This window comes from Streptomyces rimosus subsp. rimosus, from assembly GCF_000720725.1.
In the GTDB taxonomy this organism is placed as follows: domain Bacteria; phylum Actinomycetota; class Actinomycetes; order Streptomycetales; family Streptomycetaceae; genus Streptomyces; species Streptomyces rimosus_A.
This window is the reverse complement of record NZ_JOCQ01000013.1, coordinates 57,053-113,598: the sequence shown is the minus strand read 5'-3', so window position 1 is coordinate 113,598 and position 56,546 is coordinate 57,053. Positions and strand designations below refer to the sequence as shown.

Genomic DNA, 56,546 nt, shown 5'->3' with positions numbered 1-56,546 from the left:
CGCCAGCCGCCCTTGATCGCGAAGCCGAGCACCGCGCCCGCCGTCCAGATGGAGGGCAGGGTCGCCGCGCCGTCCATGATCCGCTCATGGCTGTCCGCCACGAGGGTGAGCAGGATGCCGCCCAGCGCGAACGACAGATCGCCGATGAGGAAGGCGCGGGTGCAGCGCTCCGCCGAGGTCGTACGGCGCCAGGTGAAGGCCATCCACACGGTCAGCGCCGTCATGTAGGCGGCGGCGACGGGCGGGTGCGCGTACTTGTTGTACGAGAACGCGAACAGGACCAGGACGTAGACCAGGGTCATGACCCGGTAACCGGTCAGCGCCCGCCACAGCGGAAGCTCCACGGACATCCGGACCGGCCGCCGCGGCCGCCCGGCGCCCCGGTCCGCCGCCTCCACGGCCGCGGACCGTATCTCTGCCTCTGCCATCTCGCCCCCACCCCTGTGCCGGGGCGCGACTACGCCCCGGATCCGGTCCGGCCCTGCTGCCCCTTGCCGGTCTTGGCCGTCTTCCCGGCCTCGGCCTTCTCGGCCTTTTCGGCCTCGGCCTTCTTCTTGGCCGCCTCCGCGATCTGCCGCTTCGCGGCGGTCGCGTAGATGTCCACGTACTCCTGGCCCGACAGCTTCATGATCTCGTACATGACCTCGTCGGTCACCGAGCGCAGGATGAAGCGGTCCCCCTCCATGCCGTGGTAGCGGCTGAAGTCCAGCGGCTTGCCGATGCGGATGCCCGGCCGGATCATCTTCGGCATCACCTTGCCGGGCGGCTGCACCTTCTCCGTGTCGATCATCGCGACGGGGATGACCGGGGCGCCGGTGGCCAGCGCCACCCGGGCCAGGCCGCCCGGCTTGCCGCGGTAGAGGCGGCCGTCCGGCGAGCGGGTGCCCTCCGGGTAGATGCCGAACAGCTCACCGCGCTCCAGCACCTCGATGCCGCTCTTGATCGCCGCCTCGCCCGCCCCGCGCGCGCCCGAGCGGTCCACCGGCAGCTGGCCGACCCCCTTGAAGAAGGCGGCGGTCAGCTTGCCCTTGACGCCCGGCGAGGTGAAGTACTCGGCCTTGGCGATGAAGGTCACCTTGCGGTCGAGCACCGCGGGCAGGAAGAAGGAGTCCGAGAAGGACAGATGGTTGCTCGCCAGGATCGCGGGTCCCGTCGCGGGGATGTTCTCCAGGCCCTCCACCCAGGGACGGAAAGCCAGCTTCAGCGATCCGCCGATGGAAAACTTCATTGCGCCGTAGATCAACCCACTGCCTCCTGTGTCCGACGCAAAGACCTTAACCTGCCCCGACGCCCCCCTCTCCTCGAAGGTCCGCTCCGCCTGCGGCGAACGCGGCCCCGCCGGGTACGGGCCGGGGCGTACCGGCGGCAGGCGGGGCACGGGGTGCCTTTGGACCTATCCGCCCGGCGCCGCTCCGCGTACGCTTCCAGTAACCCGTGCAACCCGTTGCCGCCCGGCCCCTCACCGATCGGAGACCCCCGGTGCCGCTGCTTCCCGGAGCCGAGCCGTTCCGCCGCGACGGCGGCCCGACCGGCGTCCTCGTCTGCCACGGATTCACCGGCTCCCCGCAGTCCGTGCGCCCCTGGGCCGAGTACCTGGCCGACCGCGGCCTGACGGTCTCGCTGCCGCTGCTGCCGGGGCACGGCACCCGCTGGCAGGACATGCAGCTCACGACCTGGCAGGACTGGTACGCCGAGGTCGACCGCGAGCTGCGGGCACTGACCGGGCGGTGCGAGCGGGTCTTCGTGTGCGGCCTGTCGATGGGCGGCGCGCTGGCGCTGCGGCTGGCCGCCCAGCACGGCCCCGCCGTCAGCGGCCTGGTCCTGGTCAACCCGGGCAACAAGGTGCACGACGCGGCGGCCCCGCTGCTGCCGGTGCTGCGGCACGTGGTGCGTACGACCAAGGGCGTGGCCGACGACATCGCCAAGCCCGGCGCCCACGAGCTGGGCTACACCCGGGTGCCGCTGCACGCCGCGCACTCGCTGCGCCGCTTCTTCCGGGTCGTCGACGCCGAACTGCCCCGGGTCACCCAGCCGTTGCTGGTGCTGACCAGCCCGCAGGACCACGTCGTACCGCCCGCCGACTCCGAGCGCATCCTGAGCCGGGTGTCCTCCACGGACGTACGGCAGACGCTGCTGGAGCGCAGCTACCACGTCGCCACGCTCGACCACGACGCCGAGCGGATCTGCCAGGAGACCTACGACTTCATCGCCCGTCTGGCGCCGAGCGTGCGCGGGGGCGTGGAGAGTGAGGAGACGGCCGCCAGTGGTGGAGCGTAGCCCCCGCGACCCCCGCGATCCGCTGGACGAGGAAGCCGCCTGGGCCGAGATAGTGGCCGGGTACGGCGAGGCGCCCGCCTTCCCCGACGAGGACGGGCCGGTCTCCAGCACGGACCGCGGCAGCGCCGACGGCCCGTCCGGCGACCGCACCGCCGGTCCGGGCACGGACCGCGCGGACCGCGGCCGTACGAACGAGGACCGCCCGGACGGCGCGGCGCCGGCCGGCGGAAAGCCGCCCGAGAAGGCGGGCCCGGGGCGTGCGGACGGGGACGACAGCGGGCTGACGGTCGAGGAACGGCCGCGCAGCGAGCCGTCCCCCGGCGCGCCGGGGCGGCCCGGCGGCGACTCCGTCGGCAGCTTCGTGGTCTTCGCACCCGGCGTCGGGCCGCGCGACTGGTCGGCGAAGGAAGCGTCCGACGACGACTTCGACGGCACGGACGAGGGCCACTTCGAACCGCCCGAGCCGCCTCCGCTGCCCAAGGCCGACGTGACGGCCAAGTTCGCCTGGATCGCGGTGCTCGGCGGGCCGCTGCTGCTGGTGCTCATGGTGCTGTTGCAGCAGCCCGTCACGTGGTGGATCACGCTGCTGGGCATCGGCGGTTTCCTGGGCGGCTTCGCCACGCTCGTGGCCCGGATGAAGCACGACGACGAGGACGAGGAAGACCTGCCGGGCGGCGGCGCGGTCGTCTGACCGCCCCCGCACGGCAGCCCCGCCTTCCTTCGGGCGGTTTACCCCCGCCCGCCGGGTGTCCTGACCGCCGGTGACCCTCCGACCGGAGATGATCACGCCGAGTATCCGGCCGTGTCTCCGGGAGGATTCCATGCGTCATCCGCTCGTGTCGTCATGCCCACGTCCACGCCGCCGTACCCGGGTCGCCGCGGCCGCCGTCACCGTCGCCGCGGTCACCGGGCTGCTGGCCACCGCCCCCGCGGCGGCCGGTCCGCCACAGGAGGGGCAGCCCGCCGCGCCGGGCGCCGTGGTCTCCCTCGGCGACTCCTACATCTCCGGCGAGGCCGGGCGCTGGGCGGGCAACTCCGACGCCAACCCGGCCAACTTCCCCCGTATCGACGCGCTCGGCCCCACCGCGTACTACGACAACGCGCGCCGCACCGCCGAGCGCATCCCGAAGTGCCACCGCTCGCGCTCCGCCGAGATCCACCTCGGGCTGCCCGGCACCGAGAGCGAGAACCTGGCCTGTTCCGGCGCCCGTACCGACTCCTTCCTCGCCCCGCGGGGCGTCGCCAAACCGGGGCTGGACTTCTCGGACGCGGCGGGCGTGCCGGGCCAGGCCAAGCAGCTGGAGGAGTACGCCCGCGACCACCCGGTGCGGATGGTCGCGGTCTCGGTCGGCGGCAACGACTTCCGCTTCGGCGACGTGGTCACGTCCTGCGTCCTGGCGTACCTGAGCCCGGTGCCGAAGTCGTGCAGCCAGGACGCGGCCAACCGCGCCCGGTTCACCGACCGGGCGGTCGAGCAGCGCGCGGGCGACATCGCGGGCGGGCTGCAGAACGTACGGCGGGCGATGCTGCGGGCGGGCCACGACCCCGACGAGTACGACGTGATCGTGCAGAACTACCCGGCACCCATTCCGCACGGCCGCGACTTCCGCTACCCGGCGGCGTTGGGCGCGCGCCAGACGCTGGGCGGCTGCGCTTTCACCGACCGGGACGCCGACTGGGCGGTGGACAGCGTGCTGCCCGCGGTCAGCCGCGCGGTCGAGCGGGGCATCGACAAGAGCGGGCTGACCAACGTCCGCTTCCTCGACCTGACGCACAGCTTCGACGGGCACCGCCTGTGCCAGCGGGGCGTCGGGCTGGTCGATCCGGTGCGCGGCACGGTGAGCCGGTGGACCGACCCGGGGGCGTCCGACAAGACCGAGTGGATCAGCTGGGTACGGACGGTCAGCGCGGTGCTGCCGCCGTTCCAGGTGCAGGAAGCCCTGCACCCCAACCACTGGGGCCAGTTGGCGCTGCGCAACTGCCTGCGGCAGGCGTACGCCGGCATCGACTCGGCCAAGGCCCCCAAGCACCGGCTCACCTGCACCGGCGGCGGCCCGGGCCGCAACGAGCGCGGTGAGCCGCGGATGAAGCTGTCCTGAGAGCGCCTCAGGCTGCCGGGACCCGGAGGGCGGCCAGCACCGGGAGGTGATCGGTCGCCGCGAGGAGGTCGCCGTGGCTGACGCCCGGCAGATCACGCGGCACGCCGCAGCCCAGCACCTCGACGCCCTCGGTGGTGAACACGGCGTCGATGCGCTGGTGCGGGTCGTGGGGTGTGGAGGTGAACTCCCCGCCCCACGGCGCCGCCGCCCAGGCGTCGGTGAGCGAGCCCGCCAGCCGCCGGAAGGCACGCCCGTCCGGCCGGTCGTTCAGGTCACCGGCCGCGACGGCGTACGGGGTGTCCAGCGCGCGCAGCCGCTCCAGCAGCAGGCCCGCCTGGTCGTGGCGCTCGGCCGCCTGGAGGCTGAGGTGGCAGCTGAGCAGGCCGAGCCGGGCGCCCCCGATCCGTACCACCGCGGTCGCGAAACCGCGCTGGTGCAGGCCGGGGGTGCGGGGCAGCAGCACGTCCTCGGTGCGCTCCACGTGGGCGCGCAGCGAGGACAGGATCATCGGGCCGGCCGCGGTGGCGCCGCCCGTCACATGCACCAGGTCCGTCGCCCGGCACAGCGCCGCCACGCTCTTGCGCCAGCGGAAGAACCGCGGCGCCTCCTGCACGAACACGATGTCCGGGGCGCAGGCCCGGATCACCCGGGCCAGCGCCGCGCGGTCGTCGCGCAGCGAACGGACGTTGTAGCTCAGCACACGGAGCACGGCCGAGCCGCTCCGCTTCGCTCCGTCCCCGCCCGATGCGAGGTCCTCGGAAGCGGAGCCCGGCTCGGTCCCTGAGGCGGGCAGCTCGGCCGGCACCGCGGGTCAGCCCTGGCGCGCCAGGTCGGCGGCGCCGACGAGACCGGCCTTGCCGCCGAGCTGGGCGGCGAGCACCTGCGCGTGCGGGCGCCACTGGTTGCCCACCAGCCAGCGGCGGAAGGACTTGCGGATCGGGTCGAGGACCAGTTCGCCCTCGTCCGAGACGCCGCCGCCGACGATGAAGGCGGACGGGTCGAAGAGCGAGGCCAGGTCGGCCAGGCCCGCGCCGGCCCAGCGGGCCAGCTCACGGAAGGAGTCGATGGCGACCGCGTCGCCCTGGCGGGCGGCCGCGCTGATGTGCCGGCCCTCGATGCCCTCGGAGGTGCCGTCGCCCATCGACAGCAGCACCTCGGCGTTCTCGGGGGTGGCGAAGGCGCGCTGGCGGGCGTAGCGCAGCAGGGCGCGGCCGGAGGCGTACTGCTCCCAGCAGCCCTGGCTGCCGCAGCCGCACAGCAGGCCGTCCGGTACGACGCGGATGTGGCCGAACTCGGCGGCGACGCCGAACCGGCCGCGGCGCAGCTTGTTGCCGATGATGATGCCGCCGCCCAGGCCGGTGCCCAGGGTGATGCAGATGACGTCGCTGTGGCCCTGGCCGGCGCCGAAGCGGTACTCGCCCCAGGCCGCCGCGTTGGCGTCGTTCTCGACGACGACGGGCAGGCCGACGCGCTGTTCGACCTTGTCCTTCAGCGGCTCGTGGCGCCAGTCGATGTTCGGTGCGAACAGGACGGTGGCCCGCTTCTCGTCCACATAGCCGGCGGCTCCGATGCCGACGGCCTCGACCTCGTGGTCGGCGCCGACGGTGCGGACCGCGTCGGCGATGGCCTCCGTCAGCTCGTCGGTGGCCTGCGGGGTCGGCACCTTGCACGTTTCGAGGATCGTGCCCTCTTCGTCGACCACGCCGGCCGCGATCTTCGTGCCGCCGATGTCGACGCCGATGGTGAGTCCCATGTGTCCCTCAGTTATTGGTCGTACCCCGCCGCGTACAACGGTACCGGAGTGGGGGGCGCCACCCGCGCCCTCCCGGCCGAGAGGGGCCGTGCGCGGGCCTCAGTCGAGGTCGATCCGCTCGGTGCCGGCCGGGCCGTCGTCGTCCCGGCGGGGGCCGTCCGCGGTGTCGCGCTTGTCGCGGATGTCGTGGACGGTGCCGGCGTCACGGCCGTCCCGGCCCGTCTCCGGGTCGGCGGCGTCGCGCGGGTCGGCCGTGGCGGCCTCGTCGGCGGCCTCGCGGGTCCAGCGGCTCTCGCTGTTCTGGACGGCCGAGCGGTAGGCGGCCAGCAGTTCGGAGCCGGCGGCGGCGAGGTGGTCGAAGACCTCCGGGTTGCGCTCGACGACCGGCTCCACGACGGCCTTGGCCTGCCGGAACAGCTGCTGTACGGCGCCCTGCGCGGCCATTCCGGCGAGCGCGCCCGGCAGCTGGATGCCGGCGAGCTTGTCGGTGACGGCCTCGGCGAGGCGGCGCAGTTCCTCGGCGGCGCTGCCGGGCGGCGGGCCGTACTGCGCGCGGCGGCGGGCCTTCTCGGCGGCCAGGTCCTCGGCGCAGGCCGTCTCCCAGGCATCGGCGTCGAACCGGTCCGTACGGTCGGCGGGGCGCTCGGTGGCATCGCTCATGGCGGACTCCTGCGGCGAGGCGGATCTGCCGCCGCGCGGGTGCGGCGGAATTCGAGGCGGTGCTGCTTCTCCCGACGTTACCCGAACGGCGGTGTGCCGTTCACAGACCGCGGGGCCAGAGGGCGGGGTCGGGCGTGAAACGGATGTGCAGCGCGCCGTCGCGCAACCCCGCTCCGGAGACCGAGCAGCGGCGCAGCGCGGAGGGCAGGGTCCGTATCCGCCGGAAGCGGCCGGCGGTCACGATCACCTCGTCGCCGCGCCGCAGCAGCCCGAGCCCGTCGCGGTCGGCGCCCGGCAGCGGCACCCGCCACACCAGCAGGCCGTCGGAGGCGAGCCGGTCCTCCACCGTCCACGGGTCCCCGGCGTCGCCGGGCGCGGCCGGTTCCCCGGCAGCGCCGCTGATCAGTGCGTCCAGTTCCTCGACGCCCTCGGGGTCGCGGCCCAGGTGCGGCACCTCGATCACCGGCGCCTCGGGGAACTCCTCGCGCAGCGCCTTGAGCGCGCTCTGCTGCTGTCCGGAGAGCCCGGCCAGGAAGGGGTCGGACGAGCCGGTGGGCAGCAGCCGGTTGGCGACGACGGCGTCGGTGCGGTGCCCGAACAGGGCGAGGCCGGAGCGCACCTCGCGCAGGTCGGCGACGGCTCCCGGGCCCGCCTCGGTGACGATCCGTACGGTCGTGCCGGGGTGGTCGATGACGGCCTGTACGGCGGCGAGTTCGTGCTCCCAGCGCTCGGCGGCCTCGTACAGCTTCTGCGTGGGCAGCTGCACCCCCGCGAGCTGGGCGAGCACCGGCCGCAGCGCGCGGGCGGCCTGGCGCTCGGGCGGCAGCAGGCGGCGGAGGTAGCGGCGGGCCTGCTCGGGCAGCGCGAGCAGGGCAACGGTGTCGGCGGCGGGCGGCATGTCGACGACGACCGTGTCCGGGCCGTCGGGCCCGGCCCCCGCTTCGTGTGCCGCGCGCACCTCGTGGAGCAGGGCGAACGCCTCGGCGCCGGGGAGTTCGGTCAGTTCGTCCTCGTCCAGGGGCGCGGCGCCGAGCAGGTCGAGGGCGGTTCCCGCGCGCTCCTGGAAGGCCAGCGCCTCGCGGCGGAAGTGGTCACCGGCGTCGACGCAGCGGATGTGCAGGCCGGGGACGACGGGCACCGGGCCGTCGCCGGGGCGGACGGGCCGGATGCCCAGGACGCGTTCCGCCGCGCCGCCGCGGGCGGTGAGCAGCAGGACGCGCTCGCCGCGCCGGGCACCGGCCAGGGCGGTCGCGGCGGCGATCGTGGTGCGGCCGGCGCCGCCGGGGCCGGTGACGAGGACGGTGCGCATGGTCAGCGGCTCTTGGCCTCGCCGGCGGGGGCCGCGGGGCCGTTCTCGACGCGCTTCTTCAGCCCGTCCAGGGCGCGGTCGATGATGACCTTCTCCGCCTTGCGCTTGATCATGCCGAGCATCGGGATCTTGACGTCCACGGTGAGCTGGTACGTCACTTCGGTGTGCGCGCCGCCGGCCAGCGGGACCAGCCGGTAGGAGCCGTCGAGGGTGCGCAGCATCTGGGACTTCACCAGCGACCAGCTGACCTCGTGGTCGCTGATCCAGTGGTAGGCGAGGGTGTGGTCGTCCTTGATCGCGCCGGCGTCCAGCACCAGCCGGACCTGCTCGGCACGGCCCTGCTCGTCCTTGCTGAGGATCTCGGCTTCCTTGACCTCGCCGGTCCAGTCCGGGTAGCGGTCAAAGTCGGCGATCACTCCCATCACCTCGGCGGGTGCCGCCTCGATCGTGATGCTAGAGCTGGTGTGTTCGGCCATCGCCGTGACTCCTCCATGCCGATTCGTGCCGGTCCGCCAGACGCGTATCCCTGCTGCTGAAGGCTACCGCGCGGGGAAAGCGCCCCGGACAGGCTCCCCGCTGGTCCCGGCCGTTCCCGGAGAAGGTCCCGGGAAGGCCGTCACCACTCCATGACGTACGGCGTTCCCGTCGCGTTGAAGTGCCCGACGTTGACGCACTCGGTGGCGCCGACGCGCACCCGCGGGGCCAGCGGCTGGTGCACGTGTCCGAACAGCGCGTAGCGGGGGCGGGTGCGGCGGATCGCGTCCAGGAGGGCGGCGCTGCCGCGCTCGAAGCGCCGGGCGACGACGTCGTAGCACAGCTCGGGAATGTCCGGCGGGATGTGGGTGCACAGCACGTCCACCTCGCCGACGGCCTCGATCTTGGCGGCGTACTCCTCGTCGCTGATCTCGTACGGGGTCTTCATCGGCGTCGTCAGCCCGCCGCCGACGAACCCGAAGACCCGGCCGCCGATCTCCGCCCGCTCGCCGTCCAGGACGGTGGTGCCGGGCCGCGCGTATTCGGGCCACAGGTGCGGGAGGTCCACGTTGCCGTACGTGGCGTACGTCCGGTCCGGGAAGGCGGCGAACAGTTCGGCGTACTGCCGGCGGACGGCCGCCTCGATGACGGCCATCCGGCCGCCGCCCTCGCGTTCGATGTCGCCCCACAGCCGCCGGCCCAGGGCGCGTGCTTCCTCGAAGCGGCGGGCGGTACGCAGTTCGACCAGCCGGTGGGCGTTCTCGACGCCGAAGAGGTCGGGGAAGATGCCGCGCGAGTGGTCGGCGTAGTCGAGGAAGAGGACGAGGTCGCCCAGGCAGACCAGGGCGTCGGCGCCGTCGCCCGCCCTGGCGAGGTCCGGTCCGTTGCCGTGTACGTCGCTGACCACATGCACTCGCATGACGTCACCCTAGATCGAACGGCGTACCGCCGGGAGAGGGGTCCCACCTGCGGTTACTTCCCGGTCACCGAAAGCCTGGTCTAGTCTGCGCTGAGCAGTCCCCAGGCGTGTCCCACGGCGCGGCACACCGCTGTGACGCATCGAACATCTGGGCGTACACCCCTATCCCAAAAGCAATACCGGTGGGTAACGTCCGGGCAGTCCAACACCCCCCTGCCTGATCATGGACCGCAGCCGGCCAGCACACAGCGTCGTGACGCCGGCGCCAATGAGGAGCAGCAGTCTTGCGCGAGTTCAGCCTTCCGGCCCTGTACGAGGTCCCCGCGGACGGCAACCTGACGGATCTGATCCGCCGCAATGCCGCGCAGCACCCCGATGTCGCCGTCATGGGCCGCAAGGTCGACGGGCGGTACGAGGACGTCACCGCCACCGAGTTCCTGGCCGAGGTGCGGGCCGTCGCCAAGGGTCTGATGGCCACCGGGATCGAGCCGGGCGACCGGATCGGCCTGATGTCGCGCACCCGCTACGAGTGGACGCTGCTGGACTTCGCCATCTGGAGCGCGGGCGCGGTCACCGTCCCGGTCTACGAGACCAGCTCCGCCGAGCAGGTGCAGTGGATCCTCGGCGACTCCGGCGCCGTCGCCTGCCTGGTGGAGACGCCCGCGCAGGAGGCCGCCGTCGAGTCCGTACGGGACCGGCTGCCCGCGCTGGAGAACATCTGGCAGATCGAGCGGGACGCGGTCGCCCGGCTGCGCGCGGCCGGCGAAGGCGTCACCGACGCGGAGGTGGACGAGCGCAGCGCCCTCGCCGACGCGGACTCCCCCGCCACCATCGTCTACACCTCCGGCACCACCGGCCGGCCCAAGGGCTGTGTGCTCACCCACCGCAGCTTCTTCGCCGAGTGCGGCAACGTCGTCGAACGCCTCAAGCCGCTCTTCCGCACCGGCCACTCCTCGGTACTCCTCTTCCTGCCGGTGGCGCACGTCTTTGGACGGCTGGTGCAGGTGGCCTCGGTCATGGCGCCCATCAAGCTCGGCCACGCCCCCGACATCAAGAACCTCACCGACGACCTCGCCTCCTTCCGCCCCACGCTGATCCTCGGCGTCCCCCGGGTCTTCGAGAAGGTCTACAACTCGGCGCGGGCCAAGGCGCAGGCCGAGGGCAAGGGCAAGATCTTCGACCGGGCCGCCGACACGGCCATCGCCTACAGCCGCGCGCTGGACACCCCGGCCGGGCCCGGCCTCGGTCTGAAGCTCAAGCACAAGCTCTTCGACAAGCTGGTCTTCGGCAAGCTGCGCGCGGTGCTCGGCGGCCGGGCCACCCACGCCATCTCCGGCGGCGCGCCGCTGGGCGAGCGGCTGGGCCACTTCTACCGCGGCATCGGCTTCACGGCCCTGGAGGGCTACGGCCTGACGGAGTCCTGCGCGGCCACCGCCTTCAACCCGTGGGACCGGCAGAAGATCGGTACGGTCGGCCAGCCGCTGCCCGGCTCGGTGGTCCGCATCGCCGACGACGGCGAGGTGCTGCTGCACGGCGAGCACCTGTTCACCGAGTACTGGAACAACGAGGCCGCCACCAAGGAGGCGCTCTCCGACGGCTGGTTCCACACCGGTGACATCGGCACCCTCGACGAGGACGGCTACCTCGCGATCACCGGCCGCAAGAAGGAGATCCTGGTGACGGCGGGCGGCAAGAACGTCGCCCCGGCCGTCATCGAGGACCGCATCCGCGCGCACGCGCTGATCGCCGAGTGCATGGTGGTCGGCGACGGCCGCCCGTTCGTCGGCGCGCTGGTCACCCTCGACGAGGAGTTCCTGCCGCGCTGGGCGGCGGAGAACGGCCGCCCGGCCGGGCAGGGCGTCACCGAGCTGAGCAAGGACCCGGAGCTGCTGGCCGCGGTGCAGCGGGCGGTGGACGACGGCAACGCGGCCGTCTCCAAGGCTGAGTCGGTGCGCAAGTTCCGCATCCTGCCGACGCAGTTCACCGAGGAGTCCGGGCACGTCACGCCGTCGCTGAAGCTGAAGCGGAACGTGGTGGCGAAGGACTTCGCCGAGGAGATCGAGGCGATCTACCGCGCGTAGCGCCCCGGGGACACACACGCCGGGCGGCCGGGTCTTCCCCGGCCCGCCCGGCGTTCGCGTACCGGCCTACAGCAGTTCCTTCAGCCGCTCCGCCAGCAGGTCCCAGCGCCACTTCTCCTCCACCCAGGCCCGGCCGCGCTTGCCCATGCGACGGCGGGCTTCCGGGTCCTTCAGGAGGGCGATGATGCGCTCGGCGGCCACGGTCGGGGAGCCGCCCGGGACGACATATCCCGTCTCGCCGTCCAGTACGGCGTCCGGCGCGCCGCCGGAGTCGCCCGCGACGACCGGGAGCCCGGTGGCGGACGCCTCCAGGTAGACGATGCCCAGGCCCTCGACGTCCAGGCCGCCGCGCCGCGTGCGGCACGGCATCGCGAAGACGTCGCCGGCGCCGTAGTGGGCAGGCAGTTCCTCCCACGGGACGGCTCCGGTGAAGCGCACCGAATCCGCGACGCCCTTCTCGACGGCGAGCGCGTGCAGCTGCTTCTCGTACGGGCCGCCGCCGACGATCAGCAGCACCGCGTCCGGCACGTCGGCCAGGATGCGGGGCATCGCCTCGATCAGGGTGTCCTGCCCCTTGCGCGGAACCAGCCGGGAGACGCAGACGACGACCGGCCGCCCGGCGAGTCCGAGCCGGGCCCGTACCTCGTCGCCGCCCGAGCCGGGGTGGAAGGTCTTCTCGTCCACGCCGGGCGGCAGTTGCGTCATCCGCCCGGCGGCGGCCGGGGTCAGCGCGGCGGCGATCCGCGAGCGGGTGTACTCGCCGAGGTAGGTGATCGTGTCGGTGCCCTCGCCGATCCGCCGCAGCAGTTGCCGGGAGGCGGGCAGCTGCGCCCAGCCCGCCTCGTGCCCGTGCGTGGTGGCCACGATCCGGCGCGCGCCCGCCCGGCGCAGCGCCGGGGCCATCAGGCCGAGCGGCGCCGCGGCCCCGAACCACACCGAGGAGCAGCCGTGGCGGCGCAGCAGGGCGGTGGCGGTGCGGGTCACCCGGGGCGTCGGCAGCAGCATCGTCGTACGGTCCCGTACGACCGGGAAGGGCTGTTCGGCGTCGAAGCGGGCGGTGGCGGCGACGCCCTCCTTGCTCCGCTTCCAGGTGGAGGCGTAGACGACGACCCGGTCCGGGTCCAGGCGCAGCGCCATGCTGTGCAGGAAGGCCTGGATGCCGCCGGGGCGGGGCGGGAAGTCGTTCGTGACGATCAGCGTCTTGTCCATTGCCCTCGCACAGTACCGGGTCGCCGGACACGGCCGGTGAGGGCAACCCCGGCACGGACGTGACTCGTCTACGGTCGTGACAGGCCGTCGTGCGCGCGTCCGGGCGGGCGGCGACGGGACGCGGCCGGACTGCGACAGGACGGCGGCAGGGCGACGATGGACGGGGACGAGGTGCCGATGACCAGGGCCGGCAGCCGGCCCCCGTGGGACGCCGTGCGCGCCGTGGCGCCGCCGGTGGCGGCGTGGGCCGCGACCCGGGCGGTGCTGCTGTTGTGCGTGTTCAAGGTGCTGCTGCTGCCCGGGCCGGACGTGACCAGCGACATCTCCGGCATCTACCACGGCTGGTTCGAGGTCCTGAGATCCGGCAGCTTCCCGCACGACGACGTGACCTGGCAGTATCCGCCGGCCGCCGCGCTCGCCGTACTCTCCCCCGGCCTGCTGCCCTTCCTGGACTACGCCTCGGCCTTCTTCCTCCTGGCCTGCGCCGCCGACGCGGCCGCTTTTTCACTGTTCCTGTACGCGGGCCGGCGGCCGGGCAGACGTCTCACCGGCGCCTGGGTGTGGACCGCGGGAGTCGCCCTGCTGGGCCCGACCGCGTACTCCCGGTACGACCTGATGGTCACGGCCGTGGCCGTCGCCGCGCTGTTCGCCGCCGCCGGCCGGCCGCGCGTCTCCGGTGCGCTGGTCGCCTTCGGCGCGCTGCTGAAGGTCTGGCCGGTGCTGCTGCTGACCGGCGCTCCCCTGCGGGGCCGCCGGGCCCGGAGCCTGTGGGGCGCGGCGGCCGTCGGCGCACTGGCGATCACGCTGCTGCTCGTCGCCTGGGCCCCTGGCGGGCTGGCGTTCCTCACCTTCCAGCGCGACCGGGGTACGGAAGTGGAGTCGCTGGGCGCGCTCGTCTTCCATCTCGCCCGGCAGTTCGGCTGGGACGGCGAGGTCCTGCTGAATTACGGCTCGGTGGAATTCGTCGGCCCGTACGTACCGCTGGTCAGCTCCCTGGCGCTGGTCCTGACCGCGGCGGCCTTCGGCTGGCTGCTCCTGTGGCGGCTGCGCGCGCGGAAGTTCACGTCCGCCACGCTCGCCGACGCCGCCTTCACCGCCCTCCTCCTCTTCGTCACCACCAGCCGGGTCATCAGCCCGCAGTACATGATCTGGCTGGTCGGCACGGCAGCCGTGTGCATGACGAGGCGGGCCGGCCGGATGGGACTGCCTGCCGTCCTGGTGCTGCTGGCGGCCGGGGCGACGCTGCTGGAGTTCCCCATCTGGTTCGCGGACGTGGTGACCAGTCAGGGGCCCGGCGTCGCCCTGCTGGCCGTACGCAACGGCCTGCTGGTGGCCGCCTCGCTGGTCGCCTGCCGCAGGCTGTGGCGCTCTACGGTGACCGGGCAGCGGCGGCGGGGAGAAGACCACCCCGGCGCCACCGCCGCCCGTCAGCCCAACTGCTCGGCCACGTAAGCCCGCCACCGCCGGGTGAACTCCGCCGGGCTGACACCCAGCTGGTCCCGCATCGCCTGCCCGGCACTCTCCTCGTCGCCGCGGCCCACCGCCCGGTAGAAAGCGCCGAGCGTCCGCTCGCCCCACTTGTCGGCGATCATGCGGCAGGCCAGCCAGCCGCCCTCGTAGGCACGGGCCAGCTGCCGGGCACTGCGGCTGAAGCGGAAGTCGCCGTCGGCCGGGAGCCGGGACGGGGGCGCGCCCTTGGCGACCGCGTGGGCCAGTTCGGGGGCGGTGGCGGCCGGGCGGCTGCCGCCGCGGTAGGCGGCCCAGTCGGCGAAGCCCTCGGAGAGCCACATCGGAGTGGCGGAGGTGGTGTCCGTACGCGTGGCGACGTGGGTGGTCTCGTGCGTCAGCACGACCTGCCGTCCGGTCTCGGACAGTTCGCCGTACGCCTCCGGATTGACGACGACCCGGTCGGCGGGGGCCGCCGGAGCCGGGCCGGACTCGCCGGTCGTCACGGCCGCTATGCCCCGGTAGCCCGCCGGGTCGGTGGCGTTCAGCAGCTCCGCCATCCGCTCCAGCGACTGCGGCGCCTCGACCACCACCCGCCCGGCCCACTTCCCGGGCCACGCCCTGCCGACGGCGGGCACCGCCGCGTCCGTACGCTCCGCCAGTTCGCGCAGCGCCGCGGTGCCGCGCCCGACCCCGAGGACCAGGCTGTGCCGCCCCCGGACGACCTCGACCGGCCCCTGGTCCCACAGCTGGCGCGCGCTGCGCCGCCCGCCCACGGCGCCGTCCGAGTCCGAGCTGATCCGCCACCGGCCGCCGCGGTCGGTGAAGGTCAGGTACTGGACGGCGGTGACCGGCGCGCTGTCGTACCCGGTGAGCCGGTAGCGCAGCCGCACCTCGGCCGCCACCCGCCGCCCGTCCGCGCCGACGACCGCGGGCAGCCCGAACGCGTCGGTGCGCACCAGCTCGTACGACCAGGCGGCCAGCGGCACCCGCGCGAGGTTGGCGAACATCCGGCGCTGCTCGGCGCGGTACCCGGCCGCGCGGGGGTCGACCGAGGCGAGGAAGGCCCCGGTGTCCCGGTTCCGTACGGCCGCGGCGCGCTGGTCCAGCATGCGCTGGATGCCCGGCGGGGCGGCCTGCGCGTCGGCCGGTCCGTCGCAGCCGGTGAGCAGCGACAGCAGCGCCAGCGGCAGGGCCGCGCACAGCGCCACCCTGATCCCCCGCACCGACTGCCGCCGTACCTGATGACCTGCCACGCGGCTGATCGTAAGCACCGTCCCGGGGTGCGGACAGGGGTCAGGGGCGGGTTACGGACGAGATCGGCATCATGCCGACGGGGTCGGACCGCACCCGCGCGCCCGGGTACGGCGCGTGCACCACCTGTCCGTTGCCCACATACATGCCGACATGACTGGCATCGTCCCGGTAGATGACCAGGTCTCCCGGCCTGGCCTGGCTGACCTGAACCTGCCGCCCGGCGCCGCGCTGGGCTTGCGAGGTGCGCGGGATGGCGATCCCGGCGCGCGCGTAGGCCCACTGCATCAGCCCGGAGCAGTCGAAGGCGGACGGGCCGGAGCGCCCCCACGCGTACGGCCTGCCGATCGCCGCGCGTACCGCCTGGACGGCGGCCCCGGAGCGGCCCGAGGGGTGCGCCGCCCCGGACAGGCCGGGCAGCGACCGCCCGACGCCGCGGTTCGCCCGGTCGTAGGCCGCCCGGTCGGCGCCCTTCAGCGCGCTCAGCAGGTGCCGGGCGGCGGCCAGTTTGCGCTCGATGTCCTTCTTGTGGCGGGTGACCTCGCGCCTGCTCGCCTCCAGGTCCGTCAGCTTGCCGGTCGCCGCCCGGCGCTCCTGCTCCAGTCCGCGCTGGGCGCCCTGGAGTTCGCGCAGCTGCCCTGCCTGGTTGCCGTGGACGCGGTCGAGGACGGAGGCCTTGTCGAGGTAGCCCGCCGGGTCCTCGGACAGCATCAGCTTCAGGGCCGGGTCCAGCCCGCCGGAACGGTACTGGGCGGAGGCGACGGCACCGAGCCGGGCGCGCAGCCGGTTGACGCGCCCCTGGCCACGGGCCACCCGGTCCTGCAGGGCGGTGACTTCGGCGCGTAGCTTCCGGGTCCGCTCCGAGGCCCCGTTGAACTCCTCGGTGACCTTCTCGGCCTGCTCGTAGAGAGCGTCGACGCGCGAGGTGACCTCGGCGGGCGCCGGGGCCGGGGCGGCGCTCGCCCCGCCCGCCGACAGGGCCGCGGCCGCGGTGACGGCGGCGGCGGACAGGACGGTGATCCTCGTCGCGCCGGCCAGGCCGGACTGTGAGACACGGCGGTGGGACACCACGAGAGCCGCACTCCCTTCCGTGCAGCCGCTGCCGCCCGGACGGACGGCCGATGACCGGCGGCTGCGAGGGCAGACAGTAACGGCGCCGGTGGCCCGTATCCAAAGACCCGCAACGCGCCCTGCCGGTACGCAAAAAGCCGCCCCGCCGGTGACTGCGCAGGTCACCGGCGGGGCGTGAAGTCAGCGGCAGCCACCGCAATTCGCCCGATCGGGCGGCAGCGGCGGCCGGTCCCCGCGTCGGCGGGAACCGGGCCCGCCCGCGTCAGACGCGGACGCCGAACTGGAAGGGCATGTTGTTGATCGACTCGTAGCGCACGGACGCGCCCGGCTTCGGCGCGTGCAGCACCTGGCCGTTGCCCGCGTACAGGCCGATGTGGTGCAGGTCGCCGTAGAAGAGCACCAGGTCGCCCGGCTTCAGGGCGCTCTGCGAGCCGATCCGGGTACCGGCGTTGGCCTGCGCCTGCGAGGTGCGCGGCAGCGACTGGCCGGCCTGCTGGTACGCCCAGGAGGTCAGGCCCGAGCAGTCGAAGGAGGACGGACCGGTGGCGCCCCACACGTAGGGCGAGCCGATCTTGGAGGCGGCGGCGGACAGCGCGGCGGCGCCACGGCCCGAGGCCGGGGTGTCGTTGCCCAGGTCGGGGCGCTCGTTGCCGCGGCTGGAGCGGTTCTTCTGCTGCTCCTCCTTCTGGAGCGCTTCCTTCTCCTTGGCGGTCAGCGTGTTGAGCAGCTCCTGCGCCTTGGCGAGCTTGCCCTTGATCTCGTCCTTCTTCTCACCCAGCGCCTTACGGGTGTCCGAGAGGTCCTGGATCTTGGACGCGGCCTCCGAGCGCTCCTGCGCGAGCTGCCGCTGCTTGTCCGCGATGGTCTTCAGCTGCTCGGCCTGCTTGCCGCTCAGCTGGTCGAGCGTGGCGGCCTTTTCGAGGTAGGTGTCCGGGTCGCCGGACAGGAACAGCTGCACGGACGGGTCTATGCTGCCGCTGCGGTACTGGCCGGAGGCCACCGAACCGAGGCCCTTGCGGAGCTGGTTCAGCTCTCCCTGGCCGCGGGCGACCTTGTCCTGGAGGCTGTCCACCTCCTTCTGGAGCTTCTCCTGGTCCTCCTTGGCCCCGTTGTACTTCTCGGTGGCCTGCTCCGCCTGCTCGTAGAGCTTGTCGACCTCCGACTTGACGTCTTCCTTCTTCGGCTTCGGGTCGGCGTGCGCGGCCTGGGACGAAAGGGCGACGGCCGCCGCCGCGGTCGCGGTGAGGACGGTCACGCGCGTGCGGCTCGGCTGCTTGGGTCGACGGTGGGACGCCACGGAGGCGAGCTCCTTCTTCCTTCAGCCGCCTACCGGGAGTGGGGGGGTACTGGACCCCGGCTCCGCGCCAACACCGCGGACTCGGCGGTTCCTTCACTGTTCATCCCGGGTGGATGATCAACTGCATGAAGGGTTGAGGCCTGACCTTAGTAACCGACTTGTGATCGCTTCAAATCCTCATCGGAAAAAACTCCCGGATGGTCCTCATCCTTTACCAACATCACACAGGCAGTAGCGGTCACTTGACACTCAGAGACGAACGACAGGCATGCCATGCCTCGTTGATGGGTACACCTTTACCTCCGCCTCGCGCGCCGCACCGGTATCGAACCCCCCGGCGACGCTCCTTCGGAACATACCCCCCACGCCATCCCGAAGGTCCAGCGTTCCGGACAAGTCGTACGCATCGTACGGATCGCACGAACGGACCGTACGACCTCAAACCCCGGCAGCCAGGCCCCGCCGATGCCTCAGATACGGGCAAGCCGCTTGAGCAGCAGGGCGGATGCCACCGGCCGCGCCCCCGCCTTGGCGACGCCGTCGGCCACCTCGCGGTCGGTGGAGACCACCACCACCGGGCGGCCGGGCGGCTCGGCCCGTACGAGCTGGCGGATCAGCTCATCGGCCGTCACACCCGGCTTGCTGAACAGGACCCTTACCCCGCGCGGCGGCGCGAGCAGCACCGGCGCGGCCAGTTCGGCGCCGTCGAAGACGCACGTCATCTCCGCGCCGGTCTGGGCGGCCAGCACCGCGAGGCCGCCCAGCAGCCGCAGCCGCTGCTTGTCCAAAGGCATCGTGGGATAGCCGGTCTTGGTGACGTTGTAGCCGTCCACCACCAGGTGGGCCTGCGGCAGCGCCAGCAGTTGGTCCAGCAGCGCGGGGTCGGTCTCCGACAGCGCGCGCGTGGCGATGTCCTTCGGCGTCATCTTCCCCGGCGCCACGGCGTCCACGGTGTCCGCCGGGTGGGTGTCGGCGGGCGGCAGGGCCAGCTCACGGCGCAGCCCCTGGGCCGCGTCCAGCACGGTGTCCAGCAGCAGCCGCAGCCGCATGTCCTCGACGCTGCGGCCCTCCCGGGTGGCGCGGCGGCTGGCCTCCAGCGACGCCTCGGCCTCCGCGATCCGGGCCTTGAGGCGGCGCGCCTCACTGTCCGCCGCGCTCTTCTCCTGCGCGGCGGCGGCCCGTACGGACTCCGTCTCGGCCGCGGCCTTGCGCGCCGCCGCCTCACCGCGCTTCACGTCGCTGAGCGCGCTGCGCAGCTTGCGCTGCAACGACTCGTTCTCCTTGCGCAGCGCGTCCAGGTCGCCGCGGACGCGCTCGGTCTCGCTCCGCGCCTGCGCGCGCGCCTGCGCCAGCTCCTCGCGCAGCGCCGCCAGCTCGCGCTCCGCTTCTTCATCGGCCCGCTCGGCGCGGGCGCGCTGCGCCTCCTCGCCGGCCGCCGCGACAAGCTTGACCCAGCCCTCGGGGCGCAGCACATAGGCCGCCGCCGCGACATCGAGCGGGTCGGCGGCGGCGGGCGGGGTGCCGCTGTCCAGCGCCTCGGCCAGCTCCGGCTGGGCCTCGCGCAGCCGGCCCGCGATCCGCTGCCGGAAGACCGCGTCGTTCTCCAGCGCGGCGGCCATCGCGTTGCCCGCGAACTTGGCCCGGCGACTGGGGGTGAACCGGGCGTACTGCCGCAGCGGCGGCGGGAGTTCGGCGACCGTCAGGCCGCCGAAGGCCTCCGCGGTGAGCGCCACGACCCGGCGCCGCACGCCCTCGGGCAACGGACGGTCGAGCACCTCGTCCGCCGCGGCCGCACCGGCCTCGGCATCGTGCTCCGCCCCCGCAGGCCCATCTGGACGCTCCACCACTGCTGCATCGCTCCGATCTCAGGCGCTCGACTCAGGCGCTCGCGCCCGGGCGGTCCACCAGCTCGATCTGGTCGACCGCGTTGCACCAGCGGCAGCGCACGGACTCGATGCTCTCACTGCGCACCTCGCGCTCCTCCACCTTCGCCTCCCCGGCCAGGTCGAAATGGAGGTACTCCACGGTCTCGGACCGGCGGGTCACATCGAAACGCGTCAGGTTGCCGCACAGCGTGCAGCGCCACCGGGTCCCGGCCGTCGGCAGGGGAACAGCCATGGTGTCGTCCTCTTTCGTCACGCTCGGGCGAGCGGGGCTCGTGCTGTCGTTCGGGGGCTTCCCGCGGTGCGCCGTCGGACTGCGGAAGTACGCGGGGTACTGCCCGTACCCTACGGCCTGACGCCGGTGCGGCGCGGGCCCTGCCCGGGAGCCGGGACGCGGCGAGGCACTCTGTCCCGAATGCCCCCATTAAGCCATGATCACTTCATGACGGCCCCGCCCCTGATCCCCCGGACGCCCCGCGTCCGCTCGGTGCTGAGCGTGTTCTCCCGCATGACGAACGTCCTGATCGCCGTGTGCTGTGTCCTGTTCGTCATCGGCCCCGCCTCCGGCCTCAACGGCATATACGGCACCGGCGACGCCGTGGTCCAGGCCCAGACCGCCTACTTCGAACGGTGGGGCGTCATCCCGCGCGACCTGTGGAGCGGCTCGCCCCACGCGCTGCTCACCCCGCTGACCGCCCTGTTCCTGCACGGCAGCTGGCTGCACCTGCTGGGCAACGTGCTGTTCCTGTACGTCTTCGGCGGCATGGCCGAAGCCCGGATGGGCCGGCTGCCGTTCACCGTCTTCTACGTCGTGACCGGCTACCTGGCCCTGATGGGCTACGCGGCCGCGCACGCCGCCTCCGGCCAGACCCTGGTCGGCGCCTCGGGGGCGATCTCCGGGGTGCTGGGGGCCTTCCTGTACCTCTTCCCCAGGGCCCGGGTCACCAGTCTCTACCCGTTCCTCTTCTTCCTGCCGCTGCGCTTCCCCGCCTGGATCGTGCTGCTCTTCTGGTTCGTCCTCCAGTGGCTCGCCGCGCAGCGCGACCCCAGCACCCCGGGCGTGGCCTACCTGGCCCATGTCGTGGGCTTCGCCCTGGGCTTCCTCTACGCCTGGGTGCGCTACCGGCCGGCGCCCTGTCCGCCGCGGGACGCCGCCGCGGCCACGGGTAGTGTGGGATCCGCCGGAACGGCGAAACAGCAGGCGACCGAGGGAGAGAGCCAGCCGTGATCACTTCGATCGTGCTCATCAGGACCAGCGTGGACCGCATCCCGGAGATCGCGGAGAAGATCGCCGCGCTGGAGGGCGTCAGCGAGGTCTACTCGGTCACCGGTGCGCACGACCTGATCGCGATGGTGCGGGTCGCCCAGCACGACGAGCTGGCGGACGTGATCCCCGGCCGGATCAGCAAGATCCCGGGCGTCGCCTCCACCGAGACGCACATCGCGTTCCGTACGTACTCCCAGCACGACCTCGAAGCGGCCTTCGCCATCGGCCTGGACGCCTGACCGGAGCCCCGCCCACGCCGCCGGCACCCTGCCGCGGCGCCCGGACAGCGGAGCGCCGCGGCAGGGCGGTCCGTGGGCGCTACGCGGCCGCGGTGTCCGGCACGCAGCGGCCGTCCTCGGTGCGGTAGCTCCACCGCGCGCCGTCCGCGACCAGCTCCTTGACCGCCCGTACGAAGCGGTCCACGTGCTCGTCGGGCGTACCGGCGCCGAAGCTCACCCGGATGGCGTTCAGCGACTTCTCCCCCGGCGCCCCCTCGGGCGCGCCGCACTCGCCGGGGGCCTCGGACTCGGCGCCCAGCAGCGTCCGTACGAGCGGGTGCGCGCAGAACAGCCCGTCGCGCACGCCGATCCCGTACTCCGCCGAGAGCGCCGCCGCGAAGTGCGAGCTGTTCCAGCCCCGGACCACGAAGGACAGCACGCCCACCCGCGGCGCGTCGTCCCCGAACAGCGACAGCACGGTGACCTCGGGCACCTCGGCGAGGCCCGCCCGTACCCGCTCGACCAGGTACTGCTCCCGGGCGACCAGGCTCTCGAAGCCCGCCTCGGTGAGGGCCTTGCAGGCGGCGGCGATGGCGTGGACGCCGATGACGTTCGGCGAACCGGCCTCGTGGCGGGCGGCGGTGGTGTGCCACTCGACGTCCACCCCGCCGTCGTCGCGGCGCGCGACCGTACGGCTGGCGCCGCCGCCCGCGAGGTACGGCTCCGCCTCCTGGAGCCAGTCCGCGCGCCCGGCCAGCACACCGGCGCCGAACGGCGCGTACAGCTTGTGGCCGGAGAAGGCCACCCAGTCCACGTCCAGCTCCGCGATGTCGACCGGGTGGTGCGGGGCAAGCTGGGCGGCGTCCAGCACGATCCGCGCGCCGTGCGCGTGCGCCGCCGCAGCCAGTTCGCGTACGGGCCACAGCTCGCCCGTCACATTGGACGCACCCGTCACGCAGACCAGGGCGTGCTTGCTCCGCTGCGCTCCGCCTCCGCTCTTCTCACAATCCTGGGAAGCGGAGCCCGGCTCGCGCTCCGCGAGCGCCCGCTCCAGCGTGTCCACCGCCTGCCCCGGCGTACGCGGCGCGTCCAGGTACGTCACCTCGACGTCCGCGCGCTGCTCCCAGGGCAGCAGCGAGGCGTGGTGCTCGGTCTCGAAGACGAACACCCGGGTCTGCGCAGGCAGCACGGCGGCCAGCAGGTTCAGCGAGTCGGTGGTGGAGCGGGTGAAGATCACCTGGTCGCCCTCCCGGCACCCCAGGAACCCGGCAACCTCCGCCCGGCTGTTCTCGAACAGGTCGGTGGACAGCTGCGAGAGGTAGCCCGCGCCGCGGTGCACGCTGCCGTAGTACGGGGCGTACGCGGCCACGTCGTCCCAGACGCGCTGGAGCGCCGGGGCGCTGGCGGCGATGTCCAGCGCCGCGTACTCGACCTCGCCGCCGGTGACGAGCGGGACCAGGACGTCGCGCCCCAGTACGGGCAGCGGGGCGCGGACGGCGGCATCGGTGGCGGCAGCGGTGGTGGCAGCGGTGACGGCGGCGGAAACAGGCATGACGAACTCCCGTGCAGGCAAGGCGACTTCGCTGCGGGGCCCACACGCCGAAGCGGGGCCGACCGGCAGCGGTGAAAGGAAAAGAGGGTGCGGAAAACGGGGCCCGGCGGCCCTAACGCATTCGCTGCATCATGGGAGATCTCCCTCAAGGACCAGGATCCCTGGCACGAGGGATCCGCGCTTGCCGCAGACCTCGCTGCCTGCGGCCTGGTCATCACCCGGGGCACCCCGCCACGGACGGAGGGTTGCCGGACAGCGGGCCGGGGCCGTAGTCGCTGTCACTCGTGACCTGCGCAGCATCATGCCACACGGACAGACGTGCGCAAGGCCCGGTCCGCATCCCGGACCGGGCCCCCTCGTCACACCACCGTCGTCTCAGGCGTTGCTGGCCGCCACCCAGCGCTCCAGGGCCCGGCGGGCCGCGCCGGAGTCGATGGCCTCGGCGGCCCGCTCGATGCCCGCCGCGATCTGCTCGGCCAGCGGCGCCCCGGACGGCGCCAGCGCCACCAGCGCCGCCGCCGAGTTCAGCAGCACCGCGTCGCGCACCGGCCCCTCCTCGCCGCCCAGCAGGCGGCGCGCCACGTCCGCGTTGTACGAGGCGTCGGCGCCGCGCAGCGCTTCCACGGGCACCAGGCCGATCCCCACGTCCCGGGGGTCGAAGGTCTCCTCCCGTACGGCGCCGTCGCGGACCACCCACACCTTCGAGGTGGCGGTGGTCGTCAGCTCGTCCAGCCCGTCGTCGCCCCGGAAGACCAGCGCCGAGGAACCGCGTTCGGCCAGCACGCCGGCCAGGATCGGGGCCATCCGCGCGTCGGCGACGCCGGTGGCCTGGGCGCGGACCTTCGCGGGGTTGGTCAGCGGGCCCAGTACGTTGAAGGTCGTACGGATGCCCAGCTCGCGCCGCGCGGCGGCGACGTGCCGCAGCGAGGGGTGGAACTTCACCGCGAAGCAGAAGGTGATGCCGGCCTCCTCCGCCACCTGGACGACCCGGCGCGGCGTCAGGTCGAGATTGACGCCCAGCTTCTCCAGCACGTCGGAGGCCCCGCTGGCAGACGAGGCGGCGCGGTTGCCGTGCTTGACGACCTTCGCGCCGGTGCCGGCCACCACGATCGAGGACATGGTGGAGATGTTGACGGTCTTGGCGCCGTCGCCGCCGGTGCCGACGATGTCCACGCTCGGGCCCGGCACCTCGATGAGGTTGGCGTGCGCGTACATCGTCCGGACCAGGCCGGAGATCTCCGCGACGGTCTCGCCCTTGGCGCGCAGCGCCACCGCGAACCCGGCGATCTGCGCGTCGGTGGCCTCGCCGCGCATGATCCGGTCCATCGCCCACGCGGTGTCGTCGGCGCTGAGGTCACGGCCCTGGAGGAGGGCGTCCAGTACGGCCGGCCAGGTGTGGGCCGCCACGCTGTCGCCGCCGTTCGGGGTCGCAACGTTCATGGTCCACACTCCTGGATTCGTGTCCTGCTGATGCGCAAAACCCTATCCGGCGCGCGGGCATGCCGAAGGGCCCCGTCCAGTCTCTGGAAGGGGCCCTCTGGGTGGCGTACTTACGCGGTGGTACTGCCGTGCGTCACACGGCGGGGATCAGTGGTGGCCGTGGCCGCTGGTGATCTCCTTGTACTCCTCCGGGGTCGGCTTCGGGATGACGTTGTCCTCGCCGTAGTAGCCCTTGGAGAGCTTGGCGCGGAGCTTCGTCGACCGCTTGACCTTCCGCTCGACACCGTTCTCGTCGACCTCCGGGCCGATCTCGAACGGCTTGGGCTGCTCGTGCTGGGTGAGCGTGTGCAGCTGCTCCTGGTTGAGCGGCTCGTGCACCTCGATGAACTCACCGTGCGGCAGCCGCTTGATGATGCCGGACTCGCGGCCGTGCAGCACCTTGTCGCGGTCGCGGCGCTGGAGGCCCAGGCAGATCCGCTTGGTGACGATGAAGCCGAGCACCGGGCCCGCGAAGAACGCGATCCGCACGAACCAGGTGATCGAGTTGATCGACAGGTGGAAGTGGGTGGCCCACAGGTCGTTGCCACCGCCGATCAGCATCACCAGGTACGCGATCAGCCAGGCCACACCGAAGCCGGTGCGGGTCGGGGCGTTGCGCGGGCGGTCCAGGATGTGGTGCTCGCGCTTGTCACCGGTGACCCAGGACTCGACGAACGGGTAGACCGCGATCGCCACCAGCACCAGCGGGAAGATCAGGATCGGGATCAGCACACCGAAGTTGATGGTGTGGCCCCAGATGTCCCACTCCCAGCCGGGCATCACACGGACCAGACCCTCGGCGAAGCCCATGTACCAGTCGGGCTGGGCGCCGGTGGACACCTGGTCGGGCCGGTACGGGCCGATCGCCCACACCGGGTTGATGCTGGCGACCGCCGCGATCACCGAGATCACGCCGAAGACCAGGAAGAAGAAGCCTCCGGCCTTGGCCATGTAGACCGGCAGCAGCGGCATGCCGACGACGTTCTTGTTGGTCTTGCCGGCACCCGGGAACTGCGTGTGCTTGTGGTAGAAGACCAGGATCAGGTGCGCCACCAGCAGACCCAGCATGATGCCGGGCAGCAGCAGGACGTGCACCGTGAAGAACCTCGGGATGATGTCGTGCCCCGGGAACTCCCCGCCGAAGATGAACATCTGCAGGTACGAGCCGACCAGCGGCATCGCCAGGATGACACCCTCGATGAACCGGACGCCGGTGCCGGAGAGCAGGTCGTCCGGCAGCGAGTAGCCGGTGAAGCCGGTGAACATGCCGAGCACCAGCAGCAGGAAGCCGAACAGCCAGTTGACCTCGCGCGGCTTGCGGAAGGCGCCGGTGAAGAACACCCGCATCATGTGCACCATCATGCCGCCCAGGAAGACCAGGGCCGCCCAGTGGTGGATCTGCCGGATGAGCAGACCGCCGCGCACGTCGAAGCTGATGTCCAGCGTCGACTCGAACGCCTGCGTCATCCGGATCCCGTGCATGGGCACGTACGAGCCGTGGTAGGTCACCTCGGCCATGCTCGGGTGGAAGAACAGCGTCAGGTAGACACCGGTCAGGATGATGATGATGAAGCTGTAGAGGCAGATCTCGCCCAGCATGAAGGACCAGTGGTCCGGGAAGATCTTGCGCATGTTGGACTTGGCGAGGCTGTAGATGCCCAGCCGGCCGTCCGCCCAGTCGGCGATCCGCTCGCCCCGCGGCGCCTGGCCGCGGCGCGTGGTGGTCGCGCTCGTCTCGTTACTCATCCGCGCTCCCAGAAGCTCGGGCCGACGGGCTCCGCGAAGTCGCTTACGGCTTCGAGGAAGCCGTCCTTCACCGTGATGTGCAGCTGCGGCAGGGCGTGTCCGGCAGGGCCGAAGATGACGCGTCCGCCGTCGGACAGGTCAAAGGTCGACTGGTGGCAGGGGCACAGCACGTGGTGCGTCTGCTGCTCGTACAGGCTGATCGGGCAGCCCACGTGGGTGCAGATCTTCGAGTACGCGACGATGCCCTCGTGCGACCAGTCCAGTTCCTGCTTGTCCTTGATGTTCTGCGGCTGGATCCGCACGAGCATCAGGGCGTCCTTGGCGATCTTGGTGTTGAACTCCTCGTCGTCCTCCTCCAGGCCCTCGGGCTTGGCGAACGTCAGGGAGCCGACCGCGATGTCCTCGGGACGCAGCGGGAGGTTGGTGGACTGGTTGACCAGGCGTACGCCCTTCTTCCAGCCCGTCGAGCGCAGCTTCTTCTCCGGCAGCGGACCGAGGTCGCGCAGCAGCACGACGCCGGACAGCGGCACCACGGCCAGCGCGCCGAACATGGTGTTGCGGATCAGCTTGCGGCGGCCGAAGCCGGACTCCTTGGCACCCTGCCGGAAGTCCTCCATGACCTTGGCCTTGACCTCGGGGGTCGCCTCGATCGGGTGCCGGTCGTCGGCGACCTCCTCGTCGGACATCAGCGTGCGGGCCCAGTGGACCGCGCCGGCGCCGATGCAGAAGAGGGCCACGCCCAGCGTCAGGCCCAGCGCGAAGTTCAGCGCGCTGACGTGGCCGAACGGCCAGACGTAGACGATCTTGTCGACCGGGAAGATCACGTACGAGGCGATGAACCCGATCGTCGCCAGCATCGACACCGTGAACAGCAGGGCGACGGTGCGCTCGGAGCGCTTCGCGGCCTGCTCGTCGATGTCCTGGATGCGGTGCTCGTGGGGCGGCAGCCCCGGGTCGGCGAAGGGGTTGTCCGCCGGTTCGACCGCGCCGCCGTGAGCCGTGTCCCGCTCACCGGGGAGGTTCTTTTCTGGCACGTCTTCGTGTCGTCCAGTCTCACTCATGACTTCTTGGCCTTCGTAGTCCGGGCTGCGACCCAGATGGCGACCGCGATCAGCGCGCCCAGGCCGGCGATCCAACCGAAGAGGCCCTCGACGACAGGTCCGATACCGCCCAGGTCCATACCACCAGGGCTGGGGGTGTCGTCGCTGTTGACGGCGCCGAGGTAGGACACGATGTCCTTCTTGTTCTGCGGGGACAGCGAGCCGTCGCCGAAGGAGGGCATGTTCTGCGGGCCGGTTTCCATGGCCTCGTAGATGTGCTTCGGGTCCACGCCCTCAAGCGTCGGTGCGAACTTGCCGTTGGTCAGGGCACCGCCCTTACCGGTGAAGTTGTGGCACTGCGCGCAGTTGGTACGGAACAGCTCACCGCCCTTGGCGATGTCCGCGCCGTCCTTGCTGTACTGGTCCTTGTTCGGCACGTTCGGACCGGCACCCAGCGACGCGACGTACGCGGCGAGCTGGTCGATCTCGGCCTGGCTGTAGATGTTCTTCTTCCGCGGCACCTGGGCGCCGGGCTGCTGCGCCGGCATCCGGCCGGTACCGACCTGGAAGTCGACGGCGGCGGCGCCCACGCCGACCAGGCTCGGGCCGTCGGAGGTGCCCTGACCGCCGGTGCCGTGGCAGCTGGCGCAGCCGACGGCGAAGAGCTTCTTGCCCTCCTTGATGGCAAGAGACTGGGCGGTGTCATCGGCCTGAGCCTTGTCCGCAGGCGCGAACGCGGCGTACAGCCCCCCAGTGACCGCCAGCGCGAAGAGTAGGACGACGAGCGCCGCCAGCGGATGGCGCCGTCGTGCGGAGAGCTTTTTCACGGATTACCCCGGTGTCAGGATCTTCTGCGTCGATGCTTTGGCTATGTCTGTCTGAAATGCGGTTCCGGTACGGGACCGGTCACCGGATCAGGTAGATCGTGGCGAAGAGGCCGATCCAGACGACATCGACGAAGTGCCAGTAGTAGGACACGACGATGGCCGCGGTGGCCTGTTCGTGGGTGAACCTCTTGGCCGCGTACGTCCTGCCCAGGACCAGCAGGAAGGCGATGAGTCCGCCCGTCACGTGCAGTCCGTGGAAGCCGGTGGTCAGGTAGAACACCGAGCCGTACGGGCCGGACGAGAGCGAGAGGCCCTCTTCCTTGACCAGATCGGTGTACTCGAAGACCTGACCGCCGATGAAGATCGCACCCATGATGAAGGTGATCACGAACCAGGTCCGGAGCTTCTTGACATCGCCGCGCTCGGCGGCGAACACACCGAGCTGGCAGGTCAGGGAGCTGAGCACCAGGATCGTGGTGTTGGTCGCGGAGAACGGAAGATTCAGCGCATCGGCGGATTCCTTCCAATACTCGGTCCCGGTCACCGATCGGAGGGTGAAGTACATCGCGAAGAGGGCCGCGAAGAACATCAGCTCGGAACTCAGCCAGATGATGGTTCCGACGCTGGTGAGGTTCGGCCGATTGACCGACGGGTGCGCGTGCCCGGTTTCTACTGTCGTTGCTGTCGCCACGACCGACATTATGTCGGTCGCTTATCCCGCCCTCACTCCGGGGGGTGCCGTTCGGTGTGTCAAGGGCGTATGCCCTGCTCGTACGGCCCACTCCGGCCGTCGCCCGAAGGAGGTAGGCGCTGCCCGCCGGGTGGCCGCGCACCCCCGCTGTGACCAGTCCTGACGGCCCGTCGGCCAGATCGGGGATCATGCCGAACCCTCCTGCGCACGGCCGTACGAGCAGTAGCATCCGCGCAGGAGGCACCTCCCGGCGGCGGCCGGGCGTGGCCCCGTCCGAAACCGTACTGCCGAGATGCGTGGAGGAACGATGCAGGCGACTGCCACGGTGCTGGTCTACAGCGACAACGCCGACACCCGCGAGCAGGTACGGCTCGCGACGGGCCGCCGGCCTGCCGCGGACGTGCCGCCGGTGGAGATCCTGGAGTGCGCGACCCTGCCCGCCGTCCTGGAGGCCCTGGAGCAGGGCGGGATCGACGCGTGCGTGCTGGACGGGGAGACGGCGCCGGCCGGCGGCATGGGCGTGTGCCGGCAGATCAAGGACGAGATCTTCCACTGCCCGCCGGTGCTGGTGCTCATCGGGCGCCCGCAGGACGCCTGGCTGGCGACGTGGAGCCGCGCGGACGCCGCTGTGACGCACCCTGTGGACCCGGTGGAGTTCACGGACGCCCTGGCCGGGCTGCTGCGCCGCAGGCTCCTGACGGGGGCCTGAGCGGCCGCCTGAGGGCTCTCCTGAGGAGCCCTCAGACCTGGGGGCGCAGCCGGGCGGCATTCTCGGGTCCCGGCCGCTGCTCCTGCTCGCCCGTGGTGCTGGGCTTGTTCTTGTCCAGCGCGCTGCCCGCGCGCCACTTGTCCCACGGCATGTTCCAGTCGCCGAAGCCGTTGTCGAAGGGCGTCATGGTCTCGCCGCCGCTGTTGACGACCTTGACGAGATCGCCGACCCGGACGGTGTCGAAGAACCACTTGGCGTTCTCGGTGGACATGCCGGTGCAGCCGTGGCTGACGTTGGCGGCGCCCTGCGAGCCCACGGACCAGGGCGCCGCGTGCACGTATTCGCCGCTCCATGTCACCCGGGTGGCCCAGTAGACGGGCAGGTCGTAGGAGTCCGAGCTGCCGGACGGGATGCCGATCGTGTCGCCGCGCATCCGGACGAAGCCCTCCTTGCCCAGGACGACCTTGGTGCCGTTGCGGGTGGAGTAGCCCGGCTTGCCGGTGGTGACGGGGATGGTGTTGATCACCTCGCCGTTGCGGGTGACCGTCATGGTGTGCGCCCCGGCGTCCGTGACGGCCTCCACCCGCTCCCCCGTCCGCAGCTTCACGGGCTTGGCGGGGCCCCCGTACAGCCCGCCGGCGATCTTCAGGCCCTCCAGGTTGCTGTGCACCTCGACGGCGGCGTGCGCGGGCCAGTACTCCTTCGGGCGGAAGTGCAGCGTCTTGCTGTCGACCCAGTGCCAGGAGCCCTCGACGCGCGGGGTGGACTCGACCTTGAGCGCACCCTCCACGACCGCGCGCGCCTTGGGGTCCTTGACCGGCTTGCTCAGCTGCGCCGTGACGGGCTGTCCCACCCCGTACGTGCCGTTGTCCGGACCGAACTTGACGTTCAGCCGGTCGCCGGTGTCCTTGGTGTCGATCTGGAGGATCTTGCGGCCGGGCGCGCCGTCCTCGTCCTCGGTGCTCACCCGCACCGTGTAGCGCGTGCCCGCGGCCAGCGGGACGGTGGTGTGCCACTGCTTGCCGTCCGCGGCCAGTTCGCCCCTGATGTAGCGGCCGGAGGCGTCGGTGGCGGTCACGTCCGTGATCCGGGCCTCGTCACCGGTGGTGGTGATCTCCAGCGGCTTGTCCGGGTCGGCCTTCTCGTCGCCGCCGGGCGCGTTGGCCGAGATCTGCCCGGCCGCGTCGTACGGCGCTTCCGAGAGCGGGTCCGCGTCCGAACCGCCGCAGGCGGTGGCGCCCGCCGCCAGGAGCGCCAGCGAGAAGGCGCAGCCCAGCGCCGTCCGGTGGCGTGGTCTGTGGCTCATGCCTTCAAAGTAGGAAGGTTCACCGGACGCGGCGCGCTGGAGGACTGCAAACGGGCGGGCCCGGACACCTGGGGAGGTGTCCGGGCCCGCCCGGTGCGGAAACCGCGTTACTGCGTGCGGTTCTCACCGCGGTAGTACTCGAAGACCCAGCCGAACAGACCGATCAGGATGATCGGGGCCGAGAAGTAGAGCAGCCACCAGCCGAAGACGACGCCCAGGAAGGCGAGCGCGCCGCCGAATCCCAGGGAGAGCGGCTGCCAGCTGTGCGGGCTGAAGAAGCCCAGCTCGCCGGCGTCGTCGGAGACCTCGGCCTCGTCGTTGTCCTGCGCTCCGGCGTCCACCCGCCGGGCCGTGAAGGCCAGGTAGTAGCCGATCATGATGCACAGACCGAAGGCGAGGAACAGCGCGGTGGTGCCCGCCGGCTCCTTCGACCACACGCCATAGACGATCGCCATGGCGAGGACGAAGACGGAGAGCCAGATGAACATCTTGCCCTGGATCTTCACTTGCCGACCTCCTTGCCGCCGAGCAGCGCCGTGTCCTTCTGGCCCTCGTTCTCGATGGCTTCCAGCGCCGCGATCTCAGGGTGGTGCAGATCGAACGCCGGGGATTCCGAGCGGATGCGCGGCAGGGTGAGGAAGTTGTGCCGCGGCGGCGGGCAGGAGGTCGCCCACTCCAGCGAGCGGCCGTAGCCCCACGGGTCGTCGACCTCGACCTTCTTGCCGTACTTGGCCGTCTTCCAGACGTTGTACATGAACGGCAGCATCGACAGGCCGAGCAGGAACGAGGCGATCGTCGAGATCGTGTTCAGCGTGGTGAAGCCGTCGGCGTTCAGGTAGTCCGCGTAGCGGCGCGGCATGCCCTCGGCGCCCAGCCAGTGCTGGACGAGGAAGGTGCCGTGGAAGCCGACGAACAGCGTCCAGAACGTGATCTTGCCGAGGCGCTCGTCCAGCATCTTGCCGGTGAACTTCGGCCACCAGAAGTGGAAGCCGGCGAACATCGCGAAGACGACGGTGCCGAAGATGACGTAGTGGAAGTGCGCCACGACGAAGTACGAGTCCGAGACGTGGAAGTCCATCGGCGGCGAGGCCAGGATGACGCCGGTCAGACCACCGAAGGTGAAGGTGATCAGGAAGCCGACGGCCCACAGCATCGGTGTCTCGAAGGACAGCGAGCCCTTCCACATCGTGCCGATCCAGTTGAAGAACTTCACACCGGTCGGTACCGCGATGAGGAATGTCATGAACGAGAAGAACGGCAGGAGGACGCCGCCCGTCACGTACATGTGGTGCGCCCACACGGTGACCGAAAGGCCCGCGATCGAAATCGTCGCCGCGATCAGACCGATGTAACCGAACATCGGCTTCCGGGAGAAGACCGGAATGACCTCGGAAATGATGCCGAAGAACGGCAGCGCGATGATGTACACCTCGGGGTGTCCGAAGAACCAGAAGAGGTGCTGCCACAGCAATGCGCCGCCATTGGCCGCGTCGAATACATGCGCCCCGAATTTACGGTCCGCCTCCAGGGCGAACAGCGCGGCGGCCAGGACCGGGAAGGCCAGCAGGACCAGCACACCGGTCAGCAGGACGTTCCAGGTGAAGATCGGCATGCGGAACATCGTCATGCCCGGAGCGCGCATGCAGATGATCGTGGTGATGAAGTTGACCGAGCCGAGGATCGTACCGAAGCCGGAGAAGGCCAGACCCATGATCCACATGTCGGCGCCGACGCCCGGCGAGCGGACCGCGTCCGACAGCGGCGAGTAGGCGAACCAGCCGAAGTCGGCCGCGCCCTGCGGGGTCAGGAAGCCGGCCACCGCGATCAGCGAGCCGAAGAGGTACAGCCAGTACGCGAACATGTTCAGCCGCGGGAACGCCACGTCGGGCGCGCCGATCTGCAGCGGCATGATCCAGTTCGCGAAGCCGGAGAACAGCGGCGTCGCGAACATCAGCAGCATGATCGTGCCGTGCATCGTGAACGCCTGGTTGAACTGCTCGTTCGACATGATCTGCGTGCCGGGACGAGCGAGCTCGGCGCGCATCAGCAGCGCCATCAGGCCGCCGATGCAGAAGAACGCGAACGAGGTGACCAGGTAGAGCGTACCGATGGTCTTGTGGTCAGTGGTCGTCAGCCAGCTCACCACGACGGCGCCGGGAGACTTCTTGCGTGCGGGCGGTGCTGCCTCAGCCGTTGCGGCGGCGGCACCCTGAGGTTCGTTGAGGATGCTCACTTGTTGTTGGTCTCCGCGTTCCTGGCGTGATCCGTCTGCTTGATGCCCGACGGCAGGTAACCGGTCTGGCCCTTCTTCGCCAGGTCCTTCAGGTGCTCCCGGTACTTCTCGGGGGAGACGACCTTGACGTTGAAGAGCATCCGGGAGTGGTCGACGCCGCAGAGCTCGGCGCACTTGCCCATGAAGGTGCCCTCCTTGTTGGGGGTCACCTCGAAGACATTGGTGTGGCCGGGGATGACGTCCTGCTTCATCAGGAACGGCACCACCCAGAACGAGTGGATGACATCACGCGACGTCAGGACGAACTGGACCGTCTCGCCCTTGGGCAGCCACAGCGTCGGGCCGGGGTTGCCGGTCTGCGGGTTCCGCGTGCCCGGGATGCCCTCGTCGTACACGCCGTCGGCGCCGGCGGGGACGTTCTTCTTCCACTTGTCCGGGATCGCGGAGAGTTCCTTGGAGTTGATGTTCGTGGTGTCGGCCTTGCCGTCCACGTTCTCCAGGTAGTTGAACGCCCAGCTCCACTGATAGCCCACCACGTTGATGACGTGGTCGGGCTTCTTGGAAGTCTTGAGGAGTTCGCTCTCATCGCGCGCGGTGAAGTAGAAGAGCACCGCGATGATGATGAACGGAACGATGGTGTACAACGCCTCGATGGGCATGTTGTACCGCGTCTGTGCGGGGACCTCCACCTTGGTCCGGCTGCGGCGGTGGAAGATCCAGCTCCAGATGATCAGGCCCCACACCAGCACGCCCACTGCGAGGGCGGCGGCCCAGGAGCCCTGCCAAAGGGAGAGGATCCGCGGCGCCTCTTCAGTAGCCGGATTGGGCATGCCGAGGTTGGGAAAGTCCTTGTATGTGCAACCGGTCGCGGTTGCCAGGACCAGTCCCGCAGCCAGCACCTGCGGCAGCTTCCGCCGCATCGGGCGCCGCGACGAGCGGTCGGAGCCGTTGGGACTCACGTAGCGCCTTCCCGAGAGTCTCGCCCGCGAGACCGGCTGCGGCCGTCTCGCTGGTCGGTCGCCGGCCCTGGCACGGGCAGGGGTTTGGATGTTTATGCGGACCAAACCCTACTGGACGCTATTTGGGGTCGCGCGGGGAGGGTGCCCAACGCGCCGCACCGCCCTCCGAAGGGGTGGCTGCGGCATCCGGGGGACGGCCCCCGCGCCCCGGAATGCCGGGCTCCGCCGGTCATCTGACGCCGTGCCCGGCCCCCGGATCCGGACGCGCTAGCGTCAGGGGCGTGTCCTACTTCGATGCCGCCTCGGCCGCTCCCCTGCACCCGGTCGCCCGTGAGGCCCTGCTCGCCTCGCTCGACGAGGGCTGGGCCGACCCGGCCCGCCCCTACCGGGAGGGCCGCCGCGCCCGGCTGCTGCTGGACGCGGCGCGGGAGGCCGCGGCGGAGGCCGTCGGCTGTCGACCCGACGAGCTGGTTTTCACCCCTTCGGGGACGCAGTCGGTGCATTCGGCCATGTCCGGCACGCTCGCCGCGCGTCGGCGTGTCGGCCGCCATCTGGTCCACTCCGCGGTGGAGCACTCCTCCGTCCTGCACGCCGCCGCGGCCCACGAGGCGGCGGGCGGCACGGTGACCGAGGTCGGTGTGGACCGTACGGGCCGGGTGGCCGCCGGGGACCTCGCCGCGGCGCTGCGCCCGGACACCGCACTGGCCGTCCTGCAGTCCGCCAATCACGAGGTGGGCACCGAACAGCCCGTGGAAGAGGCCGCCGCGGCCTGCCGGGAGGCGGGGGTGCCGCTGCTGGTGGACGCCGCCCAGTCGCTGCCCTGGGGCCCGGTGGGCGGCGCCTGGTCGCTGCTGACGGGCAGCGCGCACAAGTGGGGCGGGCCGCCCGGCGTGGGGCTGCTGGTCGTCCGCAAGGGCACCCGGTTCGCGCCGCAGGGCCCGCAGGACGAGCGCGAGTCCGGCAGGGTACCGGGCTTCGGGAACCTGCCCGCCGTGGTCGCGGCAGTCGCCTCGCTGCGCGCCGTACAGGCCGGGGCGGCGGCCGAGGGAGCGCGGCTGCGGGAGCTGGTGGACCGTATCCGGGCCCGGGTGGCCGATACGGTGCCGGACACCGAGGTCGTCGGCGATCCGCTGCGCCGGCTCCCCCACGTGGTGACCTTCTCGTGTCTCTATGTCGACGGAGAGACCTTGCTGCACGAGCTGGACCGGGCGGGCTTCTCCGTCTCGTCCGGCTCGTCCTGTACGTCCAGCACACTGACGCCGAGCCATGTGCTGCGGGCGATGGGCGTACTGTCCGAGGGCAACGTACGGGTGTCGCTGCCGTCCGGCACCGCGGAGGCCGACGTCGACCGCTTCCTGGACGTCCTCCCGGAGGCGGTCCGTTCCGTACGGGAGCAACTGGGCGCCCCGTCGGCCGCCGAACCGCGAGCGGCCGGACCGGAAGCCGCCGCCGGGCCGGTCGTGGACGCGCTCGGCAAGCGCTGCCCGCTGCCCGTCATCGAACTGGCGAAGGTGATCGGCGACGTACCGGTGGGCGCCACGCTGACCGTCCTGGCGGACGACGAGGCGGCGCGGCTGGACATTCCCGCGTGGTGCGAGATGCGGGGCCAGGAGTACGTGGGCGAGCGGGCGGCGGAGCGCGGCGCCGCGTATGTGGTGCGGCGCCGGGTCTGAGCGAAGCGGCGGGCCACTCCGGGCCCGCCGCCCCCTACCCCGGCCGGATCAGACCAGATGCGCCCGGATGTCGTCCGCGGCCTCGTGGCCGTACGCCTTGGTGAAGCGGTCCATGAAGTGGCTGCGGTGCAGCTCGTACTCCTGGGTGCCGACGGTCTCGATGACCAGGGTGGCCAGCATGCAGCCGATCTGCGCGGCGCGCTCCAGGCCGACGCCCCAGGCCAGGCCGGACAGGAAGCCGGCGCGGAAGGCGTCGCCGACGCCGGTCGGGTCGGCCTTGGCCTTCTCCTCGGCGGTGCCGACGACGATGTCCGGCTCACCGGCCCGCTCGATGCGCACGCCGTCGGCGCCCAGCGTCGTGACCCGGGTGCCGACCTTGGTCAGGATCTCCTCGGAGGTCCAGCCGGTCTTGGACTCGATCAGGCCCTTTTCGTACTCGTTGTTGAAGAGGTACGCGGCGCCCTCGGTGAGGGTGCGGATGCCCTCGCCGTCCATCCGGGCGATCTGCTGGGAGAAGTCGGCGGCGAAGGGGATGCCGCGGGTGCGGCACTCCTCGGTGTGGCGGACCATCGCCTCGGGGTCGTCCGCGCCGATCAGGACGAGGTCCAGGCCGCCGACGCGCTCGGCGACGGTGTGCAGCTCGATCAGCCGCGCCTCGCTCATCGCGCCGGTGTAGAACGAGCCGATCTGGTTGTGGTCGGCGTCGGTGGTGCACACGAACCGGGCGGTGTGCTTGACCTCGGAGATACGCACCGAGCGGGTGTCCACGCCGTGCCGGTCGAGCCAGGCCCGGTACTCCTCGAAGTCGTTGCCGGCCGCGCCGACCAGGATCGGCGCGGTGCCGAGCTGGCCCATGCCGAAGCAGATGTTGGCGCCGACGCCGCCGCGCCGTACGTCGAGTTCGTCGACCAGGAAGGAGAGGGAGACCGTGTGCAGCTGGTCGGCGACCAGCTGGTCGGCGAAACGGCCGGGGAAGGTCATCAGGTGGTCGGTGGCGATGGAGCCGGTGACTGCGATACGCACGACGGGTCTGCTCCTGCGGGAGGCGGAAGGACGGGACGGACGTTGGTCAACGGTACCGGGTGTCCTGATCTCCCCCCACCAGGCGAAACTACCCCTTAGTAGGGCTTTCTTCGCGGTCCGCCGCATGCATACGGTGACCGCATGACCAAGCATGTGAAGGGCGTCACACCCCGTTCGTCCGGCGTTCGCGCCGTCGCCTCCCGCCGCTCCCCCGGCTCCGCCGAACCGGAGTCGATGGCCCAGCTGCTGGGCGACTGCGCGCGGATGGCGCCGCACTGGCGCAGCGGCCCCCAGCCGCCGCCCGCACCCGCCCGCGAGCTGCACGGCATCACCGTCCCCGCCTCCTCCGCTGCCCTGGTCGACGGGATGTCCGAGTACGGCGACTGAGACCCCGGGGAACCGCGGACGCACCGGCTCCGTCCAACCGGCGTCCTCCCCACGGAGGAGGGCACGTCAGTTGTTCAGCGGAGCCGAAGGAGCGAAGCGGTGAGCACCGAGGACACCTCCCCCGCGTCCGGCGGGGAGCATTCCACCGACGATACGCAGGAGACCACCGCCCGGCGCCGGCGCAGCCCGCTGATCGCGGCCTCGGTGGCCGCGGCCGTGCTGCTGGCCGGCGGCGGCGCGGCGTACTGGGCCTCGACCGCCTCCGGCGGCGGGGACAGCGGCGCCGGCGCCCGCCCCGAGGGCGGCCCGCCGCCCCTGGCCCTGGACGGCTACGCGACGGGCAAGGGCACCGGCTCGCACGCCGGGATCGCCCCCGGCGAGCCCGACCCGCAGGGCTCCGGCTACCGGGCGACCGGCAAGCTGCCCGAAGGCCCCGCCTCCGCCCCCGTCTACCAGCCGCGCGGCCAGGTCTCCGAGGAGGCGGTGGCCAAGCTGGCGAAGGCCCTGGACCTGCCCGGCAAGGTCCGCTCGGACGGCGACTCCTGGAAGGTGGGCGGCCTGACGCGGGACGCGCGCAGCCCCGTCCTCCAGGTGGCCAAGGGCGGCTCGGGCGCGTGGACGTACTCGCAGTACGGCACGCCCAACGGGACCGGCTGCGCGGAGACCGCGCCCGGCAAGGGCTCGGACGGCTCGCAGGCGAGCGGCCCCGGCTGCCCGTCGCACCAGGACGGCACCAGCGGCGACTCCGGTGAGAAGGACGCCGTCTCCCCGGAGAAGGCGAAGCAGGCCGCGCAGCCGGTGCTGGCGGCGCTCGGCCAGAAGAACGCCAAGCTGGACGCGAGCGGACTGTCCGGCGCGGTACGGACCGTGAGCGCGAACCCGGTGGTCGGCGGGCTGCCCACATACGGCTGGCAGAGCGACATCCAGGTCGGCTCGGACGGCCAGGTCGTCGGCGGCAGCGGCCAGTTGGCGCAGCCGGTCAAGGGCGACACGTACCCCGTACAGAGCGCGGAGAAGACGCTGGAGCGGCTGAACGCCGCGCACGGCGGCGCGAACTCCGGCACCGGCGGCTGCGCGACGGCCGAGCCGCAGAAGCAGGACAAGGCCGACGGCCAGGGCGCCGAACCGTGCGTGGGCAACGCCTCCGCGCGCAAGCCCGCCGACGTGACCGGCGCGACCTTCGGGCTGTCGATGCAGTACGTCAGCGGCCGCCCGGCACTGGTGCCCTCCTGGCTCTACAAGGTGCAGCGGGCGGGCGGCGGTACGGTCACGCACCCCGCGGTCGACCCGAAGTACGTCAAGAAGGGCGACGGCGGCACTTCCGCGCAGCCGCCGAGCAGCGGAAAGCCGTCGGGCAAGGCCGGGGCGATGGGCCTGGAGTCGTACGAGGTCAGCGCGGACGGCAAGTCCCTGAAGCTGCACTTCTGGGGCGGCGTGTGCAGCACGTACTCGGCGACCGCCGAGCAGACCGGCAAGAGCGTCAAGGCCGAGGTCATCGGCAAGGACAAGAAGCCGAACCAGATCTGCGTGAAGATGGCGAAGGAGTTCACGCAGACGGTGCCGCTGGAGAAGCCGCTGGCGGGGCGGGATGTGGTCGATGCGTCGACCGGGAAGGAAGTTCCGGCGAAGTAGCGGCCGCGGTTTCGTACGCGTACACGACAACGGCGGCGCTCCCCTCACAAGGGGAGCGCCGCCGTCGTACGCGCTGACGCGCTGGTCCGGGCCTACGACTCAGTTGAACGAGTCGCCACAGGCGCAGGAGCCCGTCGCATTCGGGTTGTCGATCGTGAAGCCCTGCTTCTCGATGGTGTCGACGAAGTCGATGGAGGCGCCGCCCAGGTACGGGGCGCTCATCCGGTCGGTGACGACCTTGACGCCGCCGAAGTCCTTGACGACATCGCCGTCCAGCGACCGCTCGTCGAAGAAGAGCTGGTAGCGCAGTCCGGAGCAGCCGCCGGGCTGAACGGCCACCCGCAGCGCGAGGTCGTCGCGGCCTTCCTGCTCCAGCAGGGCCTTCACCTTCGACGCGGCCGCGTCGGACAGGATGATGCCGTCACCGACGGTGGTCTCGTCCTGAACGCTCATCTAGATCTCTCCCGGGTTGTACGGACCGCTTGCCCTCGGCTGGAACAGCCGGGGCCCCGGATTCATTCCGGCTGGGCGCGACGTGTTGTGGAGCCTTTCGTCTTTCATGCTCGCACACCGGTGGACGGACGCGGACGGTGGCGGTTGTGAGGATCGATACGGGGATGCGTCACATCGACACGATGGCCATCGTCAAACTGACGTGAAGCGGTTATGATAGATAACGTCAAACCGACGAAAAGGGTCCCGGCGCCACCAGCACCGGCGCCCGGGTGCGGCGATGTCCGCGCCATGACGAAAAGAGAGGGTGCGTGTCGTGACCACCGCCCAGCCCCTGGACGTCCAGCCGACCCCGCTCGCGCTGCTGCTCCTCGGCCGTGAGGCCGACCCCAAGAGCGAGCGCGGCGTGGACTGCCCCGGTGACCTGCCGGCTCCGTCCGACCCCGGTCTGGTCGAGCGCGCCCGCGCCGCCAAGGCGAAGCTCGGGGACAAGGTCTTCGTCCTCGGCCACCACTACCAGCGCGACGAGGTCATCGAGTTCGCGGACGTGACCGGCGACTCCTTCAAGCTGGCGCGCGACGCGGCGGCCCGCCCCGACGCCGAGTACATCGTCTTCTGCGGTGTGCACTTCATGGCCGAGTCGGCCGACATCCTGACCACCGAGGACCAGCAGGTCGTGCTGCCCGACCTGGCCGCCGGCTGCTCCATGGCCGACATGGCCACGGCCGAGCAGGTCGCCGAGTGCTGGGACGTGCTCACCGAGGCCGGCGTGGCCGAGCAGGTCGTCCCCGTCTCGTACATGAACTCCTCCGCCGACATCAAGGCCTTCACCGGCAAGCACGGCGGCACGATCTGCACCTCGTCCAACGCCAAGCGCGCGCTGGACTGGGCCTTCGAGCAGGGCGAGAAGGTCCTGTTCCTGCCCGACCAGCACCTGGGCCGCAACACCGCCGTACGCGACATGGGCATGTCCCTGGACGACTGCGTCGTCTACAACCCGCACAAGCCGAACGGCGGCCTCACCGCCGAGCAGCTGCGCGCGGCCAAGATGATCCTGTGGCGCGGCCACTGCTCCGTGCACGGCCGCTTCTCCCTCGAATCCGTCGAGGACGTACGGGCCCGCATACCCGGCGTGAACGTCCTCGTCCACCCCGAGTGCAAGCACGAGGTCGTGGCGGCGGCGGACTACGTCGGCTCCACGGAGTACATCATCAAGGCCCTGGAGGCCGCCCCGCCCGGCTCCAAGTGGGCCATCGGCACCGAACTCAACCTCGTCCGCCGCCTGGCCAACCGCTTCGCCGCCGAGGACAAGGAGATCGTCTTCCTCGACAAGACGGTCTGCTTCTGCTCCACCATGAACCGCATCGACCTCCCCCACCTGGTCTGGGCCCTGGAATCCCTGGCCGAGGGCAAGGTCGTCAACCGCATCCAGGTCGACCCGGAGACGGAAAGCTTCGCGAAGCTGGCGCTGGAGCGGATGCTGGCGCTGCCGTAGGGCGGAGGTGCGCCTCTGACGCGTGAAGCCGTGACCTGTGCGGGGCCGGTGCCGGATGTGTCCGGCACCGGCCCCGCGGCTTCTTCAGCGGCAGGTCCGCCATCTCGCTCCTCTCCGTCCCGTCTTCAACCGTGGGACGGAGGAACCCCTGTTGAGCGTCGCGCCGCGGAGTGACGATGGTGACGCATCCCGTAACCACCGGGTGCCCATGTGCGTCAAAGGGGACGATGAATCATGTGCCATCGCACTGCGCAACCCGCCACGGCACGCCCGTGCGAATCATCGCGCGCGGCCGCAAGAAAGAGGGCTTTTAGCCGTACCGGCTCCCCTCGACCGGCCCCGTTTCCGCACGGGATCATCACCACCCCGTGGCGTGCGGAACCTACGGTTCTGCACATGGAAGACATGGTGCCGACCACCCCCCAGGAGCTCGCCGATCCGGAGGACGCACTGGCCCTGGCCCAGTACCGCGCACGCCAGGCATCCGGCGAGACCGCAGGCGTGCCGCACGACGAAGTACGCGCCCGGCTCGGGCTGGAACGCGGGTGACGTACGGGATCACCTGGAACCCGGCCGCCGTCGACGCGGCTGCCCGGTTCCTCAAGGATGACGTCGACGGATTGCGCCGGCTGATGGACGCCGTCGACCTGCTCGCCATCCAGCCGCACCCCGCGGAGACCACCGAGTACGGTTCTCCCGGCCTCCGGCGTATACATGTCGGCCGCTACCGGGTGCTGTACGAGGTCACCGAAGCCACCGTCGCAATCGTGGTCATCCACATCGGCCGCCTCGGCTGACGGCGAAGGGCGAACACACCTCAGCCCGTCCCGGAACCTCCCCGGGACGGGCTGAGCCATATGCGTCAAGCGCTCCGCGCGCCTCAGACCCCCGCCGGCTCCGGCGTACGGGTCTCCTCCGCGGGCTGCGCCCGCTTCGCCGCCCTCTTCGCCGCCCGCCGTTCCTTCCGCAGCTCGATCATCGCGTACAGCGTCGGTACGAGCAGCAGCGTCAGCAGCGTGGACGTGATCAGGCCGCCGATCACCACCACGGCCAGCGGCTGGGAGATGAAGCCGCCGTCGCCGGTGACGGACAGGGCCATCGGGAGCAGGGCCATGATCGTGGCGAGGGCCGTCATCAGGATCGGGCGGAGGCGGTGGCGGCCGCCTTCGACCACGGCTTCGACGATGCCGTAACCCTGGGCGCGGTACTGGTTGATCAGGTCGATCAGCACGATCGCGTTGGTGACGACGATGCCGATCAGCATCAGCATGCCGATCATCGCGGGGACGCCCATCGGGGTGCCCGTCGCGACCAGCAGGCCGATCGCGCCGGTCGCCGCGAAGGGGATCGAGACGAGGAGGATCAGCGGCTGGATGAGGGACCGGAAGGTGCCGACCAGCAGCATGAAGACGATGGCGATGGCGGCCAGCATCGCCAGGCCGAGGGAGGAGAAGGCGTCGGTCTGGTCGGCCGAGACGCCGCCGATCTCCGCCGTTGCCCCCTCCGGCAGCTTCAGGGCCTTGATCTTGGTCTGGAGCTGGGCGGTGACGGCGCCGGTGTTGTCGCCGGTCGGCTTGGCGGTGACCGTGGCGGACCGGGCGCCGTCGATGCGGGTGGTCTGGACCGGGCCCGCGACCGTACGGATGGTGGCCAGGTCGCCGAGCTTGGCGGGGCCCGCCGGGGTCGGTACGGCCAGGTCGCGCAGCGCGGCCTCGGACGTGACCGGGTGGGCGGACTTGATGACGATGTCCCGCTCGGCGTTGTCGATCATGGCCTTGCCGCTGGTGGTGCCGCGCACCGCCTGCGCGACGACCTGGCCGAGCGCGGCCTGGCTGTAACCGGCTTCCGCCGCCTTCGCGTTGGCCTGCACCGAGATGCGCGGCACGCTCCGGGAGAGGTCGCTCTGCACGTCGGTGACGTGGTCGAGGCCGGCGACGGTGGCCCGTACCTGCTCGGACGCCTTCTTCAATACGTCCGCGTCGGCGGCCTTGACCACCACGCTCAGGTCCTGGTTGCCGAAGCCGCCGCCACCGGACGAGACGGTCGTCTCGCCGATGTCCTTGCCGAGCTTGCCGAGTTCGGCGCGGAGCTTGTCGGTGACCTTGCCGGCGTCCGCCGCGTCCTTCAGTTTGAGCTGGTACGAGGCCTGGTTGGCGCCGCTGCCGCCGCCGAAGGCCGCCATGAAGCCGGACGAGCCGACGGTGACCTGGTAGTCCGCGACCTCGTCGAGACCGGCGAGGACCTTCTCGACCCGCTTGGCCTGCGCGTCGGAGGCGGCGAGGCTCGTACCGGGCGTCAGCTCCTGCTTGACGCTGAGGGTGTCCTGGTCGCCCTGGTCGAAGAAGTTGGTCTTGAGGAGGGGGGCCATGCCGAAGGTGGCGAGGAGGACGACGACCGCGATGACGACGCTGGTGATGCGGCGGCGCGTCGCGAAGCGCAGGACCGGCACGTACAGGCGCTGGAGCGGGCTGCCGCTCTCCTTGGCCTCGGCGGCCCGGCGCAGTTCCTCGGGGTCGGTGCCCTCGGGGATCTTCGGCGCGCGCAGGAACCAGTAGGAGAGGACCGGGACGACGGTCAGGGAGACGAGGAGGGAGGCGAGGAGGGCGACGGTCACGGTGATGGAGAAGGAGCCGAAGAGGGCGCCTACCATGCCGCCGACCACGCCGATGGGCAGGAAGACCGCCACCGTGGTCAGGGTGGAGGAGGTGATCGCGCCGGCCACTTCGCGAACGGCGGTGAGGATGGCCTGCTGGCGCTCCTCGCCGTAGCCGAGGTGCCGTTTGATGTTCTCCAGGACGACGATCGAGTCGTCCACGACGCGTCCGATGGCGATGGTCAGCGCGCCGAGGGTGAGCATGTTCAGCGACAGGTCGCCGGTCCACAGCACGATCAGCGTGATGACGACGGACAGCGGGATGGAGACCGCGGTGACCAGCGTCGAGCGCAGGCTGAGCAGGAAGACCAGGATCACGATCACGGCCATGACCAGGCCGAGCAGGCCCTCGGTGGTCAGCGACTCGATGGACTTCGAGACCGCCGGGCCCTGGTCGGAGACGACCGTGACCTCGGCGCCCTTGCCCAGCGCCGTACGGATCTTCGGCAGCTTGTCCTTGACCGCCTCGGAGATGTCCACGGCGCTGCCGTCCTGGCCCATGGTCACCATGACGGCCAGGCTGGGCTTGCCGTTGGTGCGGGTGATGGAGGTCGGCGTGGCCGACTCCTCCTGGACGGTGGCGATCTCACCGAGGCGTACGGGTTTGCCGGCCGAGGCGCCCGCGGACCCGCCGGGGCCCGCCGCCGGGGTGACCGTCAGGTCCCGTATCTGCTGCGCGGAGGTGAAGCCGGAGCCGACCTGGACGGTGTTGCTCCGGCCCTTCTCGGCGAACGAACCGGCGGGTACGGACGCGCCGTTCGCCTCCAGCGCCTGCCCGAGCGCCGCGGCCGTCAGCCCGGCCCGGGCCAGCTTGGCGTCGTCGGGGGTGACGGCGACGATACGGTCCTGGACGCCGTTGACGGTGACCTGGCCGACGCCGCCGATGTTCTTCAGGTCCGGCACCACGCTGCGGTCGAGCTGGTCGGCCAGCGCCTGCTGGTCCTTGCCCTGCGCCGACACGGCGAGCACGACGGCCGGGATGTCGTCCGTCGAACCGGCCACGACCTGCGGATCCACGTCCTTCGGCAGCTTGGCGCGGGCCCGGTTGACGGCCTGCTGCACATCGGCGACCAGCCGCTTGGAGTCGTTGCCGTAGTCGAACTGCGCCATGATGACGGCCGAGCCCTCGCGCGCCGTCGAGGTGACGCCCTTGATGCCGTCGACCGCCTGGATTCCGTTCTCCAGCGGCTCGATCACCTGCTTCTCGACGACGTCGGGCGAGGCCCCCTGGTAGGGCGCCAGCACGGACACCATGGGCAGTTCGATGGTGGGCAGGAGCTGCTGTTTGAGCTGGGGGATCGCGATGGCGCCGAAGGCGATCGCGACGATCGACATCAGCGCTGTCAGGCCCCGTTGTACGAGGCTGAGTCGGGACAGCCAGGACATGGGTGGGGTCTCTCTTCTGTTCTGTACTACGGCGTACCGGCGGGCGGGCGTCTCCGGCCCACGGGCGGGCACCACTGGCCCGCCTAAACGATCCGCCATGCCCCACGCGCATTCCCTCGCCCGCAGGTCGGTTTCCGCCCCGCCCGACTACCGCGTTCGGAGTACGGCGGTCTCCACCCCCTGCTGCACCCGCGGACCTACTGCCCCCATGGGCGGACCGGCCCCTACTGCACCCGCGGGCGCACCAGCCCCGATTCGTACGCGATGACCACCAGCTGCGCCCGGTCGCGCGCGCCCAGCTTGGCCATGGCCCGGTTGACATGCGTCTTGACCGTCAGCGGGCTGACCGCGAGCTCCTTGGCGATCTCGTCGTTGGACAGCCCGCCCGCGACCAGCACGAGCACCTCCCGCTCCCGCCCGGTCAGCGCGCCCAGCTCGGCCGCCCCGGGCCGCCCGGGCCCGTCCTCGGACGGCCCCTCCCCCTGCGCGAGGAATTTGGCGATCAGCCCCTTCGTCGCGGCCGGTGACAGCAGCGCCTCCCCGGCCGCCGCGATCCGGATGGCGCTCAGCAGCTCGTCCGGCTCGGCGCCCTTCCCGAGGAACCCGCTGGCCCCGCCGCGCAGCGCCTGCACCACGTAGTCGTCCACCTCGAAGGTGGTCAGGATGACCACGCGTACGGCGGTCAGGTCCGGATCGGCGGTGATCATGCGGGTGGCGGCGAGGCCGTCCACGCCCGGCATCCGGATGTCCATCAGGACGACGTCGGCCCCCGTGGCCCGCGTCAGCTCGTACGCCGCGGCCCCGTCGGACGCCTCCCCCACCACTTCCATGTCGGGCTCGGAGTCGACCAGGATGCGGAAGGCGCTGCGGAGCAGGGCCTGGTCGTCGGCGAGGAGAACTCTCAGCCGCCTGACGGGTTCGGCGGTCGTCGGCGGCGGCACGGACTCGGGCTGTTTGCGCACAGCCACAGGGTAGAGGGCGGGGTCGTGGCCGACTCCTGAGCGGTGGCAGGCCCCGCCCGGCTCACTCCCTTCCTGTGCCGGCCGCCGGGGCGGTCGTCCGGGCGTAGTGGTCGGCGATCTCGTCGCTGGTGGTCAGCCAGACGCCGGGGTGGTGCGCGATGTGTTCGAGCGCCTGGTCCAGGTACTTGTGGCGGAACGGCTGGTTGATGACGAACGGGTGCAGGACGAGGGACATCACCCGGCCGCTGTCCGCCGACTCCTCGTGGAGCTGGTCGAGCTGGTCCTTGACGATCTGGAGGAAGTCGGGGCCGCTGAGGCTCTTGCCGACGAACATCTGGACGTCGTTGATCTCGATCGAATAGGGCACGCTGAGCATGCCCGGCACGTTCAGCCGGTACGGCTGGTCGTCGTTCGCCCAGTCCAGCACGTACTGAAGGCCCAGTTCGGCGAGGAGGTGCGGGGTGCGGAAGGTCTCGGTGAGCGCGGGGCCGAGCCAGCCGCGCGGCCGGCGGCCGGTCGCCTTCTCGATCGTGCCGATCACCTCGCGCAGATATGCGCGCTCCTCGTCCTCGCTCATATCGGCCTGAAGAATGGAGTTGTTCCTGCCGTGCGCGGCCCAGGCTCAGTCACGCTCCAGGCCGGCCTTGATGATCTGCGGATAGCGCGCGGTCACATCGGAGTTGAGCATCACGCTGGCCCGCAGGCCGTGGCGGTCCAGGCTGTCGATCAGCCGCCAGATGCCGACCCGGGGGCCGTAGTCCCGCCATCCGTAGTTGAGCGGGTCCGGGGCCAGGGCCCGGGTGTCGGGGAAGATGCTCGTCGAGGGGCGGTCGACCTGGTAGTGCTCGACGTTCAGCCCGACGTAGAAGGCGATCCGGGCGCCGCCGGGCCACTGGATCGGCTCGCGCTCGACGATGGGGCTGTAGTCGAAGAGCTGGTTGTCCATCGGGGCTCACCTCGTCATTAGGGTGTACTGCGGCGTCGTTCGATGGACAGCGTCGAACCTTCACATTGATGTGAAGGTCAAAGCGTCATCATGTGGGGTGAGTCACATGCGTATCGGGGAGCTCTCGGAGCGCACCGGCACCTCCCGCAGGCTGCTGCGGTACTACGAGGAACAGGGCCTCATCGCCGCCGCCCGCGGCGCCAACGGCTACCGCGACTACGACGAACGGTTCGTCGACCGCGTCCTGCAGATCCGGGGCCTGCTCGACGCCGGACTGCCGACCCGCATCATCAAGCAGATCCTGCCCTGCCTCGACCAGCCCCGGACCATCTACTTCCGCGACGCGACCCCGGAGATGATCGCCACGCTGCGGCGCGAGCGCGACAGGATGACCGGCCACATCGAGTGCCTGACCCGCAACCGGGACGCGATAGCGGAGTATCTGGACGCGGTGCTCGACTACGACCGTGCCCCTGCGCCCGATGCCGTCTGACGGGCCCTCGGCCTCGCACGACCGAGGGCCTGCTGCAAGGCAGCGGCGATGGTCATCCGGTCTCCCCCGCGCGGCAGCCGCCGGCCCGGTGGGCGGCTTGGACGGTCGGGAGCGGCAGGCGTACGTGTACCCGGAAGCCGCCGGCCGGGCGGGGGCCGGTCTCGACGGTGCCGCGCAGGGCGGCGACGCGTTCGCGCATGCCGATCAGGCCGTGGCCGCCGCCGGGTTCCGGGGTGCCGGGGCCGTGGTCCGGGACGCCGTCGTCGTCCAGCACGGTGACGGTCAGCGCGTCGGCGCCCCGCGCGATACGGACCGTCGCGCGGGCGCCCGCGCCGGCGTGTTTGTGCACGTTGGTCAGGGCTTCCTGGACGATGCGGTACGCGGTCAGGTCGATGGCTGCGGGCAGGGCGTCCGCGGGGCGCGGGACGTCGAGGTCGACGGGGAGGCCGGACCGTACGAAGCCGTCCACGAGGTGGTCCAGGACGGCCAGGCCCGGGGCGGGTTCGGTGGGGGCGTGCGGGTCGTCGGACTGGCGTAGCAGGCCGACCGTGGCGCGCAGTTCGTCCAGGGCGGAGCGGGACGCTTCGCGTACGTGGGCCAGGGCCTGCTTGGCCTGGTCGGGGCGGCTGTCCATGACGTGCGAGGCGACCCCGGCCTGCACGTTGACCAGGGCGATGTGGTGGGCGACCACGTCGTGCAGCTCGCGGGCGATGCGCATGCGCTCCTCGGCGACGCGGCGCCGGGCCTCCTCCTCGCGGGTGCGCTCGGCGCGTTCGGCCCGCTCCCTTATGGCGGCGACGAAGGCGCGGCGGCTGCGGACCGCGTCACCGGCCGCGGCGGCCATCCCGGTCCAGGCGAAGATGCCCAGATTCTCCTGTGCGTACCAGGGGCGGGCCCCGAAGAGCATCGCGGCGGCGGTGAGCACCACGACGGTCAGCGCGCCGACGCGCCAGGTGGTGGAGCGGTCCGTACGCGCGGCGAGGGTGCACAGCGCGATGACCACGGAGCAGGCGACCGGGGCGCGCGGCGCCTCGGTTTCGAGGAGGAGTTCGAGGATGGTGCAGACGACGGTCACCGCCAGCACGCTGCGCGGGAAGCGGCGGCGCAGCGCCAGGGCGCCGCCGGCCACGGCGGCGAGGAGCGCGGTGGTGGCGGTCAGCTCGCGTTCGCCGAAGCGGGGGCCGTGCGGTCCGTGCGGCCCGGCCATCGCGCCGACCAGGATGGCCGCGAAGACGGCGAGCGCCAGGGCGGTGTCGCAGGCGTGCGGGTGCGCGCGTATCCAGGCGAGCGGGCCGCCGCCCGGACGCGGGCCGGCCTGCCCGGGGGCGAGGGGAGTCACGGGGAAACGGTAGCGCCCCGGTCCCGCGCGGGGTCCGGGGCGCTGCCTGCGCTGGAGGTCGTACGGGCCGCAAGGTGGCCGGGGTCGGTCGGCCCGGAAGCCGACCGGTCCAAAGGTCCGGTGGCGACCGGTCCACAAGTCCGGAGGACGGGAGGACGACCGGCCCGGAAGTCCGGCGGCGGCCGGTCAGCCCGGGATCAGGCCGTCGTCGCTGAGCATCTGCCTGACCTCGTCGAGGCTCGCGTCCTCGGCGGGCAGGATCAGTTCGGACGGCTCCAGGGAGTCGTCCGGCAGTGGGGCGCCCAGGCGGCGCACCGCGTCCAGAAGGGCGCCCAGGGTGCGCCGGAAGCCGTCCTCGTCGCCGCTCTCCATCTCGTCGAGCAGCTCGTCGTCCAGCTTGTTCAGCTCGACGAAATGCGCGTCGTCGAGCTTCACCTGCCCCTCCCCCATGATCCGTACGATCACGACGGTCTCCTTCTGGTCCGGTGCGACGGTCTGGTCCGGACGGTCCGGCTGGTCCGGTGCGGCAGCCGGTCCGGTGCGGCGGTCGCGACGAGGCTAACCGCCGCCGGCCGTCACTGCTTGTCGAAACGCGGCTGTCCGGGCTGCGCCTGCGGAGCCTGCTGCCCCTGGCCCGCCGGGCCGCCCTCGATGGCCTGCTTGTCGGCGCCCGGCCCCGCCAGCTCGGCCTTCATCCGCTGGAGCTCCAGCTCGACGTCCGTGCCGCCGGAGAGCCGGTCCAGCTCGGCGGCGATGTCGTCCTTGGCCATGCCGGACGGGTCGTCCAGCGCGCCGGAGGCGAGCAGTTCGTCGATGGCGCCGGCCCGGGCCTGCATCTGCGCGGTCTTGTCCTCCGCGCGCTCGATGGCCATGCCGACGTCGCCCATCTCCTCGGAGATGCCGGAGAACGCCTCGCCGATCCGGGTCTGGGCCTGGGCGGCGGTGTAGGTCGCCTTGATCGTCTCCTTCTTCGTACGGAAGGCGTCGACCTTGGCCTGGAGGCGCTGGGCGGCGAGGGTGAGCTTCTCCTCCTCGCCCTGGAGGGTCTGGTGCTGCGTCTCCAGGTCCGTGACCTGCTGCTGGAGGGCCGCCCGGCGGGACAGCGCCTCGCGGGCGAGGTCCTCGCGGCCGAGCGAGAGCGCCTTGCGCCCCTGGTCCTCCAGCTTGGAGGACTGGGTCTGGAGCTGGTTGAGCTGCAGCTCCAGGCGCTTGCGGGAGGTCGCCACGTCGGCGACGCCGCGGCGTACCTTCTGGAGCAGCTCCAGCTGCTTCTGGTACGAGTAGTCAAGGGTCTCGCGCGGATCCTCGGCCCGGTCCAGGGCCTTGTTGGCCTTCGCGCGGAAGATCATCCCCATCCGCTTCATGACACCGCTCATGGGCCTCGCGCGCCCCCTTCTGACCGAGTTACATCGGGCTTCGGCTCCAGCACATCTACAGACCCCACAGTACGGGCCCCGGTTCCATTACCGCACTGTTCGGACCCGGATGCGCTCCTCCTGCAGGACGATCAGGGCGGCGCGGTTATCCGGCGCAGGGAGTAGGGAAAGCCCGGGGCCCTCACCATCCATCCCTTTCACCCCGTTACGTCCCTGAGGTCGCACCGGCCACGGGCCCGTGCCGTTGCCGGATCGTTCCCCATGCCGCTGTGGTCCATGCACCGCCAACCCGTACCCTTGCGTATGTGTTCCGAAGCCGTTCGAAGGATGAGCAGGCCGCGACCGCCAAGGTGACCGCGTCCGAGCCCAAGCAGCCCCGCGACCCGCAGGCCCCGAAGGGCCGCCCGACGCCGAAGCGCAGCCAGGCGCAGTCGCAGCGCCATACGCGCGCGCACACGCCGGCCAACCGCAAGGAGGCCCAGAAGGCCGCCCGGGAGGCCCGGCGCGCCGACATGGCCCGGCAGCGCGAGGCGCTGGCCAACGGTGACGAGCGGTTCCTGCCGGTGCGCGACAAGGGCCCGGTGCGGCGCTTCGCGCGCGACTTCGTCGACTCGCGCTGGTGCGTGGCGGAGTTCTTCCTGCCGATGGCCGTGATCATCCTGGTGCTGACGATGCTGCGGCAGCCGGGGATCCAGAACATCGCGCTGCTGCTGTGGCTGTTCATCATCGTGCTGATCGTCATCGACTCGTTCGTGCTGTGGTTCTCGCTGGGCAAGCGCCTCAAGCAGCGCTTCCCGAACGAGAACCTGAAGGGCGTCAAGCCGTACGCCCTGATGCGCACCCTCCAGATGCGCCGGCTGCGTCTGCCGAAGCCGCAGGTCAAGCGCGGAGAGCGGCCCTGAACGCGCCCCCTTCGGGCTTCTCGCCCGGCGCCGTACGGTGGCTGGGCGGGCTGGGCGGACTGCGCAACACGGTCCGCCAGGAGCTGGTGGCCCGCCAGCTGGAGGAGCAGATCTCGGCGCGCTTCCCGGTGGGACAGCGGCTGCGGGTGCTCGACGTGGGGACCGGCCAGGGCACCCAGGCGCTCCGGCTGGCCCGCGCCGGCCACAAGGTCACCGGCCTGGAGGCCGACCCCGCGATGCTGGCGGCCGCCCGCACGGCACTGGCGGAGGAACCGGCCGGCATCCAGGAGCGCGTCCAGCTCATCGAGGGCGACGGCCGGGACACCGGCGTGCACTTCCTGCCCGGCGCCTTCGACGTGGTGCTGTGCCACGGCGTGCTGATGTACGTGGCGGAGCCGGACCCGATGCTGGCCGGACTGGCCCGCGTCCTGGCACCCGGCGGACTGCTGTCCCTGGTGGTGCGCAACGCCGACGCCCTCGCCATGCGGCCGGGCCTGTCCGGCGACTGGGACGGCGCGCTGGCCGCCTTCGACTCCGCCGAGTACGTCAACCGCCTCGGCCTGAAGGCGCGCGCCGACCGCCTGGCGGCCCTGACCGCCACGCTCGACGGGATCGGCGCACCGCTGGAGACCTGGTACGGCGTACGGATCTTCACCGACACCGCGGCGGACGACGCGCCGCTGCCCTCCGACGGCGAGCTGGAACGGCTGCTGGCCGCGGAGGACCGGGCCGGACGCACCGACCCGTACCGCGCGGTGGCGGCGCTGCTGCACCTGTGCGGCGTACGGGGCGGAACGGGGAGCGAGGGGCGGTAGGAGCGCGGGCGCACGCGTGGGCCCCTGGTGCCCGCGGCCCTGTGCGGAATTACCTGCGGGTGAAGCACAGGTAATCGCCCCTCCCCCGCGTCTTGTTCAGCGTGAGCACCGAGACCACGAGCACCGACTCGACCGCCGCCGGAGCGGAACCCCCGCAGGGCCCCTCCCTGCCCGTCCGCAAGACCTGGCGCGTGCTGTACGGCCACATCCGGCCGCACCGCGCCGCCATCGCCCTGGGCGGGCTGCTGACGCTGGTCGGCTCGGCCGCCGGTCTCGTCCAGCCGCTGGCCGCCAAGGCGCTGGTCGAGCGCCTTGGCGGGAGCGGGTCGATCACCATGCTGCTGGTGCTGCTGACCGCGCTGGTGGTGGCGGGCGCCGTGGCGGAATCGGTCGGCGCGTACGTCCTGGAGCGCACCGCGGAGTCCGTGGTGCTCGCCGCCCGGCGTCAGCTCGTCGCCCGGCTGCTGCGGCTGCGGATGCCCGCGGTGGACCGCAGCAAGCCCGGCGACCTGATGTCGCGGGTCACCGCGGACACCACGCTGCTGCGCGCGATCACCACCCAGTCGCTGGTCTCCGCCGGGACCGGCCTCGCCACCCTGGCCGGCGCGATCGTGTTCATGGCCCTGCTGGAGCCCGTGCTGCTCGGGGTGACGGCCGCCGTGATCGTGCTGATCGGCAGCTCGATGGCGCTGGTCATGCCGCGGATCTCCAAGGCGACGAAGCAGGCGCAGGAGGCCGTGGGGGCGATCTCCACGGCGCTGGAGCGGACGTTCGGCGCGTTCCGCACGGTCAAGGCGTCCGGCGCGGAGCGGCGGGAGGAGGCGGCCATCGAGGCGGCCGCCCGCGAGGCGTGGCGCGGCGGCGTACGGGCCGCGAAGTGGCAGTCCCTCGCGGGGTCCTCGGTGGGGCTCGCGGTCCAGGTCTCCTTCCTGGCCGTGCTGGGCGTCGGCGGCGCGCGGGTGGCCTCGGGGGCCACCGACATCGCCACCCTGGTCGCGTTCCTGCTCTATCTCTTCTACCTGATCGACCCGATATCCCGGCTGGTGGAGGCGGCGTCCGCCTACCAGGTGGGGTCGGCGGCGATCGCCCGGATGGCGGAGGCGGAGGACCTGGAGACGGAGCCTCTGGAGGGGGCCGACGGGCAAGCCGCCCATGAGGAGCCCACCAAGCCCGCGAGCGTCGCCTTCGAGGGGGTCACCTTCCGCTACCGTCCGGACCTGCCGCCCGTCCACCACGGTGTGGACTTCGTGGTGCCCGGCGGCGGCATGACGGCGTTCGTCGGCCCGTCCGGCGCCGGCAAGTCCACCGTCTTCGGGCTGGTGGAACGGTTCTACGAGGCGGACGGCGGCCGGGTGCTGGTCGACGGCACGGACGTACGGGACTGGCCGCTGGACCGGCTGCGCTCCCAGATCGGCTACGTCGAGCAGGACGCGCCCGTACTGTCCGGCACCCTGCGCGAGAACCTGCTGTTCGCGGCGCCCGGCGCCACCGACGACCAGCTGGCCCGCGTCCTGACGCGGACCCGGCTGGACGGCCTGGTCGAGCGGCTGCCGGAGGGCCTGGAGACTCCGGTGGGCCACCGCGGCAGCAAGCTGTCCGGCGGCGAGCGGCAGCGGGTCGCGATCGCGCGGGCGCTGCTGCGCGAGCCGCGGCTGCTGCTCCTGGACGAGGCGACCTCGCAGCTGGACGCGGTCAACGAACTGGCGCTGCGGGACACCGTAGCGGAGGCCGCCCGTACGGCCACGGTGCTCGTGGTGGCGCACCGGCTGTCCACGGTCACGCTCGCGGACCGGATCGTGGTGATGGAGGCGGGCCGGGTGCGCGCCATCGGTACGCACGCGGAGCTGGTGGCGAGCGATCCGTTGTACGGGGAGCTGGCGGCGACGCAGTTTCTCGCCACGGCGCCGGATGACCGGGCGGACCACGCGCCCTGACGGGACACTCCAGGCATGACGCCTTCACCGACTTCCCTCCACAGGGCGGCGGTCGCCGCGGCGGCCGCCCTGTGCGCGACCGCACTGATGGCCGGCTGCTCCGGTCCGGGCTCCCCCGACTCCGCCGACCGGTCCCCCTCGTCGGCCCCCGTCACCTCCCCCGCGAAGGCGGCGGCCCCCAGCGTCAGCACCGATCTCCAGAACGCCTACCAGCGGGTGGTCAAGGACGTCCTGCCGTCGGTCGTCCAGATCACCACCGGGGAGGGGCTGGGCTCGGGGGTGGTCTACGACGCGCGCGGGCATGTCGTCACCAATGCCCATGTGGTGGGCCGGGAGAAGACGTTCAAGGTCACCACGGCCCGGGGCAGCCGCTCGCTGAACGCCTCGCTGGTCGCCTCCTACCCGGAGCAGGACCTCGCCGTCATCAAGATCGACAAGGCGCCGGGGGACCTGAAGCCGGCCGCCTTCGGCGACTCCGCCAAGGTGGAGATCGGGCAGATCGTGCTCGCCATGGGCAGCCCGCTGGGGCTGTCCGGCAGCGTCACCCAGGGCATCGTCTCGGCGACCGGACGCACCGTCAGCGAGCCCGCGAGCGGCGGCGGTACGGGCGCCACCCTGGCCAACATGGTGCAGACCTCGGCGGCCATCAACCCGGGCAACAGCGGCGGCGCCCTGGTCAACCTCTCCGACCAGGTCATCGGCATCCCCACGCTGGCCGCCTCCGACCCGCAGATGGGCGAGGGCGCGGCCCCGGGCATCGGCTTCGCCATCCCGGCCTCCACCGTCCGCAACATCGCCGACCAGATCATCAAGAACGGCAAGGTCACCAACTCGGGCCGGGCGGCGCTGGGCATCACCGGCCGCACCATCGTGGGCTCGGACTTCGAGGGGGCCGGTGTCAGCGTCGAGAGCGTCAAGCAGGGCGGCCCGGCGGACAAGGCGGGCATCAAGGCGGGTGACGTCATCGTCAAGTTCGACGGGACGGACGTCAGCACGATGCAGGACCTGTCGGAGGCGCTGGCGGGCCACAAGCCCGGCGACCAGGTCGAGGTGACGGTCGACCGGGACGGGGAGCGGAAGACGGTGCGGGTCACGCTCGGGACGATCTGAGCAGGCCGGGCCGGGCGGGCGACGGGCGGACCGGGCCCGGCCGCGCCGCGCGCGGGCCGGGCCGGTCAGCCCGTCTCCGTCAGCCCGCCGCCTCGGCGTGCAGGCTCATCCCGTAGATCTCGGTGCCGTCCTCGAAGAGCGTCACCTTGTCGGCGCCCCCGTCGAGGAGGTCCTTCCACACCTCGCCGATCCAGGACTCCGCGTCCCCCTGGGTCGTGAAGTCCTCCGGCTGCACCGCGGGCTCCACCTCCGTACCGTCGGCCTTCTCGAACCGCCACGTCCACGCCATGTCCGCCTCCTGGTCCACCGAGTGCCTGCTCGTCGCGCACCGCTGCCGTGCCGGCGCGCCACGGTCCCGTACCGTCCCGGCACGCGCCGGCGCCCGGCACGAGCGCCGTACGCCCGGCGTATGCCCCGCCAATGCGCGGTGTACGTCCCGCGTACGTGCTGTTGCGCAGCCTAACGGCCGTGTCGAGACCGGCCCCGGCGCGCCCGGTCAGCGGTGACGGGAGAAAATCGGCGCGTGGAACTGACTCTGCTCGGCACCGGAGCCCCCCGGGGGCTGCCGCGCCCCGGTTGCCCCTGTGCCGCCTGTGCCTCCGCCGTCGGCGACGAGGCGCGGGCGGCCACCGCGCTGCTCATCGACGGGGCGCTGCTCCTGGACCTGACGCCGGGCCCGGCGTTCGCCGCCGCCCGGGCCGGGCACTCGCTCACCGCCGTACGGCAGGTGCTGCTCTCGCACCCGCACGACGGGCCCGCCATGGAGGTGCCCGCCGGGCTGCCGCAGCCGGGGCGGGTCGCGGACGGCCGGGAGCTGGCGCTGTTGGACGGGCACCGGGTGCGGGCCGTCGCGGTGGACGTGCCGGGCACCGGTTACGAGGTCGGCGGCCCCGAGGGCGAGCGGCTGCTGTACCTGCCGCCCGGCGCCGCGCCGGCCGGGCTGGCCGAGGGCGAGGTGCACGGGCGCGGCTCCGGCCCGTACGACATGGTCCTGCTGGACGTGCTGGGGCGGCCGGACGCGCTGGCACGGCTGCGGGCGAGCGGGGCCGTGGACGCGGCGACCGATGTGCTGGGCGTCCATCTGGACCACGATGTGCCGCCCGGCCCGGAGCTGCACCGCCGGCTGGCCGCCGCGGGCGCGCGTACCGTGCCGGACGGCACGTCGCTGCTGGTCGGCGAGTACCACGCGGTGCCCGACCTGCCGCGCCGCACGCTGGTGCTGGGCGGCGCGCGCAGCGGCAAGTCGGCGGAGGCCGAACGGCGGCTGGCCGCCTTCCCGGACGTCCTGTACGTCGCCACCGGCGGCACCCGGGACGGGGACACCGAGTGGGCCGCGCGGGTCTCGGCCCACCGCGAGCGCCGCCCGGCCTCCTGGCGTACGACGGAGACCTGCGACCTGCTGCCGCTCCTGGAAGGCGGCGCCCGGCACGAGGAACGGCCGGGCGGACCGGCCGTGCCGGACGCGCCGGACGACTCGCCGCTGCTCATCGACTGCCTCGCCCTGTGGCTGACGCACGCCATGGACGAGGTGGACGCGTGGGACGACGGGAAGTGGGCGGCGGGCGGCGAGCGGGAGCTGCGCGCGCGGGTGGACGAGCTGGTCGCGGCGGTGCGCGGCACCCGGCGTCCGGTGGTCGCGGTGAGCAACGAGGTCGGCTCGGGGGTGGTCCCGGCGACCGCGTCCGGCCGCCGCTTCCGCGACGAACTGGGACGGCTGAACGCGATGTTCGGCGCCGAGTGCGAACACGTCCTGCTGGTCGTCGCCGGCCAGGCGCTCGCGCTGCGCGGCTGACACGCCCTCAGCCGCCGCCACCGGACAGGCACTCGCGCCGCGCGGACGACACCGCCCACTGCCGCCGGGCCATCGCTTGCGCTGCGCGGATGACACGCCCCGCGCGGCGCCCGTGTCCTCTTGCCCGTGCTCGCGGCGCCGGGTGGTCTTGGCCTGTGACCGATACGCAGGGCAGGGTGACCGGCGCGGGCGGCCCGCCGGTCCGCGCGGCCGGTCCGGCGGGCGCCGCGTACGCTCCGGCGCGCGACGCCGCAGATGCCCCGGCGTGCGCCGTCTCGTACCGCTTCGACGCCGCCGTACGCGCCTACGTACGCCACCACCCCCGGGCCACGGTCGTCGCGCTCGGCGAGGGCCTGGGGACCGCGTTCTGGCGGCTGGACAACGGGCGGCTGACCTGGCTGACCGTGGAATCACCC

General features: G+C 71.9%; 54 protein-coding genes, 1 pseudogene and 1 riboswitch (2 of these 56 running past the window's edge). Of the genes and pseudogenes, 21 read left to right on the top strand and 34 right to left on the bottom strand.

The genetic code is table 11. The features are described 5' to 3' along the window. Together macS and IH45_RS0109870 are read right to left on the bottom strand one after the other, a co-directional pair. Positions 1-350, bottom strand: partial view of a MacS family sensor histidine kinase gene (gene macS, locus IH45_RS0109875; protein WP_032917107.1) — the 5' end (the start) only. It extends 889 nt beyond the left edge of the window; 350 of the gene's 1,239 nt are visible here — the first part of the coding sequence; it begins with the start codon at positions 348-350; its stop codon lies beyond the left edge, outside the window. 107 nt (positions 351-457) lie between these two features. Beyond that, on the bottom strand, positions 458-1,243 hold the full coding sequence (locus tag IH45_RS0109870) for a lysophospholipid acyltransferase family protein (RefSeq protein WP_030664586.1): 786 nt from the start codon (positions 1,241-1,243) through the stop codon (positions 458-460). Between the two features lie 236 nt (positions 1,244-1,479). Between IH45_RS0109870 and IH45_RS0109865 the strand changes: the two genes are divergently transcribed. From IH45_RS0109865 to IH45_RS0109855, 3 genes are all read left to right on the top strand, one after another. Next, complete coding sequence (locus IH45_RS0109865; protein ID WP_030664584.1) at positions 1,480-2,277, top strand: alpha/beta hydrolase; 798 nt, start codon at positions 1,480-1,482, stop codon at positions 2,275-2,277. Beyond that, positions 2,264-2,968 carry a hypothetical protein gene (locus IH45_RS0109860; protein WP_030664582.1) on the top strand — a complete coding sequence of 235 codons (705 nt, stop codon included), beginning with the start codon at positions 2,264-2,266 and terminating at the stop codon, positions 2,966-2,968. The genes IH45_RS0109865 and IH45_RS0109860 overlap by 14 nt, the downstream gene beginning before the upstream one ends. Before the next feature lie 130 nt (positions 2,969-3,098). Next, positions 3,099-4,376, top strand: a complete 1,278-nt coding sequence (locus tag IH45_RS0109855; RefSeq protein ID WP_032917093.1) for an SGNH/GDSL hydrolase family protein — start codon at positions 3,099-3,101, stop codon at positions 4,374-4,376. A 7-nt stretch (positions 4,377-4,383) separates the two neighbouring features. On the opposite strand, the gene IH45_RS0109850 is transcribed toward IH45_RS0109855, so the two are convergent. The 6 genes from IH45_RS0109850 to IH45_RS0109825 form a co-directional block, all read right to left on the bottom strand. After that, entirely contained in the window at positions 4,384-5,085 is a 702-nt protein-coding gene (locus IH45_RS0109850; protein ID WP_050514696.1) for an endonuclease/exonuclease/phosphatase family protein, read from the bottom strand. Between the two features lie 102 nt (positions 5,086-5,187). Beyond that, complete coding sequence (locus IH45_RS0109845; RefSeq protein WP_030664573.1) at positions 5,188-6,129, bottom strand: ROK family glucokinase; 942 nt, start codon at positions 6,127-6,129, stop codon at positions 5,188-5,190. A gap of 99 nt (positions 6,130-6,228) precedes the next feature. Beyond that, on the bottom strand, positions 6,229-6,789 hold the full coding sequence (locus tag IH45_RS0109840) for a DUF5304 domain-containing protein (protein ID WP_030664571.1): 561 nt from the start codon (positions 6,787-6,789) through the stop codon (positions 6,229-6,231). Between the two features lie 100 nt (positions 6,790-6,889). Beyond that, entirely contained in the window at positions 6,890-8,098 is a 1,209-nt protein-coding gene (locus tag IH45_RS0109835; protein ID WP_030664568.1) for an ArsA family ATPase, read from the bottom strand. Between the two features lie 2 nt (positions 8,099-8,100). Then, positions 8,101-8,574, bottom strand: a complete 474-nt coding sequence (locus IH45_RS0109830) for an SRPBCC family protein (protein ID WP_030664565.1) — start codon at positions 8,572-8,574, stop codon at positions 8,101-8,103. Positions 8,575-8,714: 140 nt separating this feature from the next. Continuing rightward, entirely contained in the window at positions 8,715-9,479 is a 765-nt protein-coding gene (locus IH45_RS0109825; protein ID WP_030664561.1) for a metallophosphoesterase family protein, read from the bottom strand. A gap of 296 nt (positions 9,480-9,775) precedes the next feature. On the opposite strand from IH45_RS0109825, the gene IH45_RS0109820 reads away from it, so the two are divergent. Next, a complete protein-coding gene (locus IH45_RS0109820) occupies positions 9,776-11,572 on the top strand; it encodes an AMP-dependent synthetase/ligase (RefSeq protein WP_030664558.1) in 1,797 nt (598 codons plus the stop codon). Positions 11,573-11,638: 66 nt separating this feature from the next. Here the strand turns inward: IH45_RS0109820 and IH45_RS0109815 are convergent, their stop codons facing one another. Continuing rightward, complete coding sequence (locus tag IH45_RS0109815; protein ID WP_030664555.1) at positions 11,639-12,781, bottom strand: glycosyltransferase family 4 protein; 1,143 nt, start codon at positions 12,779-12,781, stop codon at positions 11,639-11,641. A 156-nt stretch (positions 12,782-12,937) separates the two neighbouring features. Here IH45_RS0109815 and IH45_RS0109810 point away from each other — a divergent pair, with 156 nt between their 5' ends. After that, the gene (locus IH45_RS0109810) at positions 12,938-14,233 is read left to right on the top strand and encodes a glycosyltransferase 87 family protein (RefSeq protein WP_394298666.1); all 1,296 of its coding nucleotides are present in this window, start codon (positions 12,938-12,940) and stop codon (positions 14,231-14,233) included. Here IH45_RS0109810 and IH45_RS0109805 read toward each other — a convergent pair. From IH45_RS0109805 to IH45_RS0109785, 5 genes are all read right to left on the bottom strand, one after another. After that, positions 14,209-15,483, bottom strand: coding sequence for a hypothetical protein (locus tag IH45_RS0109805; protein ID WP_078897398.1), 1,275 nt, complete (start codon positions 15,481-15,483; stop codon positions 14,209-14,211). The genes IH45_RS0109810 and IH45_RS0109805 overlap by 25 nt on opposite strands. Before the next feature lie 40 nt (positions 15,484-15,523). Further along, the gene (locus IH45_RS0109800) at positions 15,524-16,552 is read right to left on the bottom strand and encodes a C40 family peptidase (RefSeq protein ID WP_030664546.1); all 1,029 of its coding nucleotides are present in this window, start codon (positions 16,550-16,552) and stop codon (positions 15,524-15,526) included. A gap of 262 nt (positions 16,553-16,814) precedes the next feature. Beyond that, positions 16,815-17,849 (bottom strand): C40 family peptidase, encoded by a 1,035-nt coding sequence (locus IH45_RS0109795; RefSeq protein WP_032917092.1) that lies wholly within the window; start codon positions 17,847-17,849, stop codon positions 16,815-16,817. A 470-nt stretch (positions 17,850-18,319) separates the two neighbouring features. Next, on the bottom strand, positions 18,320-19,696 hold the full coding sequence (locus IH45_RS0109790; protein ID WP_030664541.1) for an NYN domain-containing protein: 1,377 nt from the start codon (positions 19,694-19,696) through the stop codon (positions 18,320-18,322). Positions 19,697-19,727: 31 nt separating this feature from the next. Further along, complete coding sequence (locus IH45_RS0109785; protein WP_030664539.1) at positions 19,728-19,967, bottom strand: hypothetical protein; 240 nt, start codon at positions 19,965-19,967, stop codon at positions 19,728-19,730. Positions 19,968-20,240: 273 nt separating this feature from the next. Here IH45_RS0109785 and IH45_RS0109775 point away from each other — a divergent pair, with 273 nt between their 5' ends. Continuing rightward, positions 20,241-20,960, top strand: coding sequence for a rhomboid family intramembrane serine protease (locus IH45_RS0109775; protein ID WP_030664538.1), 720 nt, complete (start codon positions 20,241-20,243; stop codon positions 20,958-20,960). After that, complete coding sequence (locus tag IH45_RS0109770; RefSeq protein ID WP_003982411.1) at positions 20,957-21,238, top strand: Lrp/AsnC family transcriptional regulator; 282 nt, start codon at positions 20,957-20,959, stop codon at positions 21,236-21,238. The genes IH45_RS0109775 and IH45_RS0109770 overlap by 4 nt, the downstream gene beginning before the upstream one ends. Before the next feature lie 79 nt (positions 21,239-21,317). Here IH45_RS0109770 and IH45_RS0109765 read toward each other — a convergent pair whose 3' ends face one another. From IH45_RS0109765 to ctaE, 6 genes are all read right to left on the bottom strand, one after another. Beyond that, complete coding sequence (locus tag IH45_RS0109765) at positions 21,318-22,769, bottom strand: aminotransferase class V-fold PLP-dependent enzyme (protein ID WP_030664535.1); 1,452 nt, start codon at positions 22,767-22,769, stop codon at positions 21,318-21,320. Between the two features lie 172 nt (positions 22,770-22,941). Next, positions 22,942-23,059: riboswitch (SAM riboswitch) on the bottom strand. An 85-nt stretch (positions 23,060-23,144) separates the two neighbouring features. Continuing rightward, positions 23,145-24,209, bottom strand: a complete 1,065-nt coding sequence (trpD, locus tag IH45_RS0109760) for an anthranilate phosphoribosyltransferase (RefSeq protein WP_030664533.1) — start codon at positions 24,207-24,209, stop codon at positions 23,145-23,147. 147 nt (positions 24,210-24,356) lie between these two features. Further along, positions 24,357-25,994, bottom strand: coding sequence for a cytochrome bc1 complex cytochrome b subunit (gene qcrB, locus IH45_RS0109755; RefSeq protein WP_030664531.1), 1,638 nt, complete (start codon positions 25,992-25,994; stop codon positions 24,357-24,359). After that, positions 25,991-27,055 carry a cytochrome bc1 complex Rieske iron-sulfur subunit gene (gene qcrA, locus IH45_RS0109750; RefSeq protein ID WP_030664529.1) on the bottom strand — a complete coding sequence of 355 codons (1,065 nt, stop codon included), beginning with the start codon at positions 27,053-27,055 and terminating at the stop codon, positions 25,991-25,993. The genes qcrB and qcrA overlap by 4 nt, the downstream gene beginning before the upstream one ends. Then, the gene (qcrC, locus tag IH45_RS0109745) at positions 27,052-27,861 is read right to left on the bottom strand and encodes a cytochrome bc1 complex diheme cytochrome c subunit (RefSeq protein WP_030593208.1); all 810 of its coding nucleotides are present in this window, start codon (positions 27,859-27,861) and stop codon (positions 27,052-27,054) included. Before qcrC ends, qcrA begins: the two co-directional genes overlap by 4 nt. A 79-nt stretch (positions 27,862-27,940) precedes the next feature. Further along, entirely contained in the window at positions 27,941-28,561 is a 621-nt protein-coding gene (gene ctaE / locus IH45_RS0109740; RefSeq protein WP_030020850.1) for an aa3-type cytochrome oxidase subunit III, read from the bottom strand. A 298-nt stretch (positions 28,562-28,859) separates the two neighbouring features. On the opposite strand from ctaE, the gene IH45_RS0109735 reads away from it, so the two are divergent. Beyond that, positions 28,860-29,261, top strand: a complete 402-nt coding sequence (locus IH45_RS0109735) for a response regulator transcription factor (RefSeq protein ID WP_003982401.1) — start codon at positions 28,860-28,862, stop codon at positions 29,259-29,261. A 31-nt stretch (positions 29,262-29,292) separates the two neighbouring features. Here the strand turns inward: IH45_RS0109735 and IH45_RS0109730 are convergent, their stop codons facing one another. The 4 genes from IH45_RS0109730 to ctaC all read right to left on the bottom strand — a co-directional run bounded on the left by IH45_RS0109730 (position 29,293) and on the right by ctaC (position 33,759). After that, positions 29,293-30,567, bottom strand: a complete 1,275-nt coding sequence (locus IH45_RS0109730; protein WP_030664526.1) for a L,D-transpeptidase — start codon at positions 30,565-30,567, stop codon at positions 29,293-29,295. Between the two features lie 107 nt (positions 30,568-30,674). Next, a complete protein-coding gene (locus tag IH45_RS0109725; protein ID WP_003982399.1) occupies positions 30,675-31,073 on the bottom strand; it encodes a cytochrome c oxidase subunit 4 in 399 nt (132 codons plus the stop codon). Further along, positions 31,070-32,800: an aa3-type cytochrome oxidase subunit I gene (gene ctaD / locus IH45_RS0109720; RefSeq protein ID WP_030664522.1), complete on the bottom strand. Its 1,731-nt coding sequence runs from the start codon at positions 32,798-32,800 to the stop codon at positions 31,070-31,072. The genes IH45_RS0109725 and ctaD overlap by 4 nt, the downstream gene beginning before the upstream one ends. After that, positions 32,797-33,759: an aa3-type cytochrome oxidase subunit II gene (ctaC, locus tag IH45_RS0109715; protein WP_030593220.1), complete on the bottom strand. Its 963-nt coding sequence runs from the start codon at positions 33,757-33,759 to the stop codon at positions 32,797-32,799. Before ctaC ends, ctaD begins: the two co-directional genes overlap by 4 nt. Positions 33,760-34,040: 281 nt before the next feature. Here ctaC and IH45_RS0109710 point away from each other — a divergent pair, with 281 nt between their 5' ends. Then, entirely contained in the window at positions 34,041-35,432 is a 1,392-nt protein-coding gene (locus tag IH45_RS0109710; RefSeq protein WP_030664519.1) for a cysteine desulfurase/sulfurtransferase TusA family protein, read from the top strand. A gap of 48 nt (positions 35,433-35,480) precedes the next feature. Here IH45_RS0109710 and IH45_RS0109705 read toward each other — a convergent pair whose 3' ends face one another. Then, positions 35,481-36,455, bottom strand: a complete 975-nt coding sequence (locus IH45_RS0109705; protein ID WP_030664516.1) for a carbohydrate kinase family protein — start codon at positions 36,453-36,455, stop codon at positions 35,481-35,483. 141 nt (positions 36,456-36,596) lie between these two features. Between IH45_RS0109705 and IH45_RS01000000143410 the strand changes: the two genes are divergently transcribed. Further along, positions 36,597-36,842 (top strand): hypothetical protein, encoded by a 246-nt coding sequence (locus tag IH45_RS01000000143410; protein ID WP_032917091.1) that lies wholly within the window; start codon positions 36,597-36,599, stop codon positions 36,840-36,842. A gap of 99 nt (positions 36,843-36,941) precedes the next feature. Then, positions 36,942-38,474, top strand: coding sequence for a hypothetical protein (locus tag IH45_RS0109695; protein WP_030664513.1), 1,533 nt, complete (start codon positions 36,942-36,944; stop codon positions 38,472-38,474). Positions 38,475-38,573: 99 nt separating this feature from the next. On the opposite strand, the gene IH45_RS0109690 is transcribed toward IH45_RS0109695, so the two are convergent. After that, the gene (locus IH45_RS0109690; RefSeq protein WP_003982392.1) at positions 38,574-38,927 is read right to left on the bottom strand and encodes a HesB/IscA family protein; all 354 of its coding nucleotides are present in this window, start codon (positions 38,925-38,927) and stop codon (positions 38,574-38,576) included. A gap of 307 nt (positions 38,928-39,234) precedes the next feature. On the opposite strand from IH45_RS0109690, the gene nadA reads away from it, so the two are divergent. The 3 genes and pseudogenes from nadA (at position 39,235) to IH45_RS0109675 (ending at position 41,219) form a co-directional block, all read left to right on the top strand. Further along, positions 39,235-40,422 (top strand): quinolinate synthase NadA, encoded by a 1,188-nt coding sequence (gene nadA / locus IH45_RS0109685; RefSeq protein WP_030664509.1) that lies wholly within the window; start codon positions 39,235-39,237, stop codon positions 40,420-40,422. A gap of 420 nt (positions 40,423-40,842) precedes the next feature. After that, a pseudogene (locus tag IH45_RS0109680) lies at positions 40,843-40,971 on the top strand (type II toxin-antitoxin system prevent-host-death family antitoxin); the annotation flags it as partial. Further along, on the top strand, positions 40,968-41,219 hold the full coding sequence (locus IH45_RS0109675) for a type II toxin-antitoxin system RelE family toxin (protein ID WP_030664503.1): 252 nt from the start codon (positions 40,968-40,970) through the stop codon (positions 41,217-41,219). The pseudogene IH45_RS0109680 and the gene IH45_RS0109675, both read left to right, overlap by 4 nt. Positions 41,220-41,302: 83 nt before the next feature. Here IH45_RS0109675 and IH45_RS0109670 read toward each other — a convergent pair whose 3' ends face one another. From IH45_RS0109670 to IH45_RS1000000149785, 4 genes are all read right to left on the bottom strand, one after another. Further along, on the bottom strand, positions 41,303-44,461 hold the full coding sequence (locus IH45_RS0109670; RefSeq protein WP_030664500.1) for an efflux RND transporter permease subunit: 3,159 nt from the start codon (positions 44,459-44,461) through the stop codon (positions 41,303-41,305). A gap of 224 nt (positions 44,462-44,685) precedes the next feature. Then, on the bottom strand, positions 44,686-45,423 hold the full coding sequence (locus tag IH45_RS0109665; RefSeq protein WP_234440484.1) for a response regulator: 738 nt from the start codon (positions 45,421-45,423) through the stop codon (positions 44,686-44,688). A 61-nt stretch (positions 45,424-45,484) separates the two neighbouring features. Further along, entirely contained in the window at positions 45,485-46,000 is a 516-nt protein-coding gene (locus IH45_RS1000000149790) for a polysaccharide deacetylase family protein (protein WP_234440483.1), read from the bottom strand. A 45-nt stretch (positions 46,001-46,045) separates the two neighbouring features. Then, positions 46,046-46,369 (bottom strand): polysaccharide deacetylase family protein, encoded by a 324-nt coding sequence (locus IH45_RS1000000149785; protein WP_234440482.1) that lies wholly within the window; start codon positions 46,367-46,369, stop codon positions 46,046-46,048. A gap of 106 nt (positions 46,370-46,475) precedes the next feature. Between IH45_RS1000000149785 and IH45_RS0109655 the strand changes: the two genes are divergently transcribed. Next, the gene (locus IH45_RS0109655; protein WP_030664494.1) at positions 46,476-46,862 is read left to right on the top strand and encodes a MerR family transcriptional regulator; all 387 of its coding nucleotides are present in this window, start codon (positions 46,476-46,478) and stop codon (positions 46,860-46,862) included. Between the two features lie 52 nt (positions 46,863-46,914). Here the strand turns inward: IH45_RS0109655 and IH45_RS0109650 are convergent, their stop codons facing one another. The 3 genes from IH45_RS0109650 to IH45_RS0109640 all read right to left on the bottom strand — a co-directional run bounded on the left by IH45_RS0109650 (position 46,915) and on the right by IH45_RS0109640 (position 49,577). Next, complete coding sequence (locus IH45_RS0109650; RefSeq protein WP_030664491.1) at positions 46,915-48,201, bottom strand: sensor histidine kinase; 1,287 nt, start codon at positions 48,199-48,201, stop codon at positions 46,915-46,917. 186 nt (positions 48,202-48,387) lie between these two features. Then, positions 48,388-48,666 carry a PspA-associated protein PspAA gene (gene pspAA, locus IH45_RS0109645; protein WP_030664488.1) on the bottom strand — a complete coding sequence of 93 codons (279 nt, stop codon included), beginning with the start codon at positions 48,664-48,666 and terminating at the stop codon, positions 48,388-48,390. A 110-nt stretch (positions 48,667-48,776) separates the two neighbouring features. Beyond that, a complete protein-coding gene (locus tag IH45_RS0109640; RefSeq protein WP_078897396.1) occupies positions 48,777-49,577 on the bottom strand; it encodes a PspA/IM30 family protein in 801 nt (266 codons plus the stop codon). Positions 49,578-49,882: 305 nt separating this feature from the next. On the opposite strand from IH45_RS0109640, the gene IH45_RS0109635 reads away from it, so the two are divergent. From IH45_RS0109635 to IH45_RS0109620, 4 genes are all read left to right on the top strand, one after another. Continuing rightward, positions 49,883-50,479 carry a DUF3043 domain-containing protein gene (locus tag IH45_RS0109635; RefSeq protein WP_030664482.1) on the top strand — a complete coding sequence of 199 codons (597 nt, stop codon included), beginning with the start codon at positions 49,883-49,885 and terminating at the stop codon, positions 50,477-50,479. A gap of 86 nt (positions 50,480-50,565) precedes the next feature. Next, on the top strand, positions 50,566-51,294 hold the full coding sequence (locus IH45_RS0109630) for a class I SAM-dependent methyltransferase (RefSeq protein ID WP_030664477.1): 729 nt from the start codon (positions 50,566-50,568) through the stop codon (positions 51,292-51,294). A 92-nt stretch (positions 51,295-51,386) separates the two neighbouring features. Continuing rightward, positions 51,387-53,228 carry an ABC transporter ATP-binding protein gene (locus IH45_RS0109625; RefSeq protein ID WP_030664474.1) on the top strand — a complete coding sequence of 614 codons (1,842 nt, stop codon included), beginning with the start codon at positions 51,387-51,389 and terminating at the stop codon, positions 53,226-53,228. A gap of 15 nt (positions 53,229-53,243) precedes the next feature. Then, positions 53,244-54,338 carry a S1C family serine protease gene (locus IH45_RS0109620; protein WP_030664472.1) on the top strand — a complete coding sequence of 365 codons (1,095 nt, stop codon included), beginning with the start codon at positions 53,244-53,246 and terminating at the stop codon, positions 54,336-54,338. A gap of 79 nt (positions 54,339-54,417) precedes the next feature. On the opposite strand, the gene IH45_RS0109615 is transcribed toward IH45_RS0109620, so the two are convergent. Continuing rightward, positions 54,418-54,627, bottom strand: a complete 210-nt coding sequence (locus IH45_RS0109615) for a hypothetical protein (RefSeq protein ID WP_030664467.1) — start codon at positions 54,625-54,627, stop codon at positions 54,418-54,420. A 234-nt stretch (positions 54,628-54,861) separates the two neighbouring features. On the opposite strand from IH45_RS0109615, the gene IH45_RS0109610 reads away from it, so the two are divergent. Further along, on the top strand, positions 54,862-56,130 hold the full coding sequence (locus tag IH45_RS0109610) for a bifunctional adenosylcobinamide kinase/adenosylcobinamide-phosphate guanylyltransferase (RefSeq protein ID WP_030664465.1): 1,269 nt from the start codon (positions 54,862-54,864) through the stop codon (positions 56,128-56,130). Between the two features lie 155 nt (positions 56,131-56,285). Further along, a protein-coding gene (locus IH45_RS0109605; protein ID WP_234440481.1) for a class I SAM-dependent methyltransferase crosses the window boundary here: on the top strand, positions 56,286-56,546 show its start. It continues 606 nt past the right edge of the window; 261 of the gene's 867 nt are visible here — the first part of the coding sequence; the start codon lies at positions 56,286-56,288; the stop codon falls past the right edge of the window.

Coding starts and splice junctions, on each gene's coding strand:
- IH45_RS0109855 (WP_032917093.1), top strand. CDS start 3,099: ATGCGTCATCCGCTCGTGTCGTCATGCCCACGTCCACGCCGCCGTACC.
- IH45_RS0109845 (WP_030664573.1), bottom strand. CDS start 6,129: ATGGGACTCACCATCGGCGTCGACATCGGCGGCACGAAGATCGCGGCC.
- IH45_RS0109840 (WP_030664571.1), bottom strand. CDS start 6,789: ATGAGCGATGCCACCGAGCGCCCCGCCGACCGTACGGACCGGTTCGAC.
- IH45_RS0109835 (WP_030664568.1), bottom strand. CDS start 8,098: ATGCGCACCGTCCTCGTCACCGGCCCCGGCGGCGCCGGCCGCACCACG.
- IH45_RS0109830 (WP_030664565.1), bottom strand. CDS start 8,574: ATGGCCGAACACACCAGCTCTAGCATCACGATCGAGGCGGCACCCGCC.
- IH45_RS0109815 (WP_030664555.1), bottom strand. CDS start 12,781: ATGGACAAGACGCTGATCGTCACGAACGACTTCCCGCCCCGCCCCGGC.
- IH45_RS0109810 (WP_394298666.1), top strand. CDS start 12,938: ATGGACGGGGACGAGGTGCCGATGACCAGGGCCGGCAGCCGGCCCCCG.
- IH45_RS0109785 (WP_030664539.1), bottom strand. CDS start 19,967: ATGGCTGTTCCCCTGCCGACGGCCGGGACCCGGTGGCGCTGCACGCTG.
- IH45_RS0109775 (WP_030664538.1), top strand. CDS start 20,241: ATGACGAACGTCCTGATCGCCGTGTGCTGTGTCCTGTTCGTCATCGGC.
- IH45_RS0109765 (WP_030664535.1), bottom strand. CDS start 22,769: ATGCCTGTTTCCGCCGCCGTCACCGCTGCCACCACCGCTGCCGCCACC.
- trpD (WP_030664533.1), bottom strand. CDS start 24,209: ATGAACGTTGCGACCCCGAACGGCGGCGACAGCGTGGCGGCCCACACC.
- qcrB (WP_030664531.1), bottom strand. CDS start 25,994: ATGAGTAACGAGACGAGCGCGACCACCACGCGCCGCGGCCAGGCGCCG.
- qcrA (WP_030664529.1), bottom strand. CDS start 27,055: ATGAGTGAGACTGGACGACACGAAGACGTGCCAGAAAAGAACCTCCCC.
- ctaE (WP_030020850.1), bottom strand. CDS start 28,561: ATGTCGGTCGTGGCGACAGCAACGACAGTAGAAACCGGGCACGCGCAC.
- IH45_RS0109735 (WP_003982401.1), top strand. CDS start 28,860: ATGCAGGCGACTGCCACGGTGCTGGTCTACAGCGACAACGCCGACACC.
- IH45_RS0109730 (WP_030664526.1), bottom strand. CDS start 30,567: ATGAGCCACAGACCACGCCACCGGACGGCGCTGGGCTGCGCCTTCTCG.
- IH45_RS01000000143410 (WP_032917091.1), top strand. CDS start 36,597: ATGACCAAGCATGTGAAGGGCGTCACACCCCGTTCGTCCGGCGTTCGC.
- IH45_RS0109690 (WP_003982392.1), bottom strand. CDS start 38,927: ATGAGCGTTCAGGACGAGACCACCGTCGGTGACGGCATCATCCTGTCC.
- IH45_RS0109670 (WP_030664500.1), bottom strand. CDS start 44,461: ATGTCCTGGCTGTCCCGACTCAGCCTCGTACAACGGGGCCTGACAGCG.
- IH45_RS1000000149790 (WP_234440483.1), bottom strand. CDS start 46,000: ATGAGCGAGGACGAGGAGCGCGCATATCTGCGCGAGGTGATCGGCACG.
- IH45_RS1000000149785 (WP_234440482.1), bottom strand. CDS start 46,369: ATGGACAACCAGCTCTTCGACTACAGCCCCATCGTCGAGCGCGAGCCG.
- IH45_RS0109655 (WP_030664494.1), top strand. CDS start 46,476: ATGCGTATCGGGGAGCTCTCGGAGCGCACCGGCACCTCCCGCAGGCTG.
- IH45_RS0109640 (WP_078897396.1), bottom strand. CDS start 49,577: ATGAGCGGTGTCATGAAGCGGATGGGGATGATCTTCCGCGCGAAGGCC.
- IH45_RS0109620 (WP_030664472.1), top strand. CDS start 53,244: ATGACGCCTTCACCGACTTCCCTCCACAGGGCGGCGGTCGCCGCGGCG.
- IH45_RS0109615 (WP_030664467.1), bottom strand. CDS start 54,627: ATGGCGTGGACGTGGCGGTTCGAGAAGGCCGACGGTACGGAGGTGGAG.